Genomic DNA, 57671 nt, shown 5'->3' with positions numbered 1-57671 from the left:
CACTTATCGAACGAGAAATATACGGAAAATGGAAGTTCTCTTCGAATTCAAAGCCGAACATTTTTGCTAACCCGATCGCCATATCGCTGTACCCCGAAAAATCAAAATAGATTTGCATGGTGTACGTAGCGATCCCGATCCAGGCGGTTGCAGTTGATAAATCGCCACCAGAAAGGGCAAATACATCATCTGCAATGGAACCAAGTGGGTTTGCCAGAAGTACTTTTTTGGCTAAGCCGAGTAAAAAACATTCAATCCCGTTTGCGAATTTTTCCTGCGTGTGTATACGATACTTAAATTGCTCCGCAACGGAGTGGTAGCGAATAATAGGATAGATAAAGGCTAGATTACTGAAGACCACTAGTAGCTTCTCCTCTCCCCAAACACTTTAGCGTAAGCAACTGAAAGTAGTTGGTCAGTAATTTTTCGAATATAAAATCGAAAAATATTGAATATTTGTAATTTTATCCTATTATAAAAGGGATAAATACATTTGAGGAGGATTAATCATGAAAAGACGCCATACCCCTTCTTTTACTTTTTTAGCATGGATCAGTTTTGCCTTAGCATGCATAGCTATGTTTGTTGGGATTTATACATTAGATCAACCACTTAGTGTAAAAGGTTATTATGCAGTCACAGCAGCATTTTTGATTATGAGCAGCTTCGTTTTGCAAAAAGTTTTCAGGGATAATCATGAGGACGATGAGCGTGCGGAGCGTCTTCAAGAACGTTTCAGAGAAGAATAGGAGAACAAATGAAACCAAAGTCGGATGTAGAGACAGACTGTGGTTTCATAATAATAAAATCTAACATAAATGAAAGAAAGTTCTTATTGTAGACAATTACAGGATTTTCCTGTAGGATTCGAAAGAGAGCTTTTTTTGTTGTTTTTTAGAAAAGACTCCTTTCTTATAAAAATAAACGAAATATTGCAATAATTATCTTCGGGTTCTTCGTTGTCCTCTTGGCTTTACTCCCACTTGTTCTATATAGATAGAAACCCACATGTATCATCCATTTCAAAAACTACAAGACATCCTTTCAACTGAAATATGCAAAATTTGGAGGATTTACATGAATCGCAACCTACTATTATTATGGTGCGCTCATTCAACCTTTTTCTTTGGTTCATCTGTATACACACTTGTATTAACATTACTATCTCTTCAATATGGAGAAAGTGCAGTAGGTGCAGGAGCGATGTTATTTACATCGTTTATTCCATATCTATTTGTTGGTGTGATAGCTGGTGCGATTGTGGATCGAGTAAATAGAAAAAGACTCATGGTTATTTGTGAGTCTACACGAGTGCTATTAACGATATCCATCCCGATAGCACTTAGCTTGGATGCTCTTACAGTGCCACACATCTTATTAGTAAGTATTTTGATGACTTGTTTACGATCATTTTCCGCTCCAGCAACTCAATCTAGTGTTCCCCTCTTGATTGATGACAAAAAAAATCTGACCAAGGTTCACGCTTATATCGGATCTACTTCCAATCTGGGGCTCATGCTAGGTCCTTCCTTAGGAGGGGTGCTACTACTATTTGATATGCAAGTAGCAGAGCTATTGTATATTACGACTGCTTCGAATATGATTTCTTTGATACTCATTAGTTTTATCCGTTTTCCTTCCAATAACGTAGACTCTACTGAAACAAATGAATCGGTCGAAATGAAAAAAACTTCGATATGGCAAGATACTTGGAAGGGTCTTCATTTTATGACATTTGGCAATAAAGAAATAGCCATCATGATGATATTATATTCAACACAATTTCTGGTTGGTGGAGCAGTTGTACACTTGGGGATATCTAAATTGTTAGTAGAAGCAGACCTAGGCGGACAAAAGATGCTAGGATTTATCATGTCGACTGCATCGGGTACAGCCTTTCTGTCATCCCTTTGGCTAGCGCAGCAAAAAGTTTTACAGCCTGCCAAATGGGTGTTCACAGGATATGCATGCCGAGGAGTAGCAATTCTGCTGTTGGTGTTTGCAACAGAGATCTGGATGATAGGAATCGCTGCTGTCATAATGGGATTTGTAATCTCCATTACGGGAGTCCCACTCACTACAATTATCCAGCGAAAGACACCAAATCACATGCTTGGAAAAGTATCAGCGGTACGATCTAGCGTTGGATTCGTGTCAGATGCTAGCTCTTATCTCTTTGTAGGAGCATTGCTTACCAGTTTGTCGCTACAGCTTACATTTTTAGTGCTTTCCTTATATATTTTTGTCTCCGTTTTTTTCTTGTATATGCTATGGAAGAGAATGAGATTCGAAATAGGAGAGGCAGCACAGGACATATCAAAATGAGTGATAGTCAACTTCTGTTGCAAAGACAAAAACTGGCCACGAAGGAGCTACTACATGAACCCAATTTCCTATGAGCTACTTATACAGGAGCGAATGAACAGGCAGGGATTATTACAACCGTTGATGGATCAATCAGACGAAGCAGCATATCTTGCTTTGTTTAAACGATTACAGCCCGTCTCTCCTGTGCATAATACACGACCAGGTGATCCTCCTAGCCTTGTTCATCGAACAGCATTTCGAGATTATCAGATATCGAGTAAATTGCGTGAGAAGCATCTTTTTGTAAAAGGAAGGTTCTTAGGAGGAAGAGTTGGTTACGTACTTCAAGAAGATTTACACAGGTACGCAACGGTTTTCCGTAAACCTATTACCAAGCCAAAAGGCGTCCATCATGAAATCATGTCGCTCATCAAGCAATCAGGAGGCATCTCCAAGGAACAGTTAAAAGAGGAGCTTCCCTATCCCAAAGCGGCTATCTCAAAAGAACTAAAAACATTGCAGGAAGCTTTTATCTTGTACGAAGAACAGACGGATACAGACTGGGACACAGGATTGTTTGATTTTGCCACGGAGTTTTTTGAATTACCAACTAATCCGGCTGAGGAGCAACAAGCAATTTCTCAAGTTTTGCTGAGTTTTTTGTCAGCGATGGTTGCGGCTACTCTTACGCAAATAAAGGATTGGTCACAGCTAAAAACCAAGACACTTCAAACGGTCCTGGATCAATTGGTGGACGTGGGACAAATTCATGTGATAGATATACCACGACATGGAACACACTATATTCGAACAGACGAACCTGCCACATTTCCCATGGATGGTGAAGGCTCAGTACGCTCCGTTTTCATGCTGGATTTGTCCGATTATCTTGTTCGGGCACACATGTCTGAGTTGAAGGAAAGGTACAAAGAACATGAGGTGTTACAGTACCTTTTGATTGATGGAGAAATAAAAGGAGCTGTGCTAGGGCACTGGCGTATTGGTCCTTATGACGTTGACGATGTCTTGGTTGAACTGGATGAATCTGAGAAGCAGGCAAGGAAAAATGAAATCCTGGAAGCCATTCGAGTGACGTACCCACCAGAAGAAACGGCGATTATTAGGTATGATGGTGAAATGATATAATCGAACATAGACAAGCAAACAGTAGAGCCTGATAACCCCAAAAGGTTGGATTCAGGCTCTTTTTCATATTATTTTTTATGTAAGAAAAGTAGGTAATCAGGAAAACTTGCAATAATCAAATATCATACTCAGCTTCCCACAACATTTTCTTAAGGTGGACATTCATCTGACATACTTCACTAGTAGAGTGGTACTTGTTAGAAGCTTTCTTTGCAAAACTAACTATGAAGGAGTTTGATTCGAATGAATAAAAAAGCATTTAAATGGATAATTGGGGCGTTAGCAGTAGCAATCTTTGTACCAACTGTGGTTTTTATGCTAGCTCAGGAACATAAGAAGCTTGGTGTGAACGGCATTGACCAGCAGGAACCGCAAGAAATACAAATGGATGAAGCAACGAAGAAAGAGTTAGATGCAATGATGGAACAAATGGAGAATGGTACAATAACTCAGGAAGAACTCTTAGAGCAGCTTGGTGTGGAAGGCTTTGACATGGATAAGTAACAAAAGTAGAGCAACCTTTCATCAAAAACAAGGAAACTATTCACCTGAAGATAGACAAGCCAATCAGTAGGAATTAATGCAGATTATCAACAAATACAATCCCGATCTAGCCAACGATTAATGAATACATAGGAAGGATTTTTCGGTACCTCACGGAGAAGCATACAAACAAGGGTAACGAATATAGGTGTCTGTGAGAGATTTTCTTTTACTGATTTTGCTACCAAGTGCGGTTTTTTAGATATACGAAAAAAGCGTTTGCTCATCCCAGTTACTGTAGGTCAGGAAGTAACTTCGATCGGATTGTGTCTGCTTTCACGATGAATATCAGTACGTATACCTGTAAAACCTTTACTGAGAATGCTGGCGAAATAGTGAAACAAGTGGTTCATGGCTGTTTTTTAGAAGTTAAGAGGTAATTTCTAATCTCGTAAGATATTGCTCAATTTTCTTGGTGTGCTACCTTATTAAACGTATGAGACATGCTGGATTCTTCTTTGTATAGAAGTGGTTGGTGATACTTCTATTTTTACACAGAGAGAAGATAGCTGTCTCTTTTTTATGTTCAATAGTAAGTGAATATTTTACAAAAGTGAGTATCAAAACGATACCTTTTCAATAGAAAAATGTCCTTTCTATTATCGAAGTTGTCCTTGTATTTCTACAAAACAAAACATACGAAAGAGCTCATTGAATTGTCAACTATTAGAGAGGGCTATTATGTAATAAACATCCTCAGCTTTCCCACAACTTTTCCTTAAGGTGGACATTCAGCTGACATACGACCCTAGTAAATTTGTACTTGTAAGAAGTACTCTTGCAAAACCTACTATGAAGGAGTTTGATTCGAATGAATAAGAAAGCATCGAAATGGATGATTGGAGCGTTAGCACTAGCAGTCTTTGCACCAACTGGGGCTTTTGCGGCAACGAATACAAATGTAGATGAAACAAAGGTAGAGAAAAGCTTTCATCAAGAACACGTATACTTTTCACTTGAGGATAGACAAGCCAATCAAGAGGAATTAATGAAGATTATCAATAAATACAATCCCGATCTAGCTGACGATTTCCAGAAGCTATTTGACTACGAACAAGGAAAAGTAGAAGTGGATGAAGCAACGAAGAAAAAGCTAGATGAAATTCGTGAACAAGTGAAGAATGGTACGTTAACTGTGGAACAAGCCAATGAGAAGCTTGGTGTAAAAGGCTTTGACCTAGGCAAGGTGGAACAAGGGAAAGTAGAAGTGGATGAAGCAACGAAGAAAGAGTTAGATGAAATTCGTGAACAAGTGAAGAATGGTACGTTAACTGTGGAACAAGCCAATGAGAAGCTTGGTGTAAAAGGCTTTGACCTAGGCAAGGTGGAACAAGGGAAAGTAGAAGTGGATGAAGCAACGAAGAAAGAGTTAGATGAAATTCGTGGACAAGTGAAGAATGGTACGTTAACTGTGGAACAAGCCAATGAGAAGCTTGGTGTAAAAGGCTTTGACCTAGGCAAGGTGGAACAAGGGACAGTAGAAGTGGATGAAGCACCGAAGAAAGAGTTAGATGAAATTCGTGGACAAGTGAAGAATGGTACGTTAACTGTGGAACAAGCCAATGAGAAGCTTGGTGTGAAAGGCTTTGATAAAGGCAATATGGTATATGGGAAAGTAGAAGTGGATGAAGCAACGAAGAAAGAGTTAGATGAAATTCGTGAACAAGTGAAGAATGGTACGTTAACTGTGGAACAAGCCAATGAGAAGCTTGGTGTGAAAGGCTTTGATAAAGGCAATATGGTATATGGGAAAGTAGAAGTGGATGAAGCAACGAAGAAAAAACTAGATGAAATTCGTGAACAAGTAAAAGCTGGAACATTGACGAAGGAACAAGAAAAAGAAGAAATGGAAAAACTGGGCTTCAAGCACACTGTTCGTGACGGCAAAGAGAATATCATGGAACAGATTAAAGTTGCAGCTGATGCGGATGATGCTGATACAGTGAACAAGCTGCTACAAGAGTGGTTAGAGAAAATGCAGAACAAGAAACAGCCTGAAGCAAAGGCTGAGTAATTGAAACGTGTAAGTAGTACCCACCCACTCTCTATATAAATGTGAGATGTCATAAGGTATGGCTTTCCCTGATAACGGGAGGGCCATGCCTGCGTTTAGTTTACTTGACTTGACGTTAACTACCAAAACATACCCTCTTTTCCTTTCGGCATGTTTTTCGTATGCTTTTGGTAGAGCCCTCACGTTATTCAGTTGGAAGGAAGCAGATTATGCAAACAATAATAATAGTAGAAGATGAAGGGCCGATTTCTCGGGTTCTACAAGTCTATCTGGAAAAGGCGGGATATCAGGTGGAGCTTGCCTTTAACGGTGAAGAAGCCATTACTACTTTCGATCGTGTGACACCTTCTCTGGTCTTATTGGACGTCATGCTACCAGGGCAGAGCGGTTGGAAGGTACTGGAGTATATACGTACCAAAAGTAGTTGTCCCGTCATCATGTTAACAGCGTTAGGACAACTGGAGCAGAAGGTAAATGGGTTAAATCAAGGTGCTGATGATTACATTACCAAGCCCTTCATTGGTGAGGAAGTCGTGGCACGTGTCAATGCTGTCATGCGACGCTCTTTGCTGGTCATGGGTGATTATCAGGCACGGATTTTTGGTAGTTTAAAAGTAGATTACCAGGCTCATTCTGTTATGTTGCACGGCATTGAACTTACTTTCACACCACGTGATCTTTCCCTTTTTTTATTTCTCGCACAGTATCCCAATCAGACCTTTACAAGAGAGCAGTTAATCGAACACGTTTGGGGTATGGATTACGAGGGCAGTGATCGTGCTGTTGATCTAGCGGTGAAACGAATCAGGAGAACCTTGCAAAACTGGCCAACCGACGAAGGAGAAATTCGTACATTACGGGGATTGGGGTATCAGTTCTGTGTCAATGAAAAATAAAAAGCGGAAGTCACTATTAACCTATTGGACAACTCGTTATGTACTCACGATCTGTGTTGGTCTTGTCGTCATTGGTCTTTTCTCTAGCATGTGGATAGGCTACAATGAAACACAAAAACGACTCGACGTCATGAAATACATGGCTATGGACATTTCTGAGCAAATTATGACAACGGAAGGGACACTTGTGATACCCTCTTCCTTGCCACGTATATTAGATAATCGTCAACGCTTCATGAAAGAATTTAGGCCCATGGTGCTAATTTTAAATAAACAGAAGCGTACCCTCCTTAGCACATCCCAAGCAGGTCGTTTTCTTGATGAGTTTCCCTCGGACCTCTCCCTTGATTGGGAGAAAAATCAATCTGTGCAAGAAATACAGATGCGTTCAGGAGAAAATAACCTCTTTCTCACCCAGAAGTTAGAGAGAAATGGCCAAACGCTGGGCTGGATCCTTATCTCTTCCCCGAAAAAACAGATGGATCATAGTGTAGAGGCAATGCAACAATTAAGTATTATGCTAACAGGTCTTGGAGTGCTAGGTTGGATTGTCATTTATTATTTGACGAAAAAATTATCGGAACCCGTGAAGGATGTTGCAGATGCGGCAAAACAGATTGTAACGGGACACTATGATATCGAGCTGAAAAAGGATATCAAAGAAAAGGAAATCTACGAACTTATTCACTCGTTCAAAGATATGGCGGATCGGCTTCGTCAGTTAGAAATGATGCGAACAGAGCTGCTCGCGGGAGTTACCCATGAGCTTAAAACGCCAGTAACTTCCATCAGTGGACTGCTCCAAGCGGTCAAGGATGAGGTAGTAACAGGGGAGGAAGCCAAAGAGTTTCTGGAGGTTTGTTCAAAAGAGACTTTTCGTTTGCAAAAAATGGTCGAAGATTTATTGGATTTCAATTCTTTTGCGGTGGGAGATATTAATGTTTCCAAACAACCACAGAACTTGAATCATCTCGTCCAAGAGATTACGCATCAGTGGTTGATTGGACAAGAGGAGAATACGCTTTCCTTACAGACGTATATTCCAGAACAAGACGTATGGATTGATACAGACCCGCTACGTATTCAGCAAATTTTATACAACCTATTAAATAATGCTAAACAAGCGACAGGACCAAATGGAATCATTCAAGTATCGCTATTACATCAAGAGGGAGTTCTTGGAATTAATGTACAAGATAATGGCATTGGTATTCCAGAAACAGAGAAGGCAAATATATTTGAACGGTTTTATCGCGGGGAAGAGAAGAAGCATAAGGTAAGGGGCCTCGGACTAGGGTTACCTTTTAGCAAAATGATGGCAAAGGCACTTGGTGGCGATCTTCAATTGACCGAGAGTAGTAGAGAGAAAACCATTTTTACACTGTCACTAAAAAAGTGAGTGGATATAAAACCATTATCCACAGACGCACGATCTATATGAAATGTCCACAAATACCAAGTGAAAAGGTATTTGTGGACATTTCTTTTTTATACGAACAGTAGCAGGGATTTCCTTTCTTTCCCTCCAGTTTCCCATTGAACAGACATCTAGTTGACATACAGCGGCCTTATAGTTAGTTTACGAAGGTTGTCTATAGAAAATATGAGTCTTTTGGGGGATATCTTAATGATTGAAAGTAAAACAAATAAACCATTGCTTAGGGGAAAGGGCAAGAGAAAGAAAAGTATCATCATGGTTACATTAGCGGGAGCCTTGCTGTGTGGGACGGGTATTTATGCCTATAGTGAGTTCGTCTCGCCTTCTCGTGAAACTTCGATTATGCAGACAATTCCCGTCCAGAGAGGGGATATTTCTGAGGTTGTTGCTGCTTCTGGTACGGTGCAGGCCGCTCAACAAATGACTTTAAACTTTCCGAGTGGTGATGATGTCATTTCGGCAATACACGTAAAAGTAGGCGATTCTGTAAAAGCAGGACAGGTACTCGCTACTATGGATCAGACCGCTACTTTGATGCAAGTAAAGATTGCAGAAGCCAACCTGTTATCAGCCAAGGCAAGCCTAGCGGAAAAAATGCAAACAAAAGATGAGAATGAAATTCTCGTATTACAATCTAATGTGACGAAAGCAAAAGCATCATTGGAATCTGCTATGAAAAGCTATGACAATCAAAAGGCGTTACTCCAACAAGAGAAGGCAAGTAGTAATTTGCAAGAGGCCAAAAAAAATCTGGAAACGCAAAAGAGACTATATGAAGCGGGAGCTATCTCGAAAAGTGAATTAGATCAGGCTCAAAATAGTCTCAATCAGGCGGGGGCAGAATATCAAACTGCTAGTATGCAATACAGTCAGACAAAGGATCAGAGCCACAATAGTGTAGTTCAGGCGCAAGCTGCTTACGATTCTGCGGTAGCACAGTTGAATCAAGCGAAAGCTCCGGCACAAGAGTCTTCTGTACAAGCAGCGAAAGCATCAGTTACTCAAGCTGAAGTACAACTAAAACAACAACAGCTTCATTTAGAAAAGTTAACGATAAAAGCGCCAATGGATGGTGTAGTTTTGCAGGTGAATGGGAATGTAGGTAAAACGGCAACGTCCCCCTTTTTGGTTATGGATAACTCGAATGCCGAACAATTGGGAGTGATGGTTCAGATCAGTCAGCGTGATATTAGTAAAATCAAGCAAGGCATGGAAGCCACTTTTACCATCGGGACCTACAACGGTAGAAAATTCCAGGGGAAAGTGGAAACGATATACCCAGAAGGGAATACAGAATCAGGTGTGACGACCTACAAAGTACTCCTTACTGTCGGAAATAAAGAAGGTTTGTTAAAACCAGGCATGACGCTCCAAACAACAATTCATGTAGGGACACAAAAGAATGTGCTCTATGTCCCAACGGCTGCTTTGCGAGAACAAGGTGGGAAAACAGGCGTTTTAGTGAAAGTAGAAGATGGTGCTACTACGGATAAAGACGTGAAGGCAACAACAGATTCAAAAAGCAAATCGAGTGACAGAGGACAAAATGCTTCAGGTTATCAATTTAGGGAAGTAACGACTGGACTGGTTAGCTCAAAAGGAGTCGAAATTACTTCTGGACTCGAAGAAGGGGATCAGATCCTATTATCCATGCAGGCACCTGACTCCTCCAATAATCGTCAAATGGGTCAAGGCACAGGTATTGGTGGTATGCCCGTAATGGGAGGAGGAATGCCAAGTGGAAATAGTTCAAGAAGTAGATAACGTTAGAGCAGTTATTCGCATTACTGATGTTAAAAAGACATATGTCATTGGAGATCAAGAGATACATGCCCTACGTGGAGTAAATCTTATGATTGAAGAAGGGGATTTTGTAGCCATAATGGGTCCATCTGGTTCAGGTAAATCTACCATGATGAACGTTATTGGTTGTTTGGATCAACCCTCAAGCGGAGCCTTTTATCTAGATGACTATCCTGTTTCAGAGGCGGAAGATGAAGATTTGGCCAAAATTAGGAATCAAAAAATTGGTTTTGTTTTCCAAAGTTTTAACCTACTTCCGCGTACACCAGCAGTAGAAAATGTGGAACTACCACTTTTATATGCAGGTGTAAATGCCAAGGAAAGACGAAAGAGAGCTATTGATTCCCTAAATAGTGTGGGGCTTGGCAATCGGTTATACAACAAACCGAATGAGTTATCAGGGGGGCAACAGCAACGTGTTTCCATTGCCCGTGCTTTGGTTAATCATCCCGTGATTATTTTGGCAGATGAACCTACAGGGGCTCTTGATACTAAGACCAGTCAAGAGATTATGGGGATATTTCAGCGATTAAATGATGAAGGAAAAACCGTTATTTTGGTGACGCATGAACCAGATATCGCTGAATATGCTAAGCGAGTCATCCATTTCCGTGACGGTCAGGTAATCGCAAATGATGTAATCCAAGAGCGAAGAATAGCGAAATTCGAGGAAGTGGTAGTATGAATTTTTTGGAAGCCATGCGAGTATCACTACGAAGTGTAACAGCTAATAAATTGAGGTCTTTTTTAACCATGTTAGGAATCATAATTGGTGTATCTGCTGTGATTACGATGGTAGCAATAGGGGAAGGGGCTAAAGCCAGTGTAGCTAATCAAATTAATGGTCTGGGAAGTAATCTGCTGATTGTTAATTCAGGGCAAGCAAAGCAAGGTGGCAATAGCTTGGGTGCAGGTTCGCCCTTATTCACTTTTGAGGATACTAAAGCCCTGCAACAAAAGGACTCGATAGCAGGTGTTACACCTACCGTTAGTACGCGAGCGCAGTTGGTGTATCAGAATGACAACTATACATCCAACTTGGAAGGCACGACAGAATCTTTTCCAGAAGTACGTAACGCTAGCATACAAGAGGGAAGATTTTTTACTAACTTTGAGGTCAATGAGCTGGCAAATGTGGTGGTGATCGGTCCAGAGGTTGTCACTAACCTCTTTGCCAGCTCCAATGAAAGTCCGGTTGGCAAAACAATTGAAATTAACCGGATTCCATTTACAGTAATTGGTGTTTTGAAAAGTCAGGGTAGCTCAGGCATGACTAATAATGATGATAGGCTAATCGTTCCGATTACAACGGCGATGGAGCGTCTAGGACAAAGTAGCCTACGCACGATCTATGTGTCAGCCATTTCACCAGATGAGATGCTTCAGGCTCAGTTTGATATCCAACAAACCTTGCGAGCGCAACATAAGCTAATGCCTAGCCAAGAGAATGATTTTACCATAAGTTCTCAATCAGATATTTTAGAAACGGCACAAAACGTGACCAGTGTCATGACCACACTGTTATCAGGAATTGCAGCTATTTCTCTAGTGGTGGGTGGTATCGGTATTATGAACATCATGCTGGTCTCGGTAACAGAGCGTACTCGTGAGATCGGAATTCGTAAAGCAATTGGAGCTGCCAGAGGAGCGATTTTGCAGCAATTTTTGATTGAGTCAATTACCCTGAGTCTGTTAGGTGGGCTGATCGGGATTCTACTGGGAGTGGGAGCAGCTTGGCTCGTAAACAAGCTTGGTGGAGTGGATATTGCGATTACAATGACTCCTATGCTGTATGCTTTCTTGTCATCTTTAATTGTGGGTGTAGCATTTGGAGTATATCCGGCTAAAAAGGCTGCGGAGATGAAGCCAATTGATGCATTGAGATATGAGTAGAGAGCACTTGTGATCTACTAAAGGGCTATTGAAAGTAGGAGAGTTTATTCCTTTAAAGCAAATCATTAGTCAGTCCAGTCAAATGACAAAGAGCCTGTAATCCCGATTCATTTGGTTGCAGGCTCTTTGTCGCTTTTTTCCTACAAGATAAATTGATTCTAGAGCTGTAAATCTCGAAAAGGCTTCATCTTTTTCCAAACCGTGGTACGGCTGATTCCGAGAATCTCGCATATCATGTTCTTATTGCCGTTATACCGGGAGTGTAGCTCCTCAATGATTTGGCGCTCCATGTCTTCTAATGTGCCGATTGTAAGATTCAGCTTGTTTTCGTCATGCTCATGATTTGTCCTCGTGTAGGTCGTATCAAGGAGAGAATGCCCTGTGCCAGTCCCCATTTGATCAGAGAGAACCAGCTTCAATTCCTCAGGGGTAGAGACATGATCTATAGCAATGATACGTTCCATCGTATTTTCTAATTCTCTGATATTACCGGGCCAATCATAGGCTAGAAGCATTTTGCTGATTGTATCATGCAATCGAATGTTATCCATTTTATATTTTGATAGGAAAAAGTGAGCTAGCGGCAAGATATCCTCTTTTCGGTCACGTAAGGGTGGAAGGGTTATCTGCAAGATATTTAAGCGATAGTACAGGTCTGACCGAAAAAGATTAGACTCAATAGATTCACGGAGGTTCCGATTCGATGCTGCGATAATTCGTACATCAATTGGAATGATACGTTCACCACCAACTCGCATGACTTCCTTCTCTTGTAGAACCCGTAGCAGTCGCGATTGTAAGGCAACAGGCAGTTCTCCTATCTCGTCCAAAAATAGTGTTCCCTCATGGGCCATTTCGAACAAGCCGGGTTTACCACCTTTTTTTGCCCCGGTAAAAGCCCCTTCATCATACCCGAATAACTCTGATTCCAGTAAGTTTTCTGGCAGAGCTGCACAGTTTATAGCGATAAAAGGTCCGTTCCGGCGACTACTTTCATTGTGAATGCTTTGGGCGAATAACTCCTTGCCTGTACCACTCTCACCATGAAGTAAAATATTGCTTTCCGTAATACTGTAATGCTTTGCCATTCGAATGGTTATCTTGATCAAATCACTTTTATGAATAATGTCATCAAAGGTGTATTTGGCGTAAAAACGCCGGTGATATAATTCGCTTCGGACATGCGTGTTCATTTCGGTAACCTTGTTGATTTCCTGAAACGTAATGACCATGCTTTCATTGCCCTTATCAATGGGGATTCGGTTCGATACGTATTTCTGGTTGCCAAGAGTCACGACCATCTGTGTCATCTCGGTACCATCACCATATAGTTTTTTCATAAAAGGATTTTGTAGTTTTGCCAGATATTTTCCGATGACTTCTTTCGGTTCGGAACGCAGTGCTTTTGCAGCTAGATCGTTAAAAACCGTTATTTTTCCACTTGGATCAGTAGCGATTACACCATCAAAAGCATAGGAAATGATCGTTTCCAAATGGGCTTGCCTGAGTTTTTCCCGTTCAAACATGGAATATACTTCTTCTGCACGCTTTAATGCTTCGCTTATTGCATCCTCAGAGGAGTCAACAATAATGCAGGTAAGACCTAATTGAGAAGAGGATTTCGCAACACATTGAGCGGTTGCAACAATCGTTACGGATTTGTTTTGGAATGCAATTTTTTTCAGATGATCCAGGATATCTGCTTCATCTTGATACAGTTCGAGGGAAATGTTGATAGATAAGATTTGTTCAAAGAAAGGCAAGTTATATCGTCCAGTATTTTTTACATGATCAATAAAAACAATAGTAGAGGAGTGTTCTCTTGCTTCTAAAAAGGAGACCAAAAGATCAAAACTCGTAATAGTAACCTTCACCACAGGAACTTCCATTTTTTGTTGCAATAGTTCAGCAGTTGCTCCTCGTGCTATGAAAAGCTGGACATCATGTTCTTCTTTCATTTGTTTGGCTAAGAACAATCCTCGTTGCAATGCTCCTTCTTTAATAATTAAATCAGGATCAATAGAGGAATTGACTTGATGAACAAGCTTTGTAAAGGATTCTGATGGAGAAATGACACCGTATTTCATTAGTTCACCCACCTTAAACAAATTGAGAGCGCTTACATATAGATTAACAAAATGTTAGCAAAATAAATTGAAAAGTCAAATAAAAGAGAAAAATCAGGTCATCCATTAAAAATACGAACATCAGAATGTTTATGTTTTTAACATACCATGAGTTTCGCTGAGTGCATCTCATCAAAAAACCAAGAGAACTGGCTGTTTATCCTTGTTGGCACAGCTATTGCAAAACACTTTGGCATTAAGAGAAAGGAAGGAGCTCTTCCATTTTTCTTGATATGCAAATGGAACGGTTATCTATTCAAAAGAGGAGTGTTGTACAATGGCAAACCTGTCACCCGATGCAAAGATTCCTGTTTCGCCTCAACAAAACAAGAACGTAAAGCTTAGTCTCTCGGAAAGAACAGCAGATCTTTATAGTAAATACTTCCCTGACTCAATGATTTTTGCCCTACTTCTTACGTTAATCTCTATGGTTTTAGCTCTGTTGCTGACAGATAGTGGTCCTATGCAGGTTATTGATCACTGGTTTAAAGGCTTTCCTTGGATGTTTACGTTTGCTTTTCAATTAATCCTGACTTATGCTGCCGCCCTTGTAATTGTAGAGTCTCCGGCAGTAGGGAAGAGAATTGAAAAAATAGCTCGCCTTGTTAAAACTCCATCGGCTGCTTATGTATCGACTGCCCTTGTTGGGGGCTTCTCTTCCTTACTGGGATGGTATATCGGTCCAGTTGTGACAGCGACGTACGCAAGAGCAATTGGCAGGACGAATGATTCGGTAGATTATCGCTTGCTTACCGCGATTGCCTATTCTTCTTTTGTGGTTTGGGTTGGCGGATTATCAGGTACGATTCCATTGTTTGTCGCAACACAGGGACCATTAACTGATCTCTTGGGTGGATTGATTCCCCTTGATCAAACGATCTTTACCGTAATGAACATGGTAACAATGATAACGACTGTGTTTGTCATTGCAATCATCTTTTATTTCATCGGAAAGAATAAAAAAGTTGTTGTTCCCTATAAGGATCTTTTACTGGAGAAAGAGGAGGAAAGTAAACCTGCTTCTAGCCAACAAGCTGCAACAGGCACTAGTGAATGGCGGACGTTTGCAGATAAAATCAATCATTCTCGCCCGATTCTTTTTGTAGTTGGTCTGATTGGAGTAGTCTATTGTTTCTATTATTTCATCGCGAATGGATATAAAGGGCTTAACCTGAACACGATTGCCTTCTTGATTATGTTCCTTGGATTCATGATTAAAAATAATGCTCTGGAATATGCAAAGGCATTCGGAAAACACATGGCAGCGAGTACATCAATCGCCGTTCAATTTCCGTTGTATGGCGCTATTGCTTCCTTACTTACCGGAACAGGACTTGCGGAAGTCTTTTCTCAGTGGGTAGTTACCATTTCAACGACAGGTACATTCCCAATGCTAACGTTTTTGATGGAGGGACTCATTCACCTGTTTATTCCATCGGCAGGCTCATTATTTACTGCAACGGGACCAGCATTTATCCCAGCTGCTGTTGAATTAGGTGTAGATATCCCTCGTGCGGTTATGGCAATGAATCTGGGTGAGGCGTGGACTACGCTTATTCAACCATTCTGGGCCCTACTATTTATGCCAATCATGGCGGTAGGGACTAAGCTCTCGGTACGAGATTTCCTCGGCTACTGTCTGCCTATCTTAATCGTCGTGGGAATCATGTGGATTATTGGAGTCACGTTCTTACCGATGTAAGTTTTGATGTTCATTATTACAACGTGGATGTTACGTTTTTTAACAACTGAACCCACTAGGAAAAGAAGAATGTGATAAGTAGCAGGTTTAAGAGAATGGCATGCAACTTGCTAAAAGAAAGTAGTAGAAAGATCTTCTATGATTTTCAAATAAAAAAGATACTCAGGAGGAATTAACATGGATCATTTCTTACAACCATTACAGCCGGAAGAGACTAATTTTCAGAACATTATATATGAAAAAGCAAACGGGATCGCAACAATAACCTTGAATCGCCCGCAGGTCCATAATTGCTTGAATTTTCCAACTTTAAGAGAAATGTCGCGTGCATTCGAAATTGCTTCGTGGGATGACGAGGTAGGCGTGGTTGTGTTGACAGGGGCAGGAGAAAAAGCATTCTGTACCGGAGCCGATTTGAAAGAGCAACAAAACGATATTATTAACCGCCCGCATAATTACTACAAATGGATGGGTGCATTCATTGAAGCACACGAAAGATTGTTAAATATCGGGAAGCCAACGATTGCCAGATTAAATGGAATTGTAGTAGGTGGCGGTAACGAATTTAATATGAACTGCGATCTGGCTATCATGGCTGACCATGGATATATCCGTCAGGTAGGAAACTCACACGGCAGTGTAGCAGCTGGGGGGGCAACACAGTGGCTGCCAATCATGGTAGGTGACAGACGAGCTCGTGAAATTTTGTGGTTGAACGAAGAGATTAGTGCCGATAAAGCGTTGGAGTGGGGACTTGTAAATGAAGTCGTTCCATATAGCCAACTGGATGATGCAGTAAATCATATGGCTCAAAAACTATTGAACAAACTACCCGAATGCGTCCGCTATACTAAAGAACAAACGAATTTCTGGAAGAAGATGCCACTTGCTCTTACAGTTGGTCATGCAAAAGATTGGCTGACTGTTCATACGGGTTCCTATGAAACTTTTGAGTCGATGAAGGCTTTTAACGAAAAGCGTAAGCCAGATTACAAGATGCTGCGCGACAGACTGGCAAATGGGGAGTCTTACGATGACTTGTGGGGTTCTACTTCGGTCTCCTGCAATGAATGTGGAACAGCTGATTTACCAGAAAAATTTACTCATTGCGGTGTATGCGGCGTACCATTGAAAAAATAAATGAGCATAACATTGGCTTCGTTTTTGCCAAGGCAGGACGAAGCCTTTTTTATACAAATACGGGTAAGAAAGTAGCGGTGATGATGAAGTGATATCGACAAAAATTCCGTATTACTACCAATCAGTAGATTTTAATAAGTTAGTACTGGATTATGAACCACCCGTTGAATTCATGAACGGTGCAATGAAATGGAGCAGGGAAAAAATTGAACATGTGCAACTACAGAGACTGAAAGAAACGCTGGAGCAGGCATCTACCATCCCTTTTTATCAGCGATTGTGGAAAAAACATGACTTTGCTCTTTCCGATGTTCAGACTCTGGCTGATTTATCAAAAATTCCGATGTATACCATCGATGATATACGAGACAGCATTGAGCGCAAACCACCGTTTGGTGACTACCAAAGCTATCACTTTGAGGATGGACAGCACACGCCACTTCGCTTTTATACAAGTGGCGGCACAACGGGAGCGCCACGTCCAACCATTTACTCGGCATGGGATCGGGAAGTAGGTGCGATTCTTAGTGCACGAACATTTTATATGCATGGCATCAGACCAGGGGATGCTGTGCTTAATTCTTGGGCGTACTCCACGCATAATGCAGCATGGATCATGGATCACGGTTTATGGCATTGGCTTGGCTGCACACCCATTACCACTAGTACAGGGAACGTTACTCCAACAGAGAAGCAAATTGAATTTGCCAAAATTTTTGGGGCAACCTCCATCCTTGCTACCTCAGATTACCTGGTTCATATGGCGGAAGTGGCAAGGAAAATGGGGTACGATCCGAAACATGATTTACAGATCAAAACCCTCTCGGCGTTTGGGAACAAGCAGCCTGTGCAGGAAGCATGGGGTTGTCCAGTTTATGATTCCTATGCGTTCCATGAAGTTCAGTATGTAGCTTATGAATGTGAAGCAGAAGATGGGCTGCATATTTTTGAAGATGCTTTCCTTGTAGAAATCGTTGACTTCGAAACAGGAGAAGTCTTACCTCCAGGTCACCGTGGAAATATTGTGGTTACAGCTTTGTATAAAACAGGGACGCAGCAGATTCGTTATAACATCCAGGATATTTCTGGTTCTTACGAAATGAAGCAATGCAGTTGTGGTAGCTGGCATAAGAAAATCGACTACTTCCAGGGCAGAAGCGATACGATGGTGAAATTGCGTGGTATCAACATTTGGCCAGAAGCATTAGGTAAAATGATTTTGGAAGATAGACGGGTAAACGGGGAGTATTTCTGCTATGCAGAGCGTAAAACGCCCGAAGGAAAACCGGCACGAGATGAACTGACGATCATGGTAGAAGCAAAATCTGACAGCCTTGATTTTGGATTGCTCAAGCATGAATTGGAAGAATTGCTAAAGCGTAAAAACGGAGTGGCTGTTTCTGTTGAGATAGTAAAGGAGAACGAGCTACAAAACTTGACAGGGCATGGTGTTCGAGCGAAGCTGAAGCGATTTGAGGACAGACGGTAAAGGAGCGGATGGAAAATGAAAGCAATCGTTGTGGAGCAACATGGAGAGATAGATCAGCTCACCCTGCATCAGGATTACTCTGTTCCCAAGCTGGGCGCGAAAGACGCCCGCATATGCATCAAATATTGTGCTTTAAATCATCTTGACCTGTGGCTTCGCCGCGGTGGTACTGGGGATCGACTTACTTTGCCGCGAATTTCCGGGAGTGACATCGTCGGTATTGTAGAGGAAATCGGGGATGAGGTTAGGCATTTGAAAGTTGGGCAGTCTGTACTGATTTATCCAGGGTTCGGGTGTGGAAATTGTGAAGCATGTGCAACAGGGAAAGAAACCATGTGTCGGCAGTTTCAGATCATTGGTTATCACGTGGATGGTGGCTATGCAGATTTCGTAACGGTTCCCGCATCATGCGCCGTGCCCATTGAAGCGAACGACCTCTCTAGATGGGCAGCTGTTCCTGTTTCCTACATAACGGCGTGGAACGCTCTCGTAACCAAGGGTGGCTTGCACATCAACGATACAGTGGTTATCTGGGGGGCAGCAGGTGGAATAGGCTATGCTGCATTACAGATCGCGAGCGGGATTGGAGCGGAGGTAATCGCGATTGTAGGTTCCCCGGATAAGGCTGCATTTTTGCAAGAACAAGGCTTTACAGGGCATATCCTTACAAGAGATAAGAACCTGTCGGAAGAAATCCGTAAGCTGACCCAAAAGCGTGGAGCGACGATGGTTCTCGATCATGTTGGTGCCAAGACCTGGCAGCAGAGCATATCTTTCTTATCGAGAGGTGGCAGACTTATTACCTGCGGGGTTACAACAGGATATAAATCAGAAATTGATATTCGCCAGATTTTTGGCAAACAGATCAGCATCTATGGATCGTGGATGGGAGATCGATCAGATTTTCTCCAGGTTGTATCCTTTTTGCAAAAAAATCCGTCACATCTGCCGTATCTCTATCAGGAATTCGCACTAGAAGAAGCAAGAGAAGCTCAGGAATGTCTGGAAAAGGGAAATCATGTCGGGAAGATTGTTCTTAACATGGACAGATAGGCAAGACTGACGAAGCACCAGCTATTTCCGAGAAATAGTTGAAAAATAGTGTTACACAAGACAGAGATGGAGTGGAAACGAGGAGGCATAACATGAGTATACAAAATATTCTGGTAGTTGGTTCGGGCATTATGGGGCGGGGAATTGCTTATGCCAGTGCAGTAGCCGGGTTTACAACATACTTGTTCGACGTTTCGGAAGATGCACTCGCCCATGCGAGAAATGAAATCATCAAAATTCTGGATGAGGGTGTGAAACGGGGAAAGGTAGATTCGGAAACTTATCAAGAAACTATGAAACGGCTTCATCTGAGTTCCAATCTGCAAGAGGCTTCCCAACAGGTAGAACTGGTGATTGAAGCTGTTCCAGAGGAGATTGCTATTAAACGAAGTGTTTTCAAACAGGTGGATCAATTTGCTAAAGAGGACGTCATTTTAGCAACCAATACCTCTACCATGAGCCCGACTGAAATCGGATCATTTACTAAGAGACCAGACAAAGTAATTGCCATGCATTTTTTCAATCCAGTCCATAAAATGAAGCTGGTAGAAATCATACGCGGTCTGGAAACAAGTGATGAGACGGCGAAGGCTGTAAGGGAAATTGCCATCAAGATGAAGAAGGAAACCGTGATGATTAACGAGTTCCCAGGATTCGTAACCAGTCGGATAAGCAGTATGGTAGGAAATGAGGCATTTTACATGCTGATGGAAGGTGTGGGGACGCCCGAGGAGATCGATAAGGCGATTGAGCTTGGACTAAACTATCCGATGGGTCCATTTAAACTAGGTGATCTGGTTGGTCTGGATACAAGGCTCAAAAATCTGGAGTATCTGCATAAAACATTAGGAGAACGATTTCGCCCATGCCCTCTATTAGTCAAGTATGTAAAGGCAGGTCGTCTGGGCAAGAAAACAGGCAAAGGTGTATATGATTATACAGAAAGTAATGGGGGGAAGCTGACGGATGTTTGAGTATCTATTAATCGAGATAGAGAACTTCGTGGCGACCATCACAATAAATCGACCTGAACAACGAAACGCGATGAATCCAGAAAGCTGGGCGGAGCTTCATAAAGCAATTCGCCAATTAAATGAAGATGAAAATGTGCGTGTCATTATTATTACAGGAGCAGGAGACAAGGCTTTTGTCGCTGGGGCAGATATCAAGTGGCTTCATGACAGAAAACCTCTTGATATTTACGGTTTGTCAGTCCAGGATGTTCTAATGGAAATCTTCCGTTCCTATAAACCAGTTATTGCAGCAATTAACGGATATGCGCTGGGCGGAGGCTGTGAATTGGTACTTGCCTGTGACATTCGTATCGCCAGTGATCAGGCAAAGTTTGGCCAGCCTGAAATAAAATTAGGCATTCTTCCTGCTGGTGGCGGAACACAACAATTAACAAAGAGTGTAGGTCTGGTAAAAGCAAAGGAAATGATTTTAACAGGCTCATTAATAGATGCCAAAGAAGCGTATGAATATGGTTTGATCAATCATGTGGTAGCCCATGATCAAGTAATGAATAAGGCCAGAGAGATTGCAGAAACAATCGCTCATAATCCTCCAGTTGCGGTACGACTCGCCAAAATTGCCCTGAATGAAAGTGCGACAGCAGATTTTTCATCCGGATTAGCTTTGGAAAAAGCATTACAAGCGGTTCTATTTGGAACAAAAGACAAGCATGAAGGAACAAAAGCCTTTTTAGAAAAAAGAACGCCGGAATATGTGGGGGAATAACGATGACCAGGGGAAATCAGGTAGTGATCGTAGATGCAGTTAGAACCCCAATCGGTAAGTATAATGGGGCGCTAAAGGACATTCGACCAGATGATCTGGGTGCTATCGCAATTAAGGCATTGCTCGAACGCAATCCTTATATTCAAACAGAAGAAATTGAGGAAGTGATTCTGGGTAATGCCAATCAAGCTGGGGAAGATAATCGCAATGTAGCCAGAATGTCAGCTTTGTTAGCCGGGCTACCCGTTTCTGTTGGTGGAGTCACGGTTAATCGCCTGTGTGGATCAGGACTAGATGCCATTAATCAGGCTTTTCGAGCCCTTACGATAGGTGAGGGAGACATCATGATTGCTGGGGGCACCGAAAGCATGACACGCGCCCCTTTTGTTATGGCTAAACCAGAAAATCAAAATCCGCGAGGGAATATCACCATGTATGACACCACGATTGGTTGGAGATTCACGAACCCTTCCCTTCATCACATGTATGGTTCACTTAGTATGCCCGAGACAGCACAATGCGTCGCTGAAAGATTCTCAATCTCTCGAGAGGACCAGGACCAATTTGCCTACGAAAGCCAGATGAAAACGGCTAGAGCGATTGAATCTGAAGTTTTTTATGATGAGATTGTTCCCATTCTTGTTCAAAATAATCGGGGAGAAGGCTACTTATTTACGAGAGATGAGCATGCACGTCCAGATACAACGCTTGAAAAGCTGTCTTCACTCAAATCAATTGTAAAAGATGGCACAATAACTGCGGGTAATGCCTCAGGGATAAACGATGGTGCATCTGTTCTTTTGATGATGACGGAGGATAAAGCGAACGAGTTAGGTGTAAAACCATTGGTAAGGGTGCTAGCTTCGGCGGTACACGGAGTAGAACCTGACATTATGGGATATGGTCCTGTATTTGCAAGCAAAAAAGCGCTGGAACGTGCGGGACTATCCGTAGAGCAACTGGATTTAATAGAGCTAAACGAAGCTTTTGCTGCGCAGGCATTAGCATGTTTAAGAGATCTGGGGCTTGATCCACAAAAGGTGAATGTAAATGGTGGAGCAATCGCCTTGGGGCATCCGCTTGGAGCCAGCGGAGCTAGGATCATGACTACCTTGATCCATGAGATGAAACGCAGAAAGAGTAAATATGGACTTGCCACCATGTGTATAGGCGTGGGACAAGGGATTGCTACAGTTGTGGAGCGAGTGGAAGATTAGGTACTAGATACTGATACGAAGACATTTTAGAATGCCGATACGATGAAAAAAGCTTGATTCTCTTCATGATTATAAAGAGAACAAGCTTTTTTGTTTTGTCGGTATGATGTTGATTCTTCTAGTGATTTTTCATTTGATCTGTCTCAGTAGCAGACTCCGTATACAGTCCAGACTGAGTTTTAAACCAATTAAACAGGTGTGTTGCAATAACCTTCAGCACCGCATAACCAGGAATTGCGAGGATAATACCAACCACCCCGAATAAATTCCCTGCGGTTAAGATGACGAAAATAATGGTTATTGGGTGAATCCGTAATGATTTTCCCATGATTTGTGGTGAGATAAACTTACCTTCAATAAATTGAACCACTGTCCAAACTACGATCATTTTTACCAGCATAATTGGTGATGTTACCATCGCTATGATCAAGGCAGGGGTTATCGCAATAGCTGGACCTAAATAAGGAACGATGCTGGTTAGGGACGCAATGATGGCTAGCACGATAGAGTATTCTAGTCCAATGATTAAATATCCGATATAAAGCAAAAGTCCAATGATGAAGCTGACAACGATTTGTCCACGGATATAGGAGCTGATTTGTCCATTCATCTCAGATAACACATTAGCTGAGCGACCTCTTAGATCAGTTGGAACAAAATTGACGATGTATTGAGGTAGCTTTTTTCCGTCCTTTAACAGATAAAATAATATGAATGGCACAATTACAAGTGCGAGGATGACATTGGTTACCGCACCAACAAACGTACCAATTCCTCTAAACGTATTATTGGCGATTTCAGAAGCTTTCGCAGCCAAATCGTTTATGATATCTGTCATATTGAAATTAAGACTATGTTGTACCTGCAAAAAGAGATCACTGCCCACCCATTTTTCAATAATGGCTTGCACTTTTGAAATGTAGCCTGGCATATTGTCCATTAAACTAATAATTTGATCTTTAACAACTGGAATGATAGCCACTACCAAAATGGTGATGAGACCAATAATAACTAGATAGAGCAAGAGAATGGCATATAATCTCTTGATTTTTCTTTTTTCTAAAAAATCCACGATTGGATTGAGCAGATAGTAAGCAACACCTGCTAATAAAAGCGGTAATGATACGGTTGCTAACAAGACCGTGAAAGGATTGAAAATATAGGATATATGATTAAATACATAAATATTTAACCCAACCAATAACAGAATTAGTAACAGTGTTACTAGTCGTTGGTTCAGGAAAAAACGAACTAATTTACTACTGAAGTATTTATTTTTTTCATCCAATACGCTCTTCACCCTCGTCTAAAATTTAGCCTCGAATCTTACTGCAATAATAATATCATATTTCATTGTAGGTAACTCATCGCAAAGTGAGGAAAATCTCTCCTCTTCATTTTTTATTTCTTCTGGGCAAACTCACGGACCATGTCCCACTTCTGACGCTTGTCTTCCATGGTTTTCATATATTTACTAGGCGTTGGACTAGTAGAAGGTAGAAGGATATACTCACGATCCGTATCAAAGCCGACATGTTTTTTGTAGGTTTGATAGGCCTTCGTTCCGTTAAAAAAGACGGTTTTAATCTGTGGATATGTAAGATAGAGACTAGTAAAATCATTCATTTCCTCCGAGGTGATATCTGAGTCCAGGCTGCCAGGCCGATGGCAGCTTTTTATCACATCCCATAAAGCTATCCCCTTATCTAAAGCAAAAGAAAGCCTATCTTCATAGTGATCTGCAAGCGGAGCTCCATACATGGAGAATATGAGCGGCCAGAAGTGATTGCGCGGATTAGCATAATATTGATGCTTCTCTAGTGAAGCAACACCAGGCATGCTACCTAGAATCAGAATCGTACAGGAATCCCAAATAACGGGTGGAAATGATTGAACGCTCGACATAACCAGACTCCTTTTCAAGTAATCCGTTTTTTGGTCATTGTAACAAAATATTTCATAATAATGAACTTTCGGATAGAATGAGTAAATAAGTAGACAAAAAAGCAATGTTGAGAGCAGTATCATTCAACATGTTTTTGGAACAATTACTTAGTAGTACGAGTAGAGAAAATTGTAAATAAGTAAAAGGAGAAATTATGTTATGAAACAACAACTAGGGAACGAGGTATCCATACCAAAAACAATGAGATCAGGAAACGGGCGGTATCCCCTATTAGGACTCCTACTAGCTAACATTATTTTCGGATCAGTCGGATATTTTGGTATTTTGACAGAACTTCCTTCGTTAGAGCTAACGTTTATGCGATGCGTAGGGGGTTCCATTTTTCTGGGCATGATCTGGTATTTCTCGGGTCAATGGAAGAGGGAGACCTGGAATAAAGGTGAGCTATGGCGTGTACTTGTAGGGGGACTATTTCTCACGGGTAATTGGATCTGTCTGTTTATCGCAATCCAACAAATGCCGTTAACCAGTGCAACTACCATCTATCATTTGGCTCCTGTACTTGTCCTGGTATTTGGAAGCTTTCTTTATCGCGAAAAGCTGCAACCACTTGTTTTCTTAGCGTTAGTGATTTGCTTGATTGGGACTGGTTTTGTGAGTGGTGTAGGAAGCAGTTTGTTTAGCAGTCAACTATTTTCAGGTGGCGTTATCTGGGCTCTATTAGCGGCTATCATGTATGCTTGTCTTACGCTAATCGGAAAAGGGATAAAGCACCTCAGTCCGTTTGCAGTCTCTTTTATCCAGGCATTACTGGGTGTAGTCGTCCTGTTTCCTTTCATAGAGACCAATGTGTTTACAGAGCTTTCTACTAGCAATTGGGTTGCAGTAGGTATTATGGGCTTTATCCATACTGGAATCGTCTATATATTATTCTACTCGAGTGTAAGACATTTGCCTTCACGTGTTATTTCTGCCTTAATCTTTGTTAATCCTGCTGTAGCGATTTTACTAGATATCATGCTTCTTGGATTCCGTCCATCTTTCGCTCAGATCGGGGGAGTGGCACTCATCTTTACTGGTATGGCGTTAAGCATTATTGTACCACTAAAAAATAGTAAAAAAGCATCCGTATAATATAGCACAAAGATGGTTCATTAATTAAATTGGCGAACTTAACAGAAAATAAATAATATTTCTAAAACAAGGTTGACGTCCCCTCTTTTTTCTCGTTATACTATGAAAAAAGTTGAACGTGATTAAGTTACTAGCTTTGCGGTTAGGTGGAGAAAATGGAGAAACCCTTACCCGTAAACACAATGCCTCATTTTATTGAGGTTTCCTTTGTGTTTATGTTGGGAGGGTTTTTCTTATTTTTTCTATGAAAACGATGTCATCAAGCTAAAGATTAGTCCGTTCAATCAGAAATAGAGAAGGGGTGTACGATTATGAAGAAAAGAAAGTGGTTCCATTCAGCAGTTGGATTAACACTTGCAGCATCTATTGCGCTGACAGGTTGTTCGCAAGGAGAAGAAGCAAGTGGCGGTGCTCCAGCAGATGGTAAATTAGGAAACATTGCACTTTATTCACCTGAAACACCAGATATGTCCAAAGAATTGGGAAAAGGTTTTGAAACAGCTAACTCTGGATCTACTGTTAATGTGCAATATGCAGGTACGAACGTACTTGTAAACAGAATGATCGCTGAAAAAGATAATCCACAAGGTGACCTTTGGTATGGTGGTGGTGGTTTCTTGCCATTTGAATCAGCAAAGGATAAAGGCATTATTACTGAATACATTCCTGAATCTATCAAAGATTGGCCAGAAGTAAGAGATGGTATCAAGATCCGTGACAAGGATTGGAAATGGATCGGAGCGGAGATCTTCGTACTTGGCTTCGTATATAACACCGACCTGGTAAAACCGGAAGATGCACCGAAAACATGGGACGATCTGTTAGATCCAAAATGGAAAGGCAAAATTCAAATGGCGAACCCAGCAGCATCTGGGACAGCTACATTAACTGTTCTAGCTCAATTAATGGAGCGCGGTGAAGAACCAGGCTGGGATTATTTCAAAAAATTGATGGACCAGGTAAGCGCATTGCCTGACTCCGGTTCCGCACCAACAAAAGCCGTAGCAAAAGGTGAAGCAAGCATTGCCATTGCGTTTGATTTCATGGCATATGAGATGAAAGCAAAAGGTGAAAAAGTAGATTTTATTGTTCCAGAAAAAACTGCCATTATTGTAAACCCAGTCAGCTTGGTACAAGATGGTCCAAACCCTGCAGGCGGTAAAGCATTTATCGATTATCTACTTTCCAAAGATGGACAACAAATTTTATCCAACTGGTATCATATCCCGATCCACAAAGATGTGCCTTCCAAAACACCTCTAACATTGGAAAAAGTAATTCCGCACGCTCAACAGCTTGATGTGGACTGGGTCGTGCAAAACTACGATCGCGTACGTAACGAATGGCGTACCAAATTCAAGTAAGGAGGCAACATCATGGGATCGGTCCTGGTAAAAAACTTGCATAAACAATTTAGTGGCGTGACCGCGCTCGAAGACGTAAATCTGGAGATCAGGGAGGGCGAGTTCTTCGCCCTTCTTGGCCCCTCTGGTTGTGGAAAAACCACGACAATGCGTTGTATTGCCGGTTTTGAAACACCAACATCCGGCAACATTTATATCGGCGATAGGGAAGTGAGCAAGGTTCCGGCTAATCAGCGGAACTGCGGGATGGTTTTTCAAAGCTATGCGCTGTTCCCGCATTTAACCGTAGCAGAGAATGTCGCATACAGCTTAAACATCCGTCGTTATGAGCAAGGCGGAATCGGAAGTAAGCTGGGAGTTTTGGCACACATGCTAAATCGACGCCTAGGTAAAATGCCGAAAGACGTGGAACAAAAAGTACGTGATTCACTTGATTTTGTAGAACTGGGTCATCTGGCTGATCGTCTGCCAGGACAATTATCTGGTGGACAACAGCAACGTGTAGCACTGGCACGGGCACTCATCATGGAGCCTGCCGTTCTACTAATGGATGAACCACTTTCTAACCTGGATAAAAAATTACGTAACAGTATGCGTGTAACAATCCGTCAAATTCAACAAAAAATCGGAATCACCACGATCTTCGTAACTCATGATCAGGAAGAAGCGATGAGCATGGCTGATCGGGTAGCTGTCATGGAAGGCGGGAAGCTTGTTCAAGTTGATACACCAACGAACCTCTACAGCCGCCCAGTTTCCAGATTCGTTGCTGATTTTGTAGGCTCGTCCAACATTTATAAAGGGTTCGTGAAGAATCAAGGTACAGAGAAAGGAACGCTAATTCAGTTGTCGGATCAACAGCTGCTCTATTCTGCTTTTGATACCACTAAGTCAGAAGTTGAGATTATTATCCGACCTGAGAGCATACAACTGTACGAGGCAGGTAAAGAACCGGAAGAAACCGGACTCCTTGATGGGACGATCACGATGTCCACATATATGGGACCTAGCATACGTTACGACGTGCAAGTGGGGAATCTAGCATTCGAGGTGGATAAAACCTACGAAGGTGGCATGCCGCTATTATCTCCAGGCACCTCTGTAAAATTGGCAATTGAGCCTGAACGTGTGGTGATCCTATGAGTACGGATGTGAGAACACAGACGGAAGTAGCGGGACCAGGAGAATTGAAACCGCCAACCAGTAAATCGTCAAGAAACAAAAAGGTTTCCTTTAGCGGCTTAACGATGATGAAATGGCTGGTTTATGCTTTTTTCCTTGTATTTCTGATCGTTCCGCTACTCTCTATCCTGTTGGTCAGCATCACCGGGGAACCTATTAATATTTTCGGTTCATTTACGAATGCGAAAATATTCAACTCAACCATGGAAAAGCTTTCAAACATGTCGTTTGAGGCATACCGTACCATGTTCGAGAGCGGAGGTAGTTATTTTGGTGCACTGGTAAACAGTTTGAAACTGAGTACGGGTGTTGCTTTATTAGTTACCATAATGGTTCTGCCAATCGCTTATGCATTTGCACGTACGACAATGCCATTTAAAGCTTTGTTTGCAGCTATTTGCACGATTCCGTTAGTTATGCCGACATTCATTTCTTCTTATGCTTTTACTCTGATGTTTGGAAAAACAGGCTGGGTGAATCATATCTACCGGGCGTTTGGCGGAGAAGGCGTACTCTTTGACGTACAATCCATGCTTGGCATCGTGTTAGTACAGGTCTTTTTCTTTTTTCCTTATGCACTATGGCCAATGGTTGCTGCGTTCAAAATTAGTGATCTTACCTTAGAAGAAGCCTCACAGAATCTGGGAGCAAGAAGCTGGTATACGTTCGGCAGAGTAACATTACCACTTGCCATGCCAGGTCTTGTGTCAAGTATGCTATTAATCTTTACCGTTAGTTTCTCAGATTTCGGGACTCCGATTATTCTGGCTCCCAAGGATTTGAGTCTAATTGTTGTAGAAGCATACAGGGAGTTATCTGGATTCTTTAACTGGGCAGGCTCTGCTGTACTTACCATAGTCATGCTAATTGTTGCTGCTTTCTTTTTCTGGCTACAAAGGCTCGTGGTCAAAGGGAAAGAGTATGGAACCATTTCAGGTAAGCCTACCAAACAGAAATTAAACGATAGCAAGGCAGTAACGACTACCCTTAGTATTTATTCCTTCCTAATTGTTTTGGTTCCGTTGCTTGCTGTAGGCTCCATCTTTCTGTCGTCCATTGCTACGACGTGGGGGATGCATGCGCTACCTGATGGTTATACATTGAAGCATTACGCGCTGATTTTTAGCTCATCATCGAAAAACATCATCAATAGTATGATTCTGGCTATTGGATCATTGGTTCTAAGTGTCGTCATTGCCATATTTGTCTCTTACTTTGTCGTTCGCCGTAATTCGGGTGCGCTTGATTTTATCTCCTCGATCCCACTGATTGTTCCTGGGATTGCACTGGGGATTGCATTGATCCAGACATTTAATACGGCTCCTATCCAATTGACGGGTACAGCGACGATTTTGATTATTGCATATACCATCAGGCGGATGCCATACATGATCCGTTCTACGATGAGCTCTATGATGGCGATTCGTAAAGATATTGAGGAAGCAGCCATTAGCTTAGGCGCATCGCAGCTGGTAGCAGCTATTACCGTAATTGGACCATTGCTATTGCCAGGGATTGCTGCGGGAGGTATTCTGGTTTTCGTTACGGTTATCAAGGAAGCAAGTATTTCGATCTTGCTTGCACCAAGTGATTGGGCACCAATGAGCTTGGCCGTGTTCCAGAACCTACTACGCGGGGAATATTACACCGCGTCAGCGATGGCGATTTTAATTATCTTCATTGTTGTTGTGTTGCAGTATCTGGCTAAAAAATTGACCAAGGATCAGCTTTACTAATATGAAAGATGGGGGAACAACATGAAAGGCTTTATCTTTGACCTTGATGGAACTGTATATCTGGGAGATCGCTTGATTGATGGGGCGAGGGAGGCGATACAGACACTGAGAGATCGGGGAGACAAGGTGGTTTTTCTCTCTAATAAACCGATTGCGACCCGAGAATCTTATGCACATAAACTGACGAAAATGGGCATTCCAACCAAAGTAGAGGATGTACTGAACTCTTCTCTAATCGTAGCAAGGTATTTACAAACGGTGATGAAGCAGGGAGAACAGGTTCTTGTCATTGGGGAAATGCCTGTTCGAGAAGAGCTGAGGCGACATGGTATCAAAATGTCGGAGAATCCGCTTGAGGTACAATATGTCGTACTTTCATGGGATCGAGAGTTTACGTATAACCGGCTGAATGATCTGTTCCAAGCTACGATCCGTGGTGCCAAGGTGATCGCGACCAATCCAGATCGTACGTGCCCAATGGAGGATGGACAGATTCCGGATACAGGCTCGTTTATCGGTGCCATTGAAGGTGCAACAGGAAAATCTATTGATCTCGTAGTGGGAAAACCTTCTCCGATCGCAGCAGAGCTGGCGGTGAAGCATCTCGACCTTGACTACGAAGATTGTTATATGGTTGGTGACCGATTGGAGACAGATATTAAAATGGGGATTGATACAGGAATGAATTCCGTTCTTGTTTTAACGGGAATCAGCACGAGAGAGATGGCTGAGAACGGCGAACATCGTCCTACCTATATATGTGAGAGCATCAAAGATATTGTTCAATTGTAAAAAATTCATGCTATACTGAAGATAGACAAAAGCATGGAGGGCATAAGATGTATCCCATAGTCGATCTGGTCGAGTGTCAAACGATCGCCGCCGTACAATCTGAGCACCTGTTGGACGACGCGATTCAGAGCGATGTTAACATTATCTTTTTGTTAACCGGCTCCATCTTTAACATCAAACAGCTAGTAGATCGTGTAAAAGCCGCGAACAAGCACGTATTTTTGCATATGGAATTTATTGAAGGCATTGCTCCCGATAAGAGTGGAGTAGCTTATGTGGCTCAAGAAATTGCTCCGACCGGGATCATCTCAACACGCAGTAACCTAATCCGCGTAGCGAAAGATCTGAATTTAATGGCGATTCAAAGAATATTCCTCATTGATCGCAATGCTGTGTCAAAGGGTTTGCGAGTTATTGAACAAACGCTGCCAGATGCAGTAGAAATCATGCCAGGATTGATGCCACGTGTCATACGGGAAATGACGGACTTGACGCCACTTCCGATTATTGCAGGCGGTCTGGTTGATACGCAGGAAGAGATTGAACAGGCGTTAGAGGCAGGAGCTTTAGCCATTTCAGCAGGTTCCAAGGATTTATGGTTTACTACTGAAAAAGTATCCCATTAAGATCTTTTTCTATCTCATTTTGAAAAGGGCGGGTATCCCGCTTCATATAGTAGGAAGGGTAGAGAACAGGAGAAACCCCTTTGGAGAAACAACTTCGATGAAAGTTGTCTTTTTCCATGGGGGTTTTTCTGTTTTACTCATAAAGGAGGAACCATAGTGAAGACATCATTTTCCGCTCAGGAAAGAGACAGTATAGCTAGCCAAATGGAGGAGACCGTTTTTGATTTGCTGGTAATCGGGGGAGGAATTACGGGAGCTGGAATTGCTCTTGATGCGAGCAAGCGAGGGATGAAGGTAGGCTTAGTGGAGCAAGCAGATTTTGCTTCCGGAACAAGTAGCCGTTCTACCAAGCTCATTCATGGTGGTCTTCGTTATTTAAAGCAGGGTGAAGTAAAGCTGGTTCAGGAAGTGGGACGAGAGCGGGCAATCCTTTATCGGAATGCACCTCATCTGGTCATCGCAGCACCAATGTTACTGCCAATCTATAAAGGCGGTACGTATGGTTATTGGGCAAGCTCAGTCGGCTTGTATATCTATGATTGGCTGGCTGGGGTAGAGCGCAAAGAGCGACGAAAAATGCTAAGTAAAGAAAACACACATCAGCAGGAACCGCTGTTGAGATCTGAAGGATTACAGGGCGGGGGACTTTATTTTGAATATCGTACCGATGATGCCAGATTAACGCTCGATATTATGAAAACAGCTAGTCAACAGGGTGCTATGATCCTCAATTATGCCAAGGTAACCGATTTTACGTATGGAAGTGATCAGCGTGTAACTGGTGTGGAAGTGATGGACCAGATTAGTCAAAAGACATGGCAATTCACAGCAAAACATGTAGTTAATGCAACGGGTCCCTGGGTGGACCAGGTCCGTGATAAAGATGGATCGCTCGCAGGCAAAAGACTTTTCCTGACAAAAGGGGTTCATCTTGTTGTCGCAAAGGAACGTCTTCCTGTTGCCCAATCCGCCTATTTTGACACACCTGACGGACGAATGGTTTTCGTCATTCCTCGAGGGGACAGTACTTATATTGGAACGACGGATACTGCATACGAAGGACCGATCGATAAACCGCGTACTACCATGGAAGATCGAGATTATTTGTTGAAAGCAGTTAATGCGATGTTCCCTGATGTTAAATTGCAGTCTACAGACATTCTTTCTCACTGGGCGGGGCTTCGTCCACTAATCTATGAAGAAGGGAAAGGTCCATCTGAGCTATCACGTAAGGACGAGATTTTTCATTCACCAACTGGACTGATCACGATCGCTGGAGGAAAATTAACAGGGTTTCGCAAAATGGCGGAAAAGGTGGTAGACCTGATCGCCAAGTCTCTGTTAACACAAGAAGGTAAACAGTTCCCAGGCTGTACAACGGACCAAATTGTAATCAGCGGTGGAGAGCATGAGGGGTATCATACCTTTAATGAGTGGACAAAGGAGCTTATGCAACAAGGAAAACAGGCAGGGATTCCTGGAAATATCATGGCAGAATGGATCGAAATATATGGAACAAATGTTGTGAAAATCATGAAGCAAGTAGAACAACTTCAGGCTACTGGTTCAAAGCAGTCCGATGAAATGCTATTAGAAGCGCAGATCCGCTATTCCATTGAAGAAGAAATGACCGTCCATGCTGTGGACTTTTTACGTTTGCGTACGGGATGGACGTATTTCCGATACGCAAAGGCGAAGCACCATGCAATGACGGTCGTGCGCTTGATGGGAGGTTTGCTAGGATGGAGTGAACAAAGAAAGTCGAAAGAAACACTATTGGTTAAAGAACTATTTGACTTACAAGAGGAATATCCAGAGCTAAAAGCTCAATAATGAAAACGCCAGATCCCACTCTTTATTATGGAAGAGAGGGATCTGGCGTTTTTTTGTTTGGATTAGGTTATTTCAATCTTCTTAATACAAGTAAGTAAAATAATAGGAACAAGCTTACCACAGCATAGGCAAACGTAATACTGCTTGTATCTGTAAGAATACTGGCGCCTAGTGGACCAAGCATCATGCCAAGGGAGTAAGCCGTATTGAATAAAGCAAATGTAAGTCCAAGTGAGTGGTGACCACTTTCATGTGACAGTTGGGTCATTTTAGGAAGGGACGGAGCCAGAATCATCCCTATTCCTACTCCTAACAGGGCGAGTAAACCTGTGATAAGCCACAGCCCATTAGCAATAGCATGTAGTGGTAACACAAGAGCAACCAAAATGATTCCCAGCGTGATCATCTTTTTATGTCCAATATTTGTAGAAAGAGTACCGATCAGTGGAGCGAAGAGACCATAGGAAATCGTTGGAACAGCGAATAAAAGGCCAATTACTCCGGGTGAAGCTCCAAAGACCTGACTGAGATGAATGGGTAACGTAGGTTCCAAAACAGTTGGGATGGCAGCTCCGATCATGACAACACCAGCGATAATCAATAAGGGTATATTACGAATAACAAAAATTGGAGAGGGAGAAGCTTCGGAGTGGCTATCAGGAACGTTTTTTAATAAGGTAATACGCATAATTCCATCTAACAAGGCAAGAGCTACAGCAACTAGAAAGGGAAGCTGATATCCTCCCCATTCAAATAACCACCCTCCTATGGTAGGACCTAAGAGGGTTCCTGCAGCTTGACCGGAAAGAGCTAGTCCCATCACTTTCCCCCGTTCTGCTTCTGGATGAACTTCTGCTAGCAAGGCAAGCCCTGCTGTCCATGTGGCAGCAGCGGCAATTCCTTGAAGAGAACGAGCCAAAACCAGCATCCAGAATGAAGTAGCAAAGGTAAACAATAGCGTAGTGACAGCAAGTCCTATTAATCCAAAGAGTAAAGGAGTTTTTCGGCCAATTCGATCTGAAATCATTCCAAGGATAGGTGTGGCTATAAAAAGCGTTATAGCATAACTGCTAAATAAAAGCCCTATTTCTGTTTGCGAAATACCCAGAGAGATAGCATACGTCGGCAATATGGGGACGATGAGTCCATAAATGAACATATCGATGAAAACAGCAAGCCCAACTACAAGAAGTACGTTTCTTTTCGTGACAGATGTAACTGGCATGTGCATCATTACTTTCCTTCCTTTAGTAATTTCCGCATCTGTTGGACAAATTTCATTTGAAGTTCACACTGAGCATACAAGTTGTTAAAAATGGCGGTAACGTTACCAGGCACTTTTTCTTGTAAATGATGTTTTTTTTCCTGATATCCCTCTTGAAGGGTTTCATGTAGTTTTTTAATTTCTTTTTCCTGTTGATCAAGGGCAAATTCGACTTCAGAAGGAGCAAGCTGATCAATAAAAGTTAAGGCAGTGTAGAGATCTGTAGGAAACGCGACGGAAGATTTACTAAAGGATGCTTGCAATAAATCTCGCAGCTCTTGTTCACCGTCCGTTGTAATGCTGAAGATTGCTTTTGAACGAAGTCCTGTTTGTTCCATAGTTTTCAATATGACTTTTCCTTCTTGTTGAAGTTTTTTTAAGGCATGGTAGATAGAAGCAGGGGCGACATTTGCCCATAAATCTGTTTTCGCCGATTGCATCAACATCTGAATTTCATAGCCCGACATTGGCCCGTTCATTTGTAATAAGCCTAAAACCATAGCACGAGTAGACATAGGAACACCTCTTTTTTTATACTAAACATATAATACTAAACATTTAGTAAATAATCAATTTTTTTATTTACATAATCATCGCTTTTTTTTTCAGATGATTGTATACATTTTTCATTCTCATACGTTGTACATACGAAAGGAGGCGGAAATGGACGTTTCGCTCATGCAAGAACTTATTAAGGAAAAAATGAACCAACTGCTTCGCTATCTGATACGCATGGGCGTACAGCCACAAGAAGCGGAAGATATTGTTCAGGATACGCTATATAAGGCGCTCTTATATATTGATTCTATCCAAGCAGACAAGTTTTCTGCCTGGTTGTACAAGGTTGCCATCAACAACTATTACGATATCTGCCGCAAGCGAAAAGCGATCCACCTCCCCATTGATTCAATCGTGGTCGAAGATGAGGAGGAGCCAGAGGGATTGCTATTGCAAAAGGAACGTAGAGAGGAAATTGAAGCAGTTTTACAGCAATTATCTCCCTTACATCGACAACTGCTGATGATGAAATATGAGCTTGATTTTTCTTATAAAGAGATCGCAGAACTAGTAGCAATGAAAGAAGCTAGCGTGAAAACGAACCTGTTTCGTGCGAGAAAGCAATTTCAGAAACAGTATGGAAATCTTGCACCCGAACAAAAATTGAGAGAAAGAAGGAAGCATAATGAATGATAATCAAAATGATCAAGTAACGAAATTGATAAAAAAGGCGAAAAGAAAAACGATATGGCGTAACGTGGCTATTTCTACAGGAGTTACGCTCGTTTTATTGGTGGGAGGGACAATCGGGAATGCCCAACTCCTTCATAACAGCTTTGATACAGCTCTTATGGAGGTTGAGCATGAAGAACGATTGGCAGGTCCGAATGTATACATGGGTAATTATCAGCGGGACTATGGAATTCTAAAGGGGAACATGCATTATCAGACATACAAAGTGATTGAGGGTGTGCCTCTACCTTGGCAGGATAACATACTTAACGTAAGCGCATGGGGAACACATTCTTTACTGGCAGGAAGCTATAACTCTCTCCAATTTGCACAGACAGATCAGTCAGGGCAACAGATCCCCTATGCTAGACCATATAATCCTCATAATGGTCAGCGGGAAATGATGTTTTATATACCTGAAGTTGATTATGGCAAGCGGATGAATGAACAACCAACCCTATCGCAACTGGACAAAAATAAATTGGTTGAAATGGGACTCTCATTTGACAAGGCATATTCTTTTGAACAGATAAAAGAGATGCTTCCTGAAGGTGTTAGACCTGTCTGGTACTGGGTAGATACCTATGCTGATAAGAACCGCAAGCAACCCCGGAAATTGGAAGATGGAACTGTATCCTATTCCTCACCTGAACATGCGAATATGGTGTATGGCTTCGGTACTGTTCCAGATCAAGATCCAGATCAGATCACACCGAAGGGTTTTATAGAAGCATTGGAAACAGGTATCAAACGAGAGGGGAAGTATGCAAATAGTTATCAAAAAGCATATGACTACTTGCGAAAAGACAAACCTCAACCGGATGAATCTGACATGAAAATCATCGGTGTTGTCGTAACAGGTACAGCTGAGAACCTCCAAAAACTGTCAACGAAGACTTACATTCATGGTGCGGTGCTTGGTGCAATTGTAGATCGATAGGTGTAAGGTGAGACGAAAAATGATGCGATTCTCGATATGAAAATCCACGTGTGAAATTGTAAATATGCTGGTACTAGGGTAAATTTGCTTACTGGAACGTAAGTGAAGGAAGTTGAAACATGAGCCAAGTCCTGAGAGTAAGAGGGACTTGGCTCTTTTTCGGTTACAAACAGTATAACCCTTAAGGCATCACCTTCTGATAAACATGAAAAAGCAGGAACTATCAAGCGGCTCATGATCGTCACTTCTTATACTGTAGGTAAAGGAAAACAAGGAAAGAGGCGAACGAGAAATGAAAAGAAACGGATTTATGACTACGATTGATGGCAGCTATGAGGAAGCGGGTGTTGCACAGGCCAATTTTGTTAAGCTGGTACCACCTCTGTGGGACGTTTGTTTTCATGAGCGAGAGGTGGAGGAGAGCTGGTATCATGAGCAACGAGCTATGCTTGGAGAATATAACCAAGGTGTATTGATCGAACTGGATGCTTTTTGTGAGGAGCTGAAAATGTCACCTAAACAGTTGGTTTATTTGGAACAAACTTGCATGCAGTCTGGTTGTAGTCATGCCGTATTTCTACCATCAACAACAAAGACTGCGGATACCTACGTGGTACGCACGTATGAGTTTCATCCTGAAATCGATGATTTGCGCCTCTGTTCTACTCGCATTCAAGGGGCGTATGCACATACTGGATTTTCCATACAGCTGTTTGGACGTTGTGAAGGTATGAATGAACATGGTTTATGTGTTACATTTTCTGCATGCGGAATGCCTGTTGGTATCCTAGAGGGTTTGCGAAAGCCTAAGGCCAAGGGTTTACAGTCTTGGGCGGTTGTTCGCACGCTGTTGGAAACCTGCAAGACGGTAAAAGAGGCAGAAGAACTGTTAAAAGCGATGCCCATTGCAGCTAACATGAATCTGATAGTTGCCGATTGTAACAAGCAGGCACTTCTCTTTGAAACCATGGATGGGAAAAAGGCAATGAAAAGTATCGAAGACCGAAGCGATACATCCTATCTGGTGGCAACTAACCATGTATTATTTGATAAGCTATTGCCCCATACATCTGGCCAACTCAAAAACTCGGTGAAACGTCATTCTCTATTAACTAGCTTTGTTCAGGAACAAGAAAAAGTGACTATCGAGAAAGTGAAGAGCTTGGCACAAGTAGAGTATCCTGAAGGGCTTGCCGTTCATTATTATCAAGAGTATTTCGGTACACTACGAGCGCTCGTCTTTCATTTGGAAGCACGCAGAATAGAAGTATGCTTTGGAGCACCTACCCATAATTCCTGGAATACGTATAAAGTAGGAGAATCCCTTCCAGATGCAGAAGTACCTATTACGTGGACGGAAAAAGTAGCACCAGGAGATTTTTGGGAGTGTGAGTAGGAGGTTGGGAATATGTTGTCTCACTACTCTTATCAAAAAGAGTTGGAACAAGCATTCCACTATATAGAAAATCATTTAAAGCAAAACATTGATTCGGAAGAGGTGGCCCGAGCGGCTAACTTTTCCTATTTTCATTTTCATCGAATATTTTATTCAATGACAGGTGAAATGATTGGAGATTACATACGAAAACGCCGGCTGACGGAAGCAGCAATCGAGCTCCTAACAAGTGATAAACTGATTTTAGATATTGCTTTGGATTATCAGTTCACCTCTCAGGAAGCATTTCATCGTTCTTTTAAAAACACTTTTGGACTCACTCCGGCACTCTTTCGTAAACGTGGAACAAGACCTATCATGTTGCAAAAACCGCCCTTGATTGAAGGACGTTTCAGGCATCGAATAGAAAAAATCAGCCTTCAACCGATAATCGAGGAGATTCTGAGTGGCATACGAATAATGGGAATCAAAAAAGAGATGAATCTGGATCAAAATCGTTTTATGGAAATATGGAGTCAGTTCTATACACGAAGTAGAGAGATCAGTCAGAAAAACTTATTCGTTAATCAAGAAGTTGCCTACGGAATATGTACAGCTGATGGGCCCATTAATCAAATGGAGATGACAAGCGGAACACGTTTTATGGGGATTGCTGGTATGGAAAGTACCAAGCAGAAGGATATTCCAGAGGGGTTCTGTATTCATACGATACCAAAAGGGAGCTATGCGGTGTTTCGTCACCAATATACAGGAGCTACGCTACGTGATACTTATGATTATATTTGGTGTACATGGCTCCCTTCCTCCGAGTATGTGATGGATGACCGAGATAATTTTGAACGATATGGTCCAGAGTTTACAAGTATTGATGACCCTACCTCCATTATTTACCTCTATATACCGATAAAAAGGAAAAACAAGGAGAGTGACCTGCAATGAAGCGTATTCTAGCGATTAGCGATATACATGGTGAATTAGCAAAAATGGAAGAAGTACTTAAGAAAGCCGCCTATAATCCGGACTCTGACCAACTGATCTTGTTAGGTGATTATGTTGACAGAGGTCCTGATTCACGCGGAGTCATTGCCAAAGTGAGGAGCTTGGTTCAGGATGGTGCGATTGCTCTAAAAGGTAATCATGATGAAATGATGAGCAAGGCTTTGTTTATTGCTAATGACTTTTGGATTGGCAGATGGAAACGTAATGGCTATCAGGCAACAGTTGATTGTTACCAGTTTGAGCTACCAATGCTTGATCTGGAAAAAGAAGCAACAGAAGAAGTACCTTATCCACCCTTGCCTGATCGGAATGACTTATCTACTGCAAGAACATTCGAATTATCAGATCAACTAAGGGAAGATGCAGAATTTCTTGATTCGTTGCCTCTTTTTCATGAGATGGAATCATATATCTTTGTTCATGCAGGTATCCATCCAACGAATTCTCTTGCTGATACACTAGAAGACGAGATGTTATGGATTCGTGGAGAGTTTCATCAAGGATATCAAGGAGAAAAAACAGTCATTTTTGGGCACACTTCCACTTATACGATGCACCAGGATGGCAGTTATAAGGTGTATTTTGGTGAGAATAATATTATTGGTATTGATGGTGGTGCCGTGTATGGCGGGCTTCTCCATTGTCTGGAGCTGCCTAGTAAGAAAGTATATTCTGTTTAATCTTCATCGTTTGTCAGTGAAAGAAGCCCTTGAATAGAAGGTGACAGGTGCGGAGGAAAGGCATAGGAATACAACTGAATACTTTTACCATAGTGGTGAGCTGCTTTTTGTAGCTCGCCTTTTTTCGTATAAAAGTGGGCTAATAATCTCTCCAGATGTGAGAAGTTTTTTTGAAGGATACAATCTGTTTGCAGAGGAACGGTAATTGGATGTTCACGAAGTAACGCTTCCACTCCAGCTAGGTCATTTTCAATTAGCAACGTTTCTAACATGTGAAGCATAATTGTAAAAAAGGTTTTGTCAGTGGCATAGGTTAGACACTTCTTCAGTTGGTAAAGACCTGCATTTTTATAAGGAGAGGACAAGATAAGCAAAGCTTTCATCAGTCTTGCGTATTCAGGAAGGGAGTACTGAGATCGCCCGGGATACAGTTGCTCGTAGTAGGCAGCTTTTTGGAAGTTTCCTTGTAGATAATGAGCATGAAAGAGGAGATAGATTGTTTTGATCGTACGCTCATTTTTCTCTTGGTCCAGTTTAAGTATACGTTCGCCACTACTGATGCACACTTCATAATAACCAAGATAAAAGGCATGCAGCAAGAGCGTTTCATGTAAGAGTATTCGCTCTTCCGTATGAAGCAAGTCGTCATAAAACAAAACTGAGATTCCTGTGTGATAGGTTTCTGGAGAGGAAAACCGGTCTTGCATCGACAGGTAGATGTGCAGGAGTCCCTTGGCTACATATACTTGCATACCGTGCTCCCTGGCATAGTCAATCATCACCTGACAAAGCATGATTTGAATGGCGGAGTGATTCATTCTTTTTATGTGGTGGTACAATTTTTCCAACAGCTTGTCTGTCTCTTCTTGAGGGGAAGAGAGCAAACTACGAGTCAACTTTTGAACCAGGCACAGCTGATTACTTGAAATAGCATCATCCAGTAATTCTTCGATAATTTCTGTTCGTTGCTCCACTTTCAGGTATGCATCCATGATTTCTTCCTCGGGAATAAAGAGGGCCTGGATTAATAACCGCATCGTTCGTAATTCAGGTCTGCGAGTTTCCTCCGTCTCTATTTTGGAAATGACGCCTTTACTGATTCCTGTGAGATTGGCTAGCTGGGTAATCGTCAGTTGTTCTTGCAGTCTATATTTCTGAACGATTTCTCCGATCGTCGTGTAATGGGCAGGAGTCTCTGATCGATTTATCAATGACGACACTTCCCTCCAGGTAAAGTAATGAATTACTTTTCATGTTTAATCTGGTTTATCACTGTGTAAAAGAATGTATGGAGGCGATTGGTATGGTTAGACTCGGATTGAAATTACTGTTAACACCGGCTTTGTTTCTTCTCATAGATTATATCTATGGTGGTATCTTTTATCCTTCCTGGTATCAGCTTGTCATGTTGGGTTTGGTTGTTGCCATACTATCCTATTTTCTAGAAGTGATGTTTTTACAACGAGGCACGCTTTGGCTAAGTACGATAATGGAAATGATTGTGTGTCTGATTGTTGTTTACTTTAGCAAATACGTTTTCGTAGGGAGTAAGGTTTTCCTAGACGGGGCATTCTTAATGGCTGTGTTGTTCGGGCTTTTGGAGTATATGCAGCATATTTGGATGCTGCGTAGTGGACGAGTAGAAAAGATGTAAAAAATGAGGCTAAATGCGATCCCCGCTGAGAATAAAGAGGGGACCGCATTTTTTTGTATAAGAAAGTATAAACGTCTGGACTTCTAGACTTCGCTTCCTGATACGTAAAAAAACGTTCGCAAACAAGTTAGGAAAAAAAGGCAATTAATAGAGTACCGACTGCGATTAATCCGATCCCGACCAAAGCGATGAGACTTACCTTTTCGCCCAGAAAAATAAAGGCGAGGGCAACCGCAATTACCACACTCAGCTTGTCAATAGGACCGACTTGTGCAACCTTACCGTCTTTTAGAGCAAGGAAATAAAACAGCCAAGATAAAGCACCAGCTATTCCGCTCAATATGATAAAGGTCAGAGCTTTTTTGTTAGAAATAATTTCGCCAACATAGGCCAGCTTTCCTTCAAAAAAGACAACTCCGACGAGAAAAAGAGCCATAATAATAGAACGAACGGCAGTTGCTGTGTTGGGATCAACCCCACTTAATCCAATTTTCCCAAAAATAGAGACGAGGGCTGCCATAACGGCAGAGAGTAGGGCGAAAATAAGCCATGATTGCATAGAATGATCTCCTTTTATGTATGATGAGAGAGAAATGATAATCATCCTCACTAAATAGGATACTTTGAAATGAAAAAAAATACACCAGTTTTATCCGGTGCATGATAAAAGATTATAGATTAATGGTTAAAAATGTCTATTACTGTCATGGTATAGGTTTTGGACGGAAGCATTATAGGCGGCATCACCATAAGGATTTTCTGAACCAAATTTATCTCTCGCCTGTAAACTCTTAAATCCAGTTAGAAAGTAGGCGATACCGAATAGCGCAACGATACCAATTATGAAATAAAGCATTGGTGATCAACTCCTTTCTTAGTATTAGTATACCTTTATTTACATCTTTTGTCGCAATTTTCGATATATTTATTGTAGGTTTGATTTGTCGGTTTCATGAGTCTAGTTTCGATTGTATTTCCATTCTTAACTCGGTACACTTTAGTTTAGAAAGAGGAAGTAAGAAAGGGGTCAACTATGACACGCTATCAACTATCAGAACAAAAAAATGACGGGCAAACAATTTATGTACTAAAAGATGCTGAGTATCCGGCAGAAGCATATCTTGTACCCGAAATTGGAAATAATCTTTTTCGTTTCACCGTGAAAGGTGAAGAGGTATTGATTTATCCCGAACAGGTGGCAATGATAAAAGAAGCATCGGCACGCTATGGTATCCCTATTCTTTTTCCACCGAATAAAGTAAGAAAAGGAACATTTTCATTCCAAGGTAAACAATATCAGTTGGGTTTAAATAAGGGAGAACACCACTCGCATGGTGAATTGCGCGTTCGTCCGTGGAAGGTTGTAGCAAAAGGAGCAACTGCGGATCGTGGCGCATTTGTCATGTCAGAATTCGATTTTAATGATCATCCAGATCTGCTCCATGCATTCCAGTCTAGACTCGTTTTTCGCTTCACCTACTCTTTATTTGAGGGTGAGCTTACATTGACGGGGGAAGTAACTAATCATGGAAGCGAGACTGCACCATTTACACTTGGCTTCCATCCATACTTTACTGTGTCACCTGAGAATCAACAGCAGACCACGATGAAAGTGGCTTCACAGAGCGAATGGACAGTGAATAGAGAGGGCTTTGTTGAAGGAGAGCCACTAGCTACACCGTTGTGCGAACGCCTGACGAATGGTTTGGCTTATACAGAGATGCCTAGTGACAAAGATCATGCTTTTGTCACGTTACAGGCAGGCACTACTTCATGCGAAATTCAGGATCATACCAAGAAACGTACAATCGTGTATCACTTTGGAGATCACTTCCCGTACATGATCGTGTTTAAACCTGAATGGAATAGCAGTCTGTCGCTTGAACCATACACAGCCGTTACAGATGCCTTTAACTTACCGTTGCCAGCAGATATCACGGGTGCTCGTGGTTTAGATCTGCAAAAGCCGTTTCATTTTATGCACAAGATTAGTGTTGTTGAAGAGTAAAAGGGACATAAGTAGTAAGGTAGACAAGACTGGCCATGTCATAATTTCCAGGAAGAATAGAGCGGATAAAGGGAGTCGATCAGGGTGCCACAATTAATAGTCAGAGGAATTACACCAGAAAAAGTATGTACGATCAGCACATCACTTCTCACAGAGTTGGCAGAAATCTGTGAATGTGGAACAGATAACTTCATGTTGGAGTGCTGGCCAACCATTTCCATTTTTGAGGGAAAGACTGTCGATTCCTATCCGTTCATTCATGTGTATTGGTTTGAACGTGGTACCGCAGTGCGAGATCGCTTTGCCCAAGCTATTTCCAAGCACGTACAGACTTTGGGGATTGATGAAGTGGAAATAGCGTTCTCAACCTTTGAAAAAAATGCGTATTACGTAAACGGTGAACGTTGCTTTGATGAGTAGAATAACAGAATAAATCGGGGAGGACGGGTATTCAATGTTGGAATTCGGTGGTGTTACCCTCGAACTTGGAAGCATGCTATTTCAGCTGGCATGTTTTGCGATTCTTCTTTTCATTGTAATTATGATAGTGAGGTTTCTAAGCAACTTATCCTATCAATCTCATCAAAAGAATCGTCAGTTTGATCAGCTACAGCAACAGATACAAGACCAAAACCGACATCTAGAAGAAATGAACAAACAGCTGGAAGAATTGAAGAAGAATCAGGAAAGGTAGATAAGATGAGGGGGAGTGTAGTCGCACTTCCTCTTTTTCATTGGATGCTATATTACTTGATTCATAATCGTTTACATATGTTAATACACATTGAAACTATGGAAAAATGGAAAAAACCTTAAGTTCCACAACTCATTTACCGATATAAAGAATGGGTTTGTTTTTTCTATTACGAGGAGAAACACACAGATAAACTAGAGGAGGGGAACAAATGACCAGAAGGATATTGCAAGCGCTGTTGGCGTTTGTGTTGATGGTGACGGCGATTCCAATTTATCCGATGGGAGTTGGAGCGGCTGGAGAGGGTAATCGTTTTGTATTTGATGATGTACCTGAAACAGTCAACTACAAACATGTTACTCTGGAAGGAACGTTAAATCGGGTTTCTCCCAACGGAATCAGTTATACAGTAACACCTAAAAACGGTAAAGAAGGTCCTAAAAAGACTACAGGGATCGTTGTTTCCGATGATGGAAGCAGAATTCGAGTTGCTAACATTGAGCTATTCCCAGGTCTTAACACGATCACATTTTATGGGAAACAAGGATCAACTGATGTTTCTTCTGCTGTTAAAATAACCTACATCGATACGCCGCTTTTGTATAACCTGCAATTTAAGTCTGGTACGCAAAAGTTGCCGTTAAATGAGAAAGATACAACATTTATTACAGAAGATTATAGTAGTAACAATGGAATTTTCACCTTAGAAGGAAATGCTCCTAACGTTACCAAAGTGGTGGTAGATGTCAACGGTGAATCTTACTCTGCTTTCGTAAATGATGCATCTGACAATTACTTTATTATTAGTCAGTTGAAATTAGAAAAGGGTAAAAATATTTTAAAATTTAAGCTTACTAATAATGATCAAATCGTTGAATCGAAGCGTGAAGTTGTTTATTTTGATGGAACTGCAACATTCTATAACGCACAAGTGAAGACTAAAGTTCCAGATCCAACAAATTCAGGTGTATTGAAAGATGAAACATTTGATTTGAACCAGTATCCGGTCATTTCAGCTAAAAGTGGAGCGGTAGGATCAGATTTCACCTTTACTGGAGAAATGATGATTCCTACTGATTCAACATTTTTCCCTACTGATCCAGCTTCAAGTGGATTGATCATTATGAGAGCGATCGTTTCTAATGAGGAAGGTACTGAAATTGCTAGAAAAGAATTTGCTCTTAATTCACCAGAACTAACGCTTACAACTAAAGCAGCATACCATCATTTCAAATTTAGCTTTGCAGGAAATGCTTTTGGGGATGTAGCTTTTGTACCAGGTAAGTATTCGGTGACATTTGAAGGATATAATCCTGTTGAATCTAACAAAAATAGTACCAATCTGTATGACAAAATGGATGAGTTCGGCTATACAATTAAAGACGGTTCGTTGTTCCAAATTATTAATGCAGTATACTCTCAAAATGATATTCCAACTGATGGGAAAGGTGTAGAGTTCAACTCTTCTACAACGATAAACAACATGCCGTTTGCCATCGGATTAGAAGTCATAAACGCTCCGTCAACAACTAAAGACATTACTGTAGTAGTATCAGCAGTTGGAGCTGGTGGAGGAGAGTTATCTGTTCCAATAGAGGATATACAATATAAAGGTGGTAAGTTGTGGTTCAAAGTGAAAGAACTACCTTTAAATGGTACACAGGATTTGAAAATTAAAGTGGATATTGCAGGATCACCAGTTCAATCTGATACCTACACTGTTCAACTCACTTCTGCATCTGGCCCTGTTCAGGAATTCACTAAATTGATTGATGGAGCAGTGTTTAATTACGATCCAACTGAGCTGAAGTGGGCAGAGGATCTTGTGAGAGATAATTGGAAAGAACTTGAAGGTACTATTGCCAATGTTGACGTACAAACCTCTCATTACACAGATGGAACAATTACCTTGTTAATTAATAATGGCAAAGTTGATTTATCTCCTTCATCAGATCCACATAAATTTAAGATGACAGATGTAAAGCAAGCCAAATTAATTGAGGGTCAAAATATTATCGTATTCCGTTATAAAAAAGGTACGCTTTCTTATGAAAAAACGTATAAGATAACATTGCTTTCCAATAATTATCCTGAGATTCCAAAAGAAAATACAGAAGGTATTTATCCATATGGAACTGAAAAACCTTCAAAAGATGACCGATTTACCGGGAAAGATGGAATCTATACAACAAAAGAGAAGAAGATGAATATCTTCGGTACTTTTGATTTTATCGATTTAGGCAAAACCCAAAACGATGTAGAAAAGAAATTAAAAGCAATTGAAAAGGAAAATGAAACAAAACAAAAATACATTCTTGAAATCGTTTCTTCTGATGGCAAGTACAATGAAAAATGGGTATTAGGGGACGACAAATTATACTATAAGTTTGGAAGTACTGATGATAATTGGCCTGGCTCTGGTACTGAACCTCCAAAACTAGAAGTTCGTTATATCCCTGATAAACAATACTTTACGTTTAACTTAACAGATATTGAACTACCAAAAGATGGTAGTAAACTTGCCTATACATTTACTGTATACAATAATGGAACTGATGGGAGCTCCAAGGCTACGTACCGTCTAGAAGTAAGCGCTCCTGGCTTAATGTATGATTTGGTTCGACCAATTCTGCCACGTCAAGGAACCATTAATCAAAACTTTGTAGAGGTTGTCATTGATGCTCCTGCTGCTGATAGTGTAACGATTGGCAAAAACATCGAAGCTAAAAAGGTTAATTATGATGGTGACATGGACGGGGATATTGACTATCCAAACGCTTTCCGCGCAATTGTTACAGATCTAAAGCCTAACAAGGCAAATAAGATTACATTCACTATAAAAAGTGGAGCGGAAACGGTTACTGGTTCTTTCGAAGTATTTTATGCTTTAAGCACGATTCCAGGCTCGCAGTATATGGCACCGATGGAAGCCAAAACTAGTATTTTTGAAAAGCAGTTATCACTCACATTCCCGAAAGATACATATCTGGTACGTTATGATTATGATGTTCCAGTAGAATTGAAGACCCAAGTATTTAAAGGTCACAATATCATGTATGGGATTGCGAATAACAAAGACGGTGTAGTTGATCGTTTTGATTACCTTCCAGATAGACCAAAGAATTTTGATGATACGATAAAAGATTTAGGACGTGATTTTGAACGATCCTTCGACACCCATTTCATTAAGGCATCTAATGTATTTTGGATGGATGCGGGTCTAGCGGATGACCCTGGGACTTCAGATTATGATCCATATCAATACGGTATGCTACCAATTATGCCTGGAGCGATGACGAAGAGTCTTGGACTTTACAATTTCAACAAAGTTCCTCAAAACCGGATCTTGATTCCTAACAAGCGTGGAACTCTCGAATTGGAGTATAACGAGAATATCGTTAATGACGCATCGAATCATCTGACTGTAATGAGATACGATCCTAATAAATTCTACTGGGAAAACCTAGGAGGGAAAGTCAACACTAGTAAGAAAACAATTACGGTTCCATTTGATAAATTTGGATACTATGTAGTTGCTAAATTAAATGACTCTTTCCCAGATGTATCGCGCCATCAATATGCACGTAACCATCTGGATGCAATGTTTGCAAAAGGAGTTATCAAGTCAGACAACCAAATTGAGTTTAAACCAGATATGGACACTACTCGTGGGGAATTTGCAGCTATGGTTGTACGAGCTTTGCAACTTCCATTAGTAGACAATCCACCATCACAGTCGTTCGTTGATGTACCATTTAAATATGACGGAATAGATAAGTACGATTACAGACATATTGAGACTGCAGCACGCTTAGGTATTGTCCGAGGAAAAGAACCAAAAGTTTTTGATCCAGAAGGAAAAATAACCCGTGAAGAGGCTGCAGTAATTCTGGCGCGTGCTTTAAAGTTAAAAACAGAAACGAATGCATCTAAAACTAAAGCTACACTTACTAAAATGTTCAAAGATGCTCCGCTGATCGATCCATATGCAGGACCATCTGTAGCGGAGATCACAAAGAAAAAACTGATTGTCGGTTCTCCAGTTGATCCTAACGATCCTAAAGCGGGTGTTGTTTTCGAACCGAAAGCTAATATGCTTCGTGGTGATGCAGCAATTTTAATGGCACGAGTTATGGCTATGCAGAAACTGATTCCACCAGTAGCAGAAGTAAAATAAGAATTCGATGGCTGGATTTAACATTGAGAACCTTCCTGACCTTTCCGGGTTTTATGGGAAGGTTTTCTCTCTAATCGAAATGGTTTCACATAAAGAATGATCTTAAGGGGGGGTACGGTTGAAGAAAACAAAATTATTTGCACTCACAGCAACAATTATTGCTCTAAGCACTACAACTGTTTTTGCAGCAAAACAGTTAGTATATCCTTATGGTCAACTAGGAGAGTATCCACAAATAGCCCTATCAACGGATCGATCTCCAATCAAAGAACGTGGATTGTACATTAATGGTCAAGTTTATGTACCAGTAGAAGCATTGCAAACACAAAAGAAACTAGCTTACTATTTTGATCCATCCCGCTACCAAGCGCATCTATTCTTTGGAGGAGCAGGCGGATCAACTCAAATGACTCAAGAAGCACAACGGGTTGTGTCCAATCAGCAAATTGTGGATAGTTTAATGGGGAGCATTTCTTTTGATGCATCCAACTACCATTCAGGGATGATGCTTCAAGATATTGATAATATTGCTTCACTTGCCAAACAGCTTAAGCTAACAACAGATAGTATGAACAAGGCAGTTTATAGCAAATTAAATCAAAACATTACTCCTAACATGAGTTTACTAAAACAAACGTATGCATATGGTACAGTACCTCTTGAACTAATGCAGGACAGAATGGAAAAATTAGCAGATTCTTTAGGAGATAATGTAAGCAGTCGAGATGAAAGAAGAATGGAAGATGTAATGGAATTGATTGATGATGCTATTTATAAGAAGCATCGTGCATTGACTGCGTTTGAAGACTGGTTACAAAGTTCAGATGAAGATGATTTAGATGATTTACATGATTATGAGGAAGAAGCTAACAAAGATATCGATAATGCTATCAAATATTTAACAGGATTAGATGCAAAGGACCTAGGAGATAAGTACAAAAATAACCTGCGAGATAATGTAGTAAAATGGATTAGTAAACAAAACAAATAATATGATCCATTAGAAGAGGATAAACACATCGCACTAGTGTTTACCCTCTTTTTATTTTCGACATATTACGATAATAAACAGCAAATACTACCATCACCATATGTAAAAATAGTAACAGTATTATGTATAATTCCTACCAAATAATCATGAAATTTCACACATGATTTACTATATTATTAAGTATTCTTAAAATTTCAAAAATAGAATTAAGCTGGTAAGGTATTCATCTTATTCATGTAGTGAGGTAACGCCAATCAAACAAAACCTATTGAAAGGAAGGAACGTATGAACCAACACAAATGGATTGGAAAATGGTTTCGCACATTGCTTGCAATAACAATGGTTTTTGCACTTGGAATGGGACAGATTGTCCAGGCAGAAGGAACCAGAAACGAAAAAAATACTACAATCATTGAAAAAGCATCACGTATCAACATAGCGAACTCATCAGATCATTCCTCAAAATCATTTGCAGCACCTGCTCACCAAGCTAACGAAAAGGGTAACCTACCAATCACTTCAGGTGAGGTTACGGACTCAAGTGGGGACTCAATCACAAACAACGATACAGGCACAAATAGAGACACAAACTCAGATCAACCCAACCTCACCTCAGACCAACCTACACAATCTCAAGACACCACCCTACAACCAGGTGACTCAGAACTTCCTCAGCAAACACCATCCATAGAACTACTGAAAAAGACCAAAATCAAACATGTTGAAGCAACAAACGGCTCCATAACGATTGAACTAAGCAGTGCACCAGCCGATGAACCGAAGCAAGAAGATTTTGACTTGCAAATGAAATACAATCTCTTTTCTAATTGGAAGTCCCTCGATATCACGACTTTCAACTGGGACGCAGAGACACTGCGTGTTACCGCCACTTTTGAACCCATAGTAATAGAAGAAGGCGAACAAATCGTACAGATTCGTGTAACAGCATATGGATCTACCAAAACAGCCAAGCCGTTTACCGTAGAAGGAACACATGCCAAGGTCTTTGCTGTCCTAATTGAAAATAGAGCTCCTGATAATATACTGGAGCCGAATTCACCAAATGATTCTAGTCTTTCCCTTAAAGCTATTCCCATTGACAAAAAAGGAAAACCAATAGAGGGGAAAAGTGTTGAGTGGAGTTCGTCTGACAAGCGAGTTGCTGATGTGAATAATGCTGGGACTGTCACCGCAAAATCCCCGGGTGTAGCCATTATTCAAGCAAAAGTAGAGAATCGCATTGCCATTTTCCCTGTGTTAGTAAAAAGCCCTGGTGCCTCCCTTTCGCTCATACCAGACACCTTGCATGAAGCTGAAAAAGATGATGGAAGTGTAGCAGAAAAACTGCAGGTAGAGTTGAAAAATGGATTGTTTCTCCCGTTCGTAACCAAGTCTCACGTGCAGATCACTGGACTGCCGGAAGGTCTTGATTACCAAGTAAAACAAGAAAGCGAAAAGCGTCTCTCCATCCAGTTTAAAGGAAAAGCAATTGCACATGATGCAAGTGATAGTAAAGACTCTTTACAAGTGGTAATTAAAAAAGAAGTGGTTCTTGGCGCAAAGGAAAAACTTGTTTCCCCTCCTTTTGCAATCAAGTTCCAGGGCCCTAAGGATACAACAGCTCCTCAGCTTCAGACAGCCACTCTTGATGAAAAATACAAACGAATTACACTTCGTTTTAATGAAAATCTACATTTGGCTCAATCTGATAGTAATGTAAAAACAGCAATTCAACTAAGCAGAAACGGCATTGATTATCTAGCTCTTGGTGAGTTAGACCGTGCTGAAATATCAGGAAACGAACTAATAATCGATCTGGAAAGACCACTGCGTGGAACAGAAAACAAAGTAAAACTGGCTGCTAGTATGTTGCAAGACGAGGCTGGCAACCTAATCACTGAAGAGGTCATCACCGGAGCATTAGTAGCACTATCTCCTGGAATTGCTGATGCGAAGGAGCGAGTAGGTGAGATCGTCACTCTTTCAGGAATTGTAACAGCGGACAATAGTGCGATTGGTGGAGGAAAGCTATCTACGTACTTACAGGATGAGACAGCTGGAATTAACTTGTTTTCCTTTAACCTTGCCGGTTACCCAGATCTAAGAGAAGGTGACGAGGTAGAGGTAACAGGAATGATTACAATCTATCGAAATTTGACGGAGATTGTGCCTTCTCAATCATCTGATGTCATTGTAAAAAGTCAGGGTAACCCCCTGCCAGAGCCTACATTGATTACCGTTGCGGACATTAATAATCCAACTGTTGCAGAGCTCAAGGAAGGAAAGGTAGTAACGACCAGAGCGTATCTTCTTTCCGTACCCGAAGGTGAAGCAGGCGGAGGCTATAATCTCAGCATGATTGATGAAGAGTTCCGTGGAGTAACTGTGCGTGTAATGAAAGAAAGCATGGACACTACAGCACTTCAGCCCGGCAAATGGTATGACGTAACAGGGATCTTGTCTCAATACAATGATTTGTACCAGATTCTCCCGAGAAAAGCCGATGATTTCACTTTGCTGATTGATCAACCACAGCCTCCAACTCCAGATGAAAGCTACAATGCTGTCGTGAAAAAGGTTGTAGATGGAGATACCATTCAATTGGCGGAACCTGTATTGGGAATAACGAGCGTACGCTTTGTTTATATTGATACCCCTGAAACCTATCATATTACTGATCCAGCCTTTGACCATACCAAAGTATACAGTGGAACAGATGCTGACAGTATGAATAAAAATCAAAAAGCCCATGGCGAACGAGCTAAGTTACATTTACAGCAACTGATATCGCCTGGAGATGAAATTATTCTCAAGCCGGCAGTTACCCCAATTGATGGGTATGGACGATTGCTTGCTGAAGTGATCCGGAAAAACGATGAAAGTAATCTCAACTTGAAGCAAGTGCAGGATGGCTTTGCTGGTATGTATATGATAGCCCCAGTTAGTGACGAACGTTTTACACTCTACTCACAGGCTGTACACCAAGCAATGCAGTCTGAGATTGGAATTTGGAATCGTACGGATCTGTTAACGGAAGAACCATTTGTATTCCGTGCTCGAGAACAGAAAAAAGCGTTGGCACGACCTGTTGGGGACGTAACGAGCAAAAAATACGTACAACCACTCGACTATCATTTGGTTTCACACCAAAACAGATTGTTCTTCCAGACAGAGGAAGAGGCAGTGGCAGCTGGATATACCAAAGATGCTGTTATCGACAAAACAAAAATACAAGCAATTCGTCAAGTTCCTGATAAAACAGCGAACATTAAAACAACTGGTATTGTGACAACCGAGTCAGATGGACGAAATAGTTTTTATATGCAGGATGAAACGGGTGGTATTCTCGTTTTCCAACCCAATACTAAAACGAAAGTAAAGCCTGGAGATATGATCACTGTAAATACCGGTCTGAAAGATACGTACAACGGTGAAGTAGAGATCATGCAGGCAGAATTTGAAGTTACAGGTTCTACAGAAACGCCGTTACCGATCTTGATAGAAGCGAATGAGCTACTGGATAAGCAAGGCATGCTAGTTAGCGTAAAAGAAGCGAACGTTTCACAGGTGACTGCAAGTAAATTCCTGGCTAGTACACAGAGTGGGTCATTTGAGGTTTTTTTAGGCAAATATAGCATTAATCTACCTGAACTGCGTGAGAAGGACATCGTTACGATTACAGGTATATCGTCTATTTTCAACGGAAATGCTCAGCTCTATCCAAGAACAACTGGCGATATCACTATTGTGAGCAGCGGCTTTACTGATGCAGAGAGAGTAGCAGCGGACAAGGCAGCACTTACAATAGGGGATGGCAGTGGCATTTTGAAAGAAGATGTTGTATTGCCAACAGTCGGAGTAAATGGCTCTACAATTAGCTGGGTATCTGATCAACCTGCTATTGTGTCTCCAGATGGAAAAGTAAGTCGTCCGAAGAAGGGGGATCCCGATGCAATCGTTACAATAACGGCTACATTGCAAAAAGGTGAAAGTACAGATTCCAAAAACTTCACCATTACCGTACCGGCAGAAACAGTAACAGATCTGGAAGCTGTCGAGGAAGTGAAAAATAGCCTTTCACTCACATACAACGGAACGGATGGTCTTCTTTCTTTGCCTTCAAAAGGAGTCCATGACACGACCATTAGCTGGACGCTACAAAACCCAGCTCATTCTACCGTTATTGATTTACCTTCAGGTACGATAAATCGAGCAGCCATTACAGTTCCAACTCAAGTCACACTTATTGCTAATGTCGTACGAAATGAGGCGAAATCAGAGAAAGGCTTCACGATAACCATTCAACCGTTGGGTGATATTCCTACTGTTCAGCCAGTTACAGCGAAGGATACTTCTGTAAAAGGATCGGCTAGAGCTGGTGCAGACGTATTCGTTCGTACTGGTCCTGATCTATTAGGGAATGGACGTGCAGATACAACTACAGGAGCTTTTGAAGTACCAATCCCTGCCCAACTAGCTGGTACCGTTTTAGAGATAATCGCAAATGATGATGTAACCGGATATAGAAGCGAGCCTGTCTATGTGTTAGTGAAGGAATCAGTGGGTGCTCCATCAATTGTTACCATTGATCCAGTCAATATAAAAGTAACAAAAGGAAGCGCATATACCCTGCCTGCCAAGGTAACAGCAACGATGAGCGATGGAAGTAAGCAGCAGGTAAATGTAAGTTGGACGCCTGATACCGTAGATACAAGTATAGTTGGTGTTTATCAATATGAAGGAACTGTAGCAGGCTACTCCTCAAATGTACGTCTAACACTAGAGGTAACGGAAGCAGCGGTAGCTTTAACGGTAGCACAAGCGCTTGCTTTGCCTGCAGGAACAGTAGTTACTGTGGAGGCATATGTGCAGGATGTAGAAGCCAATCCGCAATTCCCTGGTTATGGGATATATCTAGCGGATCAACCGGGTGCTGATTCGACAAACGGGATGATTATCAAATTTACGAATGCTGATCGTGGAGGAGCTTTTGCCAAGGGGAACGCTGCAGGTAAAAAGATACGCATCACAGGAACGCTACACGACAAAGCTTATTTCAGTAAAAAAGGGATAGCTACTTATACAAGTATTGAATTAATTCCATAGGGGGAGGGAGAACCATGTTACTTAAAGAGAGAGTAAAAGGTAAGCGGATGTTCCGAAGTATAGCAATCCTTGCATTAACGATATCGGCGCTGTTTTCTCAGGTGGTTTGGGCAGAAGGTCCACTTGATCCGGCTCCTTTCATCTCGGCAAAAGGTATACCTAACGGAAAAAAAGTATTGTTTGATAATATGCATGCCCAGACGGCAGGAGCTGCTGACTGGGTAATTGATGGAGCTTTTTCCGATTTTGCAAATGCTATAGCAGGTCAGGGTTATGAAGTAAAAGAACTGAGAAAAACTACCCCTCTTGTATACGATGACCTGAAAAACTATGATATTTTTGTCATTCCGGAGGCAAATGTCCCTTTTAAAGTCTCCGAGCAAGCAGCCATGCTTCAATATGTTCGTGATGGAGGAAGTATTTTCTTTATAAGTGATCATTATAATGCAGATCGGAACAAGAATCGCTGGGATTCCTCTGAGGTCATGAATGGTTATCGACGAGGAGCGTGGAGCGATCCGGCAAAAGGGATGAGTCAAGAAGAACGAAATTCCGAGGCCATGCAGAATGTACGTAGTTCCGACTGGCTAAGTGACAATTTTGGTGTCAGGTTTCGTTATAATGCGTTAGGCGATGTAAATGCTACCGTCGTGGTTAGTCCTGAGCAATCATTGGGGATTACAAGTGGTGTGAAAAGTGTTGCTATGCACGCAGGAAGTACCCTTGCAATAACGAACCCATCAGTGGCAAAAGGAGTTGTTTATGTGCCACAAACCAATGCGAAATGGCCAAATGCAGTGGATAAAGGCGTTTATAACGGAGGTGGCATTGCAGAAGGCCCCTACATGGCAATAGCAAAGGTTGGAAAGGGAAAAGCAGCTTTCATCGGGGATTCCTCACCTGTAGAAGACATTACACCAAAATACAAACGTGAGGAAAATGGTCAGAACAAGAAAACCTATGACGGATTTAAAGAACAAGATGATGGCGTTCTTCTTGTAAATACAATAAATTGGTTAGGTAAAGAAGAAAATTATCAAAATCTGCAACAGATTCAAGGATTAGAATTGGATGCGGTGACACAACTTGTGACAAGTGGACCAGAAAATGAAATACCAGAGCAATCAGTTGAACCGCAACAAGAACCGTGGTCTCCACCATCCGCCGGATATAAGTGGTGGGATCGATTTACTTTTTCTCCAGGATCATTTGGAAACTAAGTTGTAAGTAACAAAAGACGGGGGCGTATTCGTGGCCTTCGTCTTTTTGTGTGAAAAACGTCTCGACGTTTTTCATAAAATTGGATGTGACCGCTTGCGGTCCAACAAAACGGTCATGACCGTTTTGTGTGATAGGCGTTTTGTTAAACCGTGCAAAGTTGGAAATAGTTTTCGAATAACCAGTTTTTACTTCTGGATTCCTTGATTATTTTTTGAGAATATAAGTGTGTAACAATTATTTGGGATATCCGCGACCTATTACTAGTAGGTCGCTTTTTGTTTCTTTATTTACGAGATAGAGACTTTTTTAGTTATATTTTTTATTGAAAAAGACGGAGGAACGTGATAGATTCGTAGATGGCCATAAAGAATTTCATACCCAGTTATTTTTTTAAAAAAAGGTATTGACCTGGATTGGATATATGTGCTAGAATAAATTTCGTTCCAGTGAAACACACTTCACGAAAATATTGATAACATAACGGTTCTAGTAGTTTTTACATAGCACCCTGGTGCTGTAGCTCAGTTGGGAGAGCACCTGCCTTGCAAGCAGGAGGTCATAGGTTCGATCCCGTTCAGCTCCACCATTATTTTAATAGCATGGCCCGTTGGTGAAGCGGTTTAACACAGCAGCCTTTCACGCTGTCATTCAGGGGTTCGAATCCCCTACGGGTCACCATTTTTCTTATTAGTTTCTCGCTAAATTGCAAGTATATCTGGAGGCTTAGCTCAGCTGGGAGAGCATCTGCCTTACAAGCAGAGGGTCGGCGGTTCGATCCCGTCAGCCTCCACCATTCACTTCGTTTTATGGTTAGAGCTTCGGTCTCTCACCGCAAGCGATTCACCCTCGAAGTTGAAACAAGGAGTTAAGCTCGGGCACGCGAATCTGGCTTATCGAAGATGTATTTCGACGTTGAAGCGCCAGTAGGAAGCGATCCCGTCAGCCTCCACCATTTAATTTTATAATTATTGTCGCGGGGTGGAGCAGCTCGGTAGCTCGTCGGGCTCATAACCCGAAGGTCGCAGGTTCAAATCCTGTCCCCGCAACCAAAATGGAGCTGTGGTGAAGTTGGAGTTCACGCCGGTCTGTCACACCGGAGGTCGCGGGTTCGAGTCCCGTCAGCTCCGCCATTTTAAACAATGAAGTTGACGCTCCTCTCACCTATACCGGGTTCACCCTCGGTGATTGGTCGAGGAAGAGCTGCTCGCGCACAAGGATTTGGCTTGCCTAAGAAGTTGTTTCGACGTGGGTGCGCCAATAGGAAGCGAGTCCCGTCAGCTCCGCCATTTTTCTTAAAAAATGGCATAATGTAATAAACACCGTGCCGGTGTAGCTCAACTGGTAGAGCACCTGACTTGTAATCAGGGGGTTGAGGGTTCAAGTCCTTTCGCCGGCACCACTTATGTTTGAGCCATTAGCTCAGTTGGTAGAGCATCTGACTTTTAATCAGAGGGTCGAAGGTTCGAGTCCTTCATGGCTCACCATTTTTCACATGCGGGTGTGGCGGAATTGGCAGACGCACCAGATTTAGGTTCTGGCGGGCGACCGTGGGGGTTCAAGTCCCTCCACCCGCACCACATTTTCGCGGACGTAGCTCAATTGGTAGAGCGTCGCCTTGCCAAGGCGAAGGTCGAGGGTTCGAGACCCTTCGTCCGCTCCATATATGTGCCCTTAGCTCAGCTGGATAGAGCGTTTGACTACGAATCAAAAGGCCGGGAGTTCGAATCTCTCAGGGCACGCCATAAAGTCGGGAAGTAGCTCAGCTTGGTAGAGTACTTGGTTTGGGACCAAGGTGTCGCAGGTTCGAATCCTGTCTTCCCGACCACCTTATTTATTTTGTCTCAGTAGCTCAGCCGGATAGAGCATCCGCCTTCTAAGCGGACGGTCGGGAGTTCGAATCTCTCAGGGCACGCCATAAAGTCGGGAAGTAGCTCAGCTTGGTAGAGTACTTGGTTTGGGACCAAGGTGTCGCAGGTTCGAATCCTGTCTTCCCGACCACCTTATTTATTTTGTCTCCGTAGCTCAGCCGGATAGAGCATCCGCCTTCTAAGCGGACGGTCGGGAGTTCGAATCTCTCCTGAGACGCCACTACTTTTCTGTTAAGAAATGATAGTGAAAAGGTTTGAAAGTTTTTATAAAAAAGTGTTGACATATTGAATTGCTTAGAGTAATATATATTCTTGTGTCGCTGAAAATGTTCTTTGAAAACTGAACAGTGAAATGTTTGAATG

General features: G+C 41.7%; 44 protein-coding genes, 14 tRNA genes and 2 pseudogenes (1 of these 60 running past the window's edge). 51 read left to right on the top strand and 9 right to left on the bottom strand.

The features are described 5' to 3' along the window. Positions 1-331, bottom strand: a pseudogene (locus LM917_RS20040) (MBOAT family O-acyltransferase); its annotated part reaches 557 nt to the left of the window's first position; the annotation flags it as partial. A 178-nt stretch (positions 332-509) separates the two neighbouring features. Here LM917_RS20040 and LM917_RS20035 point away from each other — a divergent pair. From LM917_RS20035 to LM917_RS19990, 10 genes are all read left to right on the top strand, one after another. After that, on the top strand, positions 510-749 hold the full coding sequence (locus LM917_RS20035; RefSeq protein WP_232699488.1) for a YiaA/YiaB family inner membrane protein: 240 nt from the start codon (positions 510-512) through the stop codon (positions 747-749). A gap of 328 nt (positions 750-1077) precedes the next feature. Further along, the gene (locus LM917_RS20030) at positions 1078-2325 is read left to right on the top strand and encodes an MFS transporter (protein WP_232699487.1); all 1248 of its coding nucleotides are present in this window, start codon (positions 1078-1080) and stop codon (positions 2323-2325) included. 54 nt (positions 2326-2379) lie between these two features. After that, complete coding sequence (locus LM917_RS20025; protein ID WP_232699486.1) at positions 2380-3453, top strand: hypothetical protein; 1074 nt, start codon at positions 2380-2382, stop codon at positions 3451-3453. Positions 3454-3696: 243 nt separating this feature from the next. Further along, positions 3697-3957, top strand: coding sequence for a DUF4175 domain-containing protein (locus LM917_RS20020; RefSeq protein ID WP_232699485.1), 261 nt, complete (start codon positions 3697-3699; stop codon positions 3955-3957). A gap of 850 nt (positions 3958-4807) precedes the next feature. After that, a complete protein-coding gene (locus LM917_RS20015; RefSeq protein WP_232699484.1) occupies positions 4808-6010 on the top strand; it encodes a hypothetical protein in 1203 nt (400 codons plus the stop codon). Between the two features lie 209 nt (positions 6011-6219). Next, positions 6220-6906, top strand: a complete 687-nt coding sequence (locus LM917_RS20010) for a response regulator transcription factor (protein ID WP_232699483.1) — start codon at positions 6220-6222, stop codon at positions 6904-6906. Then, positions 6896-8305: a HAMP domain-containing sensor histidine kinase gene (locus LM917_RS20005; RefSeq protein ID WP_232699515.1), complete on the top strand. Its 1410-nt coding sequence runs from the start codon at positions 6896-6898 to the stop codon at positions 8303-8305. Before LM917_RS20010 ends, LM917_RS20005 begins: the two co-directional genes overlap by 11 nt. A 228-nt stretch (positions 8306-8533) precedes the next feature. After that, positions 8534-10108 (top strand): efflux RND transporter periplasmic adaptor subunit, encoded by a 1575-nt coding sequence (locus LM917_RS20000; protein WP_232699482.1) that lies wholly within the window; start codon positions 8534-8536, stop codon positions 10106-10108. After that, positions 10089-10832, top strand: coding sequence for an ABC transporter ATP-binding protein (locus tag LM917_RS19995; protein ID WP_232699514.1), 744 nt, complete (start codon positions 10089-10091; stop codon positions 10830-10832). The genes LM917_RS20000 and LM917_RS19995 overlap by 20 nt, the downstream gene beginning before the upstream one ends. Next, complete coding sequence (locus LM917_RS19990; protein ID WP_232699481.1) at positions 10829-12040, top strand: ABC transporter permease; 1212 nt, start codon at positions 10829-10831, stop codon at positions 12038-12040. Before LM917_RS19995 ends, LM917_RS19990 begins: the two co-directional genes overlap by 4 nt. Before the next feature lie 158 nt (positions 12041-12198). Here LM917_RS19990 and LM917_RS19985 read toward each other — a convergent pair whose 3' ends face one another. Continuing rightward, positions 12199-14127, bottom strand: coding sequence for a sigma 54-interacting transcriptional regulator (locus tag LM917_RS19985; protein ID WP_232699480.1), 1929 nt, complete (start codon positions 14125-14127; stop codon positions 12199-12201). 316 nt (positions 14128-14443) lie between these two features. Here LM917_RS19985 and LM917_RS19980 point away from each other — a divergent pair, with 316 nt between their 5' ends. From LM917_RS19980 to LM917_RS19950, 7 genes are all read left to right on the top strand, one after another. Next, positions 14444-15868 carry a TIGR00366 family protein gene (locus LM917_RS19980; RefSeq protein WP_232699479.1) on the top strand — a complete coding sequence of 475 codons (1425 nt, stop codon included), beginning with the start codon at positions 14444-14446 and terminating at the stop codon, positions 15866-15868. 177 nt (positions 15869-16045) lie between these two features. Beyond that, a complete protein-coding gene (locus LM917_RS19975) occupies positions 16046-17008 on the top strand; it encodes an enoyl-CoA hydratase/isomerase family protein (protein WP_232699478.1) in 963 nt (320 codons plus the stop codon). Between the two features lie 88 nt (positions 17009-17096). Then, positions 17097-18497, top strand: a complete 1401-nt coding sequence (locus LM917_RS24665; RefSeq protein ID WP_232699477.1) for a phenylacetate--CoA ligase family protein — start codon at positions 17097-17099, stop codon at positions 18495-18497. A 15-nt stretch (positions 18498-18512) separates the two neighbouring features. Then, positions 18513-19550 (top strand): zinc-binding dehydrogenase, encoded by a 1038-nt coding sequence (locus LM917_RS19965; RefSeq protein WP_232699476.1) that lies wholly within the window; start codon positions 18513-18515, stop codon positions 19548-19550. 92 nt (positions 19551-19642) lie between these two features. Then, the gene (locus LM917_RS19960; protein ID WP_232699475.1) at positions 19643-20524 is read left to right on the top strand and encodes a 3-hydroxyacyl-CoA dehydrogenase; all 882 of its coding nucleotides are present in this window, start codon (positions 19643-19645) and stop codon (positions 20522-20524) included. Further along, a complete protein-coding gene (locus tag LM917_RS19955; RefSeq protein ID WP_255668449.1) occupies positions 20517-21290 on the top strand; it encodes an enoyl-CoA hydratase/isomerase family protein in 774 nt (257 codons plus the stop codon). Before LM917_RS19960 ends, LM917_RS19955 begins: the two co-directional genes overlap by 8 nt. A 2-nt stretch (positions 21291-21292) precedes the next feature. Continuing rightward, positions 21293-22507 carry a thiolase family protein gene (locus tag LM917_RS19950; protein WP_232699474.1) on the top strand — a complete coding sequence of 405 codons (1215 nt, stop codon included), beginning with the start codon at positions 21293-21295 and terminating at the stop codon, positions 22505-22507. 118 nt (positions 22508-22625) lie between these two features. On the opposite strand, the gene LM917_RS19945 is transcribed toward LM917_RS19950, so the two are convergent. Continuing rightward, on the bottom strand, positions 22626-23795 hold the full coding sequence (locus tag LM917_RS19945) for an AI-2E family transporter (protein ID WP_232699473.1): 1170 nt from the start codon (positions 23793-23795) through the stop codon (positions 22626-22628). A gap of 113 nt (positions 23796-23908) precedes the next feature. Beyond that, complete coding sequence (locus tag LM917_RS19940; RefSeq protein WP_232699472.1) at positions 23909-24412, bottom strand: DNA-deoxyinosine glycosylase; 504 nt, start codon at positions 24410-24412, stop codon at positions 23909-23911. Between the two features lie 199 nt (positions 24413-24611). Here LM917_RS19940 and LM917_RS19935 point away from each other — a divergent pair, with 199 nt between their 5' ends. The 7 genes from LM917_RS19935 to LM917_RS19905 all read left to right on the top strand — a co-directional run bounded on the left by LM917_RS19935 (position 24612) and on the right by LM917_RS19905 (position 33080). Then, positions 24612-25547: a DMT family transporter gene (locus LM917_RS19935; RefSeq protein WP_232699471.1), complete on the top strand. Its 936-nt coding sequence runs from the start codon at positions 24612-24614 to the stop codon at positions 25545-25547. 311 nt (positions 25548-25858) lie between these two features. Continuing rightward, a complete protein-coding gene (locus tag LM917_RS19930) occupies positions 25859-26911 on the top strand; it encodes an extracellular solute-binding protein (RefSeq protein WP_232699470.1) in 1053 nt (350 codons plus the stop codon). A gap of 12 nt (positions 26912-26923) precedes the next feature. Next, a complete protein-coding gene (locus tag LM917_RS19925) occupies positions 26924-28054 on the top strand; it encodes an ABC transporter ATP-binding protein (protein ID WP_232699469.1) in 1131 nt (376 codons plus the stop codon). Continuing rightward, on the top strand, positions 28051-29829 hold the full coding sequence (locus tag LM917_RS19920) for an ABC transporter permease (protein ID WP_232699468.1): 1779 nt from the start codon (positions 28051-28053) through the stop codon (positions 29827-29829). The genes LM917_RS19925 and LM917_RS19920 overlap by 4 nt, the downstream gene beginning before the upstream one ends. A gap of 21 nt (positions 29830-29850) precedes the next feature. Then, complete coding sequence (locus tag LM917_RS19915; protein WP_232699467.1) at positions 29851-30621, top strand: HAD-IIA family hydrolase; 771 nt, start codon at positions 29851-29853, stop codon at positions 30619-30621. 47 nt (positions 30622-30668) lie between these two features. After that, positions 30669-31247 carry a glycerol-3-phosphate responsive antiterminator gene (locus LM917_RS19910; protein ID WP_232699466.1) on the top strand — a complete coding sequence of 193 codons (579 nt, stop codon included), beginning with the start codon at positions 30669-30671 and terminating at the stop codon, positions 31245-31247. A gap of 204 nt (positions 31248-31451) precedes the next feature. Further along, positions 31452-33080, top strand: a complete 1629-nt coding sequence (locus LM917_RS19905) for a glycerol-3-phosphate dehydrogenase/oxidase (RefSeq protein WP_232699512.1) — start codon at positions 31452-31454, stop codon at positions 33078-33080. A gap of 67 nt (positions 33081-33147) precedes the next feature. On the opposite strand, the gene LM917_RS19900 is transcribed toward LM917_RS19905, so the two are convergent. Beyond that, the gene (locus tag LM917_RS19900) at positions 33148-34314 is read right to left on the bottom strand and encodes an MFS transporter (RefSeq protein ID WP_232699465.1); all 1167 of its coding nucleotides are present in this window, start codon (positions 34312-34314) and stop codon (positions 33148-33150) included. After that, entirely contained in the window at positions 34314-34859 is a 546-nt protein-coding gene (locus LM917_RS19895) for a PadR family transcriptional regulator (RefSeq protein ID WP_232699464.1), read from the bottom strand. Before LM917_RS19895 ends, LM917_RS19900 begins: the two co-directional genes overlap by 1 nt. Before the next feature lie 148 nt (positions 34860-35007). Between LM917_RS19895 and LM917_RS19890 the strand changes: the two genes are divergently transcribed. The 5 genes from LM917_RS19890 to LM917_RS19870 all read left to right on the top strand — a co-directional run bounded on the left by LM917_RS19890 (position 35008) and on the right by LM917_RS19870 (position 39589). Beyond that, complete coding sequence (locus LM917_RS19890; RefSeq protein WP_232699463.1) at positions 35008-35535, top strand: RNA polymerase sigma factor; 528 nt, start codon at positions 35008-35010, stop codon at positions 35533-35535. After that, positions 35528-36514: an anti sigma factor C-terminal domain-containing protein gene (locus LM917_RS19885; protein ID WP_232699462.1), complete on the top strand. Its 987-nt coding sequence runs from the start codon at positions 35528-35530 to the stop codon at positions 36512-36514. Before LM917_RS19890 ends, LM917_RS19885 begins: the two co-directional genes overlap by 8 nt. Positions 36515-36806: 292 nt before the next feature. Further along, on the top strand, positions 36807-37910 hold the full coding sequence (locus tag LM917_RS19880; protein WP_232699461.1) for a C45 family autoproteolytic acyltransferase/hydrolase: 1104 nt from the start codon (positions 36807-36809) through the stop codon (positions 37908-37910). Between the two features lie 12 nt (positions 37911-37922). Further along, positions 37923-38849 carry a GyrI-like domain-containing protein gene (locus LM917_RS19875; protein WP_232699460.1) on the top strand — a complete coding sequence of 309 codons (927 nt, stop codon included), beginning with the start codon at positions 37923-37925 and terminating at the stop codon, positions 38847-38849. After that, positions 38846-39589 carry a metallophosphoesterase family protein gene (locus LM917_RS19870; protein ID WP_232699459.1) on the top strand — a complete coding sequence of 248 codons (744 nt, stop codon included), beginning with the start codon at positions 38846-38848 and terminating at the stop codon, positions 39587-39589. The genes LM917_RS19875 and LM917_RS19870 overlap by 4 nt, the downstream gene beginning before the upstream one ends. Here LM917_RS19870 and LM917_RS19865 read toward each other — a convergent pair. Beyond that, positions 39586-40800, bottom strand: coding sequence for a helix-turn-helix domain-containing protein (locus LM917_RS19865; RefSeq protein WP_232699458.1), 1215 nt, complete (start codon positions 40798-40800; stop codon positions 39586-39588). The genes LM917_RS19870 and LM917_RS19865 overlap by 4 nt on opposite strands. A gap of 92 nt (positions 40801-40892) precedes the next feature. Between LM917_RS19865 and LM917_RS19860 the strand changes: the two genes are divergently transcribed. Continuing rightward, on the top strand, positions 40893-41243 hold the full coding sequence (locus tag LM917_RS19860; protein WP_232699457.1) for a DUF2512 family protein: 351 nt from the start codon (positions 40893-40895) through the stop codon (positions 41241-41243). Between the two features lie 127 nt (positions 41244-41370). Here the strand turns inward: LM917_RS19860 and LM917_RS19855 are convergent, their stop codons facing one another. Together LM917_RS19855 and LM917_RS19850 are read right to left on the bottom strand one after the other, a co-directional pair. After that, entirely contained in the window at positions 41371-41802 is a 432-nt protein-coding gene (locus tag LM917_RS19855) for an EamA family transporter (protein WP_232699456.1), read from the bottom strand. A gap of 126 nt (positions 41803-41928) precedes the next feature. Continuing rightward, positions 41929-42099: a hypothetical protein gene (locus LM917_RS19850; RefSeq protein WP_232699455.1), complete on the bottom strand. Its 171-nt coding sequence runs from the start codon at positions 42097-42099 to the stop codon at positions 41929-41931. Positions 42100-42276: 177 nt separating this feature from the next. Here LM917_RS19850 and LM917_RS19845 point away from each other — a divergent pair, with 177 nt between their 5' ends. The 21 genes and pseudogenes from LM917_RS19845 to LM917_RS19745 all read left to right on the top strand — a co-directional run bounded on the left by LM917_RS19845 (position 42277) and on the right by LM917_RS19745 (position 57528). Further along, on the top strand, positions 42277-43251 hold the full coding sequence (locus LM917_RS19845) for an aldose 1-epimerase (protein ID WP_232699454.1): 975 nt from the start codon (positions 42277-42279) through the stop codon (positions 43249-43251). Between the two features lie 84 nt (positions 43252-43335). Further along, on the top strand, positions 43336-43671 hold the full coding sequence (locus LM917_RS19840; RefSeq protein ID WP_232699453.1) for a DUF1904 family protein: 336 nt from the start codon (positions 43336-43338) through the stop codon (positions 43669-43671). Positions 43672-43705: 34 nt separating this feature from the next. Next, entirely contained in the window at positions 43706-43945 is a 240-nt protein-coding gene (locus LM917_RS19835; protein ID WP_232699452.1) for a hypothetical protein, read from the top strand. A gap of 211 nt (positions 43946-44156) precedes the next feature. Then, positions 44157-48122 (top strand): S-layer homology domain-containing protein, encoded by a 3966-nt coding sequence (locus LM917_RS19830; protein WP_232699451.1) that lies wholly within the window; start codon positions 44157-44159, stop codon positions 48120-48122. Positions 48123-48240: 118 nt separating this feature from the next. After that, complete coding sequence (locus LM917_RS19825; RefSeq protein ID WP_232699450.1) at positions 48241-49113, top strand: hypothetical protein; 873 nt, start codon at positions 48241-48243, stop codon at positions 49111-49113. 285 nt (positions 49114-49398) lie between these two features. Further along, on the top strand, positions 49399-54219 hold the full coding sequence (locus tag LM917_RS19820; RefSeq protein WP_232699449.1) for an immunoglobulin-like domain-containing protein: 4821 nt from the start codon (positions 49399-49401) through the stop codon (positions 54217-54219). A gap of 47 nt (positions 54220-54266) precedes the next feature. After that, positions 54267-55433 (top strand): annotated as a pseudogene (locus LM917_RS19815) (DNA-binding protein); the annotation flags it as partial. Between the two features lie 517 nt (positions 55434-55950). Then, positions 55951-56026 (top strand) — tRNA-Ala (locus LM917_RS19810). 15 nt (positions 56027-56041) lie between these two features. Continuing rightward, positions 56042-56118 (top strand) — tRNA-Glu (locus LM917_RS19805). Positions 56119-56157: 39 nt separating this feature from the next. Further along, positions 56158-56233: transfer RNA gene (locus tag LM917_RS19800), tRNA-Val, on the top strand. A gap of 179 nt (positions 56234-56412) precedes the next feature. After that, a tRNA-Met gene (locus tag LM917_RS19795) sits at positions 56413-56489 on the top strand. 4 nt (positions 56490-56493) lie between these two features. Continuing rightward, a tRNA-Asp gene (locus LM917_RS19790) sits at positions 56494-56570 on the top strand. 193 nt (positions 56571-56763) lie between these two features. Further along, a tRNA-Thr gene (locus LM917_RS19785) sits at positions 56764-56839 on the top strand. A gap of 9 nt (positions 56840-56848) precedes the next feature. Beyond that, positions 56849-56924: transfer RNA gene (locus LM917_RS19780), tRNA-Lys, on the top strand. Positions 56925-56934: 10 nt separating this feature from the next. Continuing rightward, positions 56935-57017 (top strand) — tRNA-Leu (locus LM917_RS19775). Between the two features lie 7 nt (positions 57018-57024). Beyond that, a tRNA-Gly gene (locus LM917_RS19770) sits at positions 57025-57100 on the top strand. A 5-nt stretch (positions 57101-57105) separates the two neighbouring features. Then, positions 57106-57182: transfer RNA gene (locus LM917_RS19765), tRNA-Arg, on the top strand. A 6-nt stretch (positions 57183-57188) separates the two neighbouring features. Then, positions 57189-57265: transfer RNA gene (locus LM917_RS19760), tRNA-Pro, on the top strand. A 21-nt stretch (positions 57266-57286) separates the two neighbouring features. Further along, a tRNA-Arg gene (locus tag LM917_RS19755) sits at positions 57287-57355 on the top strand. 6 nt (positions 57356-57361) lie between these two features. Next, a tRNA-Pro gene (locus tag LM917_RS19750) sits at positions 57362-57438 on the top strand. 13 nt (positions 57439-57451) lie between these two features. Then, a tRNA-Arg gene (locus tag LM917_RS19745) sits at positions 57452-57528 on the top strand. The last annotated feature ends 143 nt before the right edge of the window (positions 57529-57671 follow it).

The organism is Brevibacillus daliensis (assembly GCF_021245735.1).
GTDB lineage: Bacteria > Bacillota > Bacilli > Brevibacillales > Brevibacillaceae > Brevibacillus_B > Brevibacillus_B daliensis.
Note: the sequence above shows the minus strand (reverse complement) of the source record. Positions and strands in the feature narration are given on the sequence as shown.

Coding starts and splice junctions, on each gene's coding strand:
- LM917_RS20035 (WP_232699488.1), top strand. CDS start 510: ATGAAAAGACGCCATACCCCTTCTTTTACTTTTTTAGCATGGATCAGT.
- LM917_RS20030 (WP_232699487.1), top strand. CDS start 1,078: ATGAATCGCAACCTACTATTATTATGGTGCGCTCATTCAACCTTTTTC.
- LM917_RS20025 (WP_232699486.1), top strand. CDS start 2,380: ATGAACCCAATTTCCTATGAGCTACTTATACAGGAGCGAATGAACAGG.
- LM917_RS20020 (WP_232699485.1), top strand. CDS start 3,697: ATGAATAAAAAAGCATTTAAATGGATAATTGGGGCGTTAGCAGTAGCA.
- LM917_RS20015 (WP_232699484.1), top strand. CDS start 4,808: ATGAATAAGAAAGCATCGAAATGGATGATTGGAGCGTTAGCACTAGCA.
- LM917_RS20010 (WP_232699483.1), top strand. CDS start 6,220: ATGCAAACAATAATAATAGTAGAAGATGAAGGGCCGATTTCTCGGGTT.
- LM917_RS20005 (WP_232699515.1), top strand. CDS start 6,896: ATGAAAAATAAAAAGCGGAAGTCACTATTAACCTATTGGACAACTCGT.
- LM917_RS20000 (WP_232699482.1), top strand. CDS start 8,534: ATGATTGAAAGTAAAACAAATAAACCATTGCTTAGGGGAAAGGGCAAG.
- LM917_RS19990 (WP_232699481.1), top strand. CDS start 10,829: ATGAATTTTTTGGAAGCCATGCGAGTATCACTACGAAGTGTAACAGCT.
- LM917_RS19985 (WP_232699480.1), bottom strand. CDS start 14,127: ATGAAATACGGTGTCATTTCTCCATCAGAATCCTTTACAAAGCTTGTT.
- LM917_RS19980 (WP_232699479.1), top strand. CDS start 14,444: ATGGCAAACCTGTCACCCGATGCAAAGATTCCTGTTTCGCCTCAACAA.
- LM917_RS19975 (WP_232699478.1), top strand. CDS start 16,046: ATGGATCATTTCTTACAACCATTACAGCCGGAAGAGACTAATTTTCAG.
- LM917_RS19965 (WP_232699476.1), top strand. CDS start 18,513: ATGAAAGCAATCGTTGTGGAGCAACATGGAGAGATAGATCAGCTCACC.
- LM917_RS19960 (WP_232699475.1), top strand. CDS start 19,643: ATGAGTATACAAAATATTCTGGTAGTTGGTTCGGGCATTATGGGGCGG.
- LM917_RS19955 (WP_255668449.1), top strand. CDS start 20,517: ATGTTTGAGTATCTATTAATCGAGATAGAGAACTTCGTGGCGACCATC.
- LM917_RS19950 (WP_232699474.1), top strand. CDS start 21,293: ATGACCAGGGGAAATCAGGTAGTGATCGTAGATGCAGTTAGAACCCCA.
- LM917_RS19940 (WP_232699472.1), bottom strand. CDS start 24,412: ATGTCGAGCGTTCAATCATTTCCACCCGTTATTTGGGATTCCTGTACG.
- LM917_RS19935 (WP_232699471.1), top strand. CDS start 24,612: ATGAAACAACAACTAGGGAACGAGGTATCCATACCAAAAACAATGAGA.
- LM917_RS19930 (WP_232699470.1), top strand. CDS start 25,859: ATGAAGAAAAGAAAGTGGTTCCATTCAGCAGTTGGATTAACACTTGCA.
- LM917_RS19925 (WP_232699469.1), top strand. CDS start 26,924: ATGGGATCGGTCCTGGTAAAAAACTTGCATAAACAATTTAGTGGCGTG.
- LM917_RS19920 (WP_232699468.1), top strand. CDS start 28,051: ATGAGTACGGATGTGAGAACACAGACGGAAGTAGCGGGACCAGGAGAA.
- LM917_RS19915 (WP_232699467.1), top strand. CDS start 29,851: ATGAAAGGCTTTATCTTTGACCTTGATGGAACTGTATATCTGGGAGAT.
- LM917_RS19910 (WP_232699466.1), top strand. CDS start 30,669: ATGTATCCCATAGTCGATCTGGTCGAGTGTCAAACGATCGCCGCCGTA.
- LM917_RS19905 (WP_232699512.1), top strand. CDS start 31,452: ATGGAGGAGACCGTTTTTGATTTGCTGGTAATCGGGGGAGGAATTACG.
- LM917_RS19900 (WP_232699465.1), bottom strand. CDS start 34,314: ATGATGCACATGCCAGTTACATCTGTCACGAAAAGAAACGTACTTCTT.
- LM917_RS19895 (WP_232699464.1), bottom strand. CDS start 34,859: ATGTCTACTCGTGCTATGGTTTTAGGCTTATTACAAATGAACGGGCCA.
- LM917_RS19890 (WP_232699463.1), top strand. CDS start 35,008: ATGGACGTTTCGCTCATGCAAGAACTTATTAAGGAAAAAATGAACCAA.
- LM917_RS19885 (WP_232699462.1), top strand. CDS start 35,528: ATGAATGATAATCAAAATGATCAAGTAACGAAATTGATAAAAAAGGCG.
- LM917_RS19880 (WP_232699461.1), top strand. CDS start 36,807: ATGAAAAGAAACGGATTTATGACTACGATTGATGGCAGCTATGAGGAA.
- LM917_RS19875 (WP_232699460.1), top strand. CDS start 37,923: ATGTTGTCTCACTACTCTTATCAAAAAGAGTTGGAACAAGCATTCCAC.
- LM917_RS19870 (WP_232699459.1), top strand. CDS start 38,846: ATGAAGCGTATTCTAGCGATTAGCGATATACATGGTGAATTAGCAAAA.
- LM917_RS19860 (WP_232699457.1), top strand. CDS start 40,893: ATGGTTAGACTCGGATTGAAATTACTGTTAACACCGGCTTTGTTTCTT.
- LM917_RS19855 (WP_232699456.1), bottom strand. CDS start 41,802: ATGCAATCATGGCTTATTTTCGCCCTACTCTCTGCCGTTATGGCAGCC.
- LM917_RS19850 (WP_232699455.1), bottom strand. CDS start 42,099: ATGCTTTATTTCATAATTGGTATCGTTGCGCTATTCGGTATCGCCTAC.
- LM917_RS19845 (WP_232699454.1), top strand. CDS start 42,277: ATGACACGCTATCAACTATCAGAACAAAAAAATGACGGGCAAACAATT.
- LM917_RS19835 (WP_232699452.1), top strand. CDS start 43,706: ATGTTGGAATTCGGTGGTGTTACCCTCGAACTTGGAAGCATGCTATTT.
- LM917_RS19830 (WP_232699451.1), top strand. CDS start 44,157: ATGACCAGAAGGATATTGCAAGCGCTGTTGGCGTTTGTGTTGATGGTG.
- LM917_RS19820 (WP_232699449.1), top strand. CDS start 49,399: ATGAACCAACACAAATGGATTGGAAAATGGTTTCGCACATTGCTTGCA.